This window comes from Microlunatus soli, assembly GCF_900105385.1.
Classification (GTDB): domain Bacteria; phylum Actinomycetota; class Actinomycetes; order Propionibacteriales; family Propionibacteriaceae; genus Microlunatus; species Microlunatus soli.
This window is the reverse complement of sequence record NZ_LT629772.1, coordinates 6,481,604-6,539,274: the sequence shown is the minus strand read 5'-3', so window position 1 is coordinate 6,539,274 and position 57,671 is coordinate 6,481,604. Positions and strand designations below refer to the sequence as shown.

At 68.3% G+C, this 57,671-nt stretch carries 48 protein-coding genes (2 of these 48 running past the window's edge); 35 read left to right on the top strand and 13 right to left on the bottom strand.

The features are described from left to right. The 3 genes in view from carB to pyrF are tightly spaced (at most 8 nt apart) and all read left to right on the top strand, a layout consistent with a single transcriptional unit that may run on beyond the window. On the top strand, positions 1-1,060 hold the final stretch of the coding sequence (carB, locus tag BLU38_RS29875; protein ID WP_091531051.1) for a carbamoyl-phosphate synthase large subunit. The gene continues 2,267 nt to the left of window position 1, outside the view; only the last 1,060 of its 3,327 coding nucleotides appear in the window; its start codon lies beyond the left edge, outside the window; it ends in the stop codon at positions 1,058-1,060. Positions 1,061-1,068: 8 nt separating this feature from the next. Continuing rightward, on the top strand, positions 1,069-2,199 hold the full coding sequence (locus tag BLU38_RS29870; RefSeq protein WP_091531047.1) for a quinone-dependent dihydroorotate dehydrogenase: 1,131 nt from the start codon (positions 1,069-1,071) through the stop codon (positions 2,197-2,199). After that, positions 2,196-3,044: an orotidine-5'-phosphate decarboxylase gene (gene pyrF, locus BLU38_RS29865; RefSeq protein ID WP_091531044.1), complete on the top strand. Its 849-nt coding sequence runs from the start codon at positions 2,196-2,198 to the stop codon at positions 3,042-3,044. Before BLU38_RS29870 ends, pyrF begins: the two co-directional genes overlap by 4 nt. A 189-nt stretch (positions 3,045-3,233) precedes the next feature. Here the strand turns inward: pyrF and BLU38_RS29860 are convergent, their stop codons facing one another. Both BLU38_RS29860 and BLU38_RS29855 read right to left on the bottom strand, forming a co-directional pair. Continuing rightward, entirely contained in the window at positions 3,234-4,268 is a 1,035-nt protein-coding gene (locus tag BLU38_RS29860; RefSeq protein WP_091531041.1) for a cation diffusion facilitator family transporter, read from the bottom strand. Next, positions 4,268-4,633 carry an ArsR/SmtB family transcription factor gene (locus BLU38_RS29855; RefSeq protein WP_091531038.1) on the bottom strand — a complete coding sequence of 122 codons (366 nt, stop codon included), beginning with the start codon at positions 4,631-4,633 and terminating at the stop codon, positions 4,268-4,270. The genes BLU38_RS29860 and BLU38_RS29855 overlap by 1 nt, the downstream gene beginning before the upstream one ends. A gap of 774 nt (positions 4,634-5,407) precedes the next feature. On the opposite strand from BLU38_RS29855, the gene BLU38_RS29850 reads away from it, so the two are divergent. The 7 genes from BLU38_RS29850 to BLU38_RS31955 all read left to right on the top strand — a co-directional run bounded on the left by BLU38_RS29850 (position 5,408) and on the right by BLU38_RS31955 (position 12,361). Continuing rightward, a complete protein-coding gene (locus tag BLU38_RS29850) occupies positions 5,408-6,001 on the top strand; it encodes a maltokinase N-terminal cap-like domain-containing protein (RefSeq protein WP_091531035.1) in 594 nt (197 codons plus the stop codon). A 146-nt stretch (positions 6,002-6,147) separates the two neighbouring features. Beyond that, entirely contained in the window at positions 6,148-6,462 is a 315-nt protein-coding gene (mihF, locus tag BLU38_RS29845) for an integration host factor, actinobacterial type (RefSeq protein ID WP_091531031.1), read from the top strand. A gap of 3 nt (positions 6,463-6,465) precedes the next feature. Continuing rightward, on the top strand, positions 6,466-7,038 hold the full coding sequence (gmk, locus tag BLU38_RS29840; protein ID WP_091531027.1) for a guanylate kinase: 573 nt from the start codon (positions 6,466-6,468) through the stop codon (positions 7,036-7,038). Positions 7,039-7,145: 107 nt separating this feature from the next. Continuing rightward, positions 7,146-7,499 (top strand): DNA-directed RNA polymerase subunit omega, encoded by a 354-nt coding sequence (rpoZ, locus tag BLU38_RS29835; RefSeq protein ID WP_091531024.1) that lies wholly within the window; start codon positions 7,146-7,148, stop codon positions 7,497-7,499. Positions 7,500-7,566: 67 nt separating this feature from the next. After that, on the top strand, positions 7,567-8,835 hold the full coding sequence (gene coaBC, locus BLU38_RS29830; protein WP_091531020.1) for a bifunctional phosphopantothenoylcysteine decarboxylase/phosphopantothenate--cysteine ligase CoaBC: 1,269 nt from the start codon (positions 7,567-7,569) through the stop codon (positions 8,833-8,835). Positions 8,836-8,902: 67 nt separating this feature from the next. After that, a complete protein-coding gene (metK, locus tag BLU38_RS29825; RefSeq protein ID WP_091531017.1) occupies positions 8,903-10,096 on the top strand; it encodes a methionine adenosyltransferase in 1,194 nt (397 codons plus the stop codon). Positions 10,097-10,234: 138 nt separating this feature from the next. After that, positions 10,235-12,361, top strand: coding sequence for a primosomal protein N' (locus BLU38_RS31955; protein ID WP_157683863.1), 2,127 nt, complete (start codon positions 10,235-10,237; stop codon positions 12,359-12,361). Here the strand turns inward: BLU38_RS31955 and BLU38_RS29815 are convergent. Beyond that, on the bottom strand, positions 12,334-13,290 hold the full coding sequence (locus BLU38_RS29815; RefSeq protein WP_091531010.1) for a LysR family transcriptional regulator: 957 nt from the start codon (positions 13,288-13,290) through the stop codon (positions 12,334-12,336). The genes BLU38_RS31955 and BLU38_RS29815 overlap by 28 nt on opposite strands. Before the next feature lie 161 nt (positions 13,291-13,451). Here BLU38_RS29815 and hisD point away from each other — a divergent pair, with 161 nt between their 5' ends. The 7 genes from hisD (at position 13,452) to rpe (ending at position 21,606) form a co-directional block, all read left to right on the top strand. Continuing rightward, on the top strand, positions 13,452-14,768 hold the full coding sequence (gene hisD / locus BLU38_RS29810; protein ID WP_091531007.1) for a histidinol dehydrogenase: 1,317 nt from the start codon (positions 13,452-13,454) through the stop codon (positions 14,766-14,768). A 36-nt stretch (positions 14,769-14,804) separates the two neighbouring features. Further along, positions 14,805-16,166 carry an MFS transporter gene (locus BLU38_RS29805; RefSeq protein WP_157683862.1) on the top strand — a complete coding sequence of 454 codons (1,362 nt, stop codon included), beginning with the start codon at positions 14,805-14,807 and terminating at the stop codon, positions 16,164-16,166. Next, positions 16,163-17,572 carry an amidase gene (locus BLU38_RS29800; RefSeq protein WP_091531000.1) on the top strand — a complete coding sequence of 470 codons (1,410 nt, stop codon included), beginning with the start codon at positions 16,163-16,165 and terminating at the stop codon, positions 17,570-17,572. Before BLU38_RS29805 ends, BLU38_RS29800 begins: the two co-directional genes overlap by 4 nt. A gap of 61 nt (positions 17,573-17,633) precedes the next feature. Continuing rightward, positions 17,634-18,551 (top strand): aminoglycoside phosphotransferase family protein, encoded by a 918-nt coding sequence (locus tag BLU38_RS29795; protein WP_231920097.1) that lies wholly within the window; start codon positions 17,634-17,636, stop codon positions 18,549-18,551. Positions 18,552-18,588: 37 nt separating this feature from the next. Then, positions 18,589-19,515, top strand: coding sequence for a methionyl-tRNA formyltransferase (gene fmt / locus BLU38_RS29790; protein WP_091530999.1), 927 nt, complete (start codon positions 18,589-18,591; stop codon positions 19,513-19,515). After that, on the top strand, positions 19,512-20,918 hold the full coding sequence (locus BLU38_RS29785) for an RsmB/NOP family class I SAM-dependent RNA methyltransferase (protein WP_091530995.1): 1,407 nt from the start codon (positions 19,512-19,514) through the stop codon (positions 20,916-20,918). Before fmt ends, BLU38_RS29785 begins: the two co-directional genes overlap by 4 nt. A gap of 40 nt (positions 20,919-20,958) precedes the next feature. Then, a complete protein-coding gene (gene rpe / locus BLU38_RS29780) occupies positions 20,959-21,606 on the top strand; it encodes a ribulose-phosphate 3-epimerase (RefSeq protein ID WP_091533403.1) in 648 nt (215 codons plus the stop codon). A 21-nt stretch (positions 21,607-21,627) separates the two neighbouring features. On the opposite strand, the gene BLU38_RS29775 is transcribed toward rpe, so the two are convergent. Continuing rightward, positions 21,628-22,479 (bottom strand): oxidoreductase, encoded by an 852-nt coding sequence (locus BLU38_RS29775; protein ID WP_091530992.1) that lies wholly within the window; start codon positions 22,477-22,479, stop codon positions 21,628-21,630. A 123-nt stretch (positions 22,480-22,602) separates the two neighbouring features. Then, complete coding sequence (locus BLU38_RS29770) at positions 22,603-23,493, bottom strand: helix-turn-helix transcriptional regulator (RefSeq protein WP_091530989.1); 891 nt, start codon at positions 23,491-23,493, stop codon at positions 22,603-22,605. 153 nt (positions 23,494-23,646) lie between these two features. Between BLU38_RS29770 and BLU38_RS29765 the strand changes: the two genes are divergently transcribed. The 3 genes from BLU38_RS29765 to BLU38_RS29755 all read left to right on the top strand — a co-directional run bounded on the left by BLU38_RS29765 (position 23,647) and on the right by BLU38_RS29755 (position 27,466). After that, a complete protein-coding gene (locus BLU38_RS29765) occupies positions 23,647-24,219 on the top strand; it encodes a PadR family transcriptional regulator (RefSeq protein WP_091530986.1) in 573 nt (190 codons plus the stop codon). A 78-nt stretch (positions 24,220-24,297) separates the two neighbouring features. Beyond that, positions 24,298-26,082, top strand: a complete 1,785-nt coding sequence (locus BLU38_RS29760) for a sulfatase (protein ID WP_091530981.1) — start codon at positions 24,298-24,300, stop codon at positions 26,080-26,082. Between the two features lie 22 nt (positions 26,083-26,104). Next, positions 26,105-27,466: an MFS transporter gene (locus BLU38_RS29755; RefSeq protein WP_091530976.1), complete on the top strand. Its 1,362-nt coding sequence runs from the start codon at positions 26,105-26,107 to the stop codon at positions 27,464-27,466. On the opposite strand, the gene BLU38_RS29750 is transcribed toward BLU38_RS29755, so the two are convergent. The 4 genes from BLU38_RS29750 to BLU38_RS29735 all read right to left on the bottom strand — a co-directional run bounded on the left by BLU38_RS29750 (position 27,453) and on the right by BLU38_RS29735 (position 33,208). Then, positions 27,453-30,308: an FAD-binding and (Fe-S)-binding domain-containing protein gene (locus BLU38_RS29750; RefSeq protein WP_197680307.1), complete on the bottom strand. Its 2,856-nt coding sequence runs from the start codon at positions 30,306-30,308 to the stop codon at positions 27,453-27,455. The genes BLU38_RS29755 and BLU38_RS29750 overlap by 14 nt on opposite strands. After that, positions 30,305-31,900 carry a GMC family oxidoreductase gene (locus tag BLU38_RS29745; protein WP_091533401.1) on the bottom strand — a complete coding sequence of 532 codons (1,596 nt, stop codon included), beginning with the start codon at positions 31,898-31,900 and terminating at the stop codon, positions 30,305-30,307. Before BLU38_RS29745 ends, BLU38_RS29750 begins: the two co-directional genes overlap by 4 nt. 2 nt (positions 31,901-31,902) lie before the next feature. Continuing rightward, on the bottom strand, positions 31,903-32,349 hold the full coding sequence (locus BLU38_RS29740; RefSeq protein WP_091530969.1) for a hypothetical protein: 447 nt from the start codon (positions 32,347-32,349) through the stop codon (positions 31,903-31,905). A gap of 109 nt (positions 32,350-32,458) precedes the next feature. Then, positions 32,459-33,208: an IclR family transcriptional regulator gene (locus BLU38_RS29735; protein ID WP_091530965.1), complete on the bottom strand. Its 750-nt coding sequence runs from the start codon at positions 33,206-33,208 to the stop codon at positions 32,459-32,461. A 144-nt stretch (positions 33,209-33,352) separates the two neighbouring features. On the opposite strand from BLU38_RS29735, the gene BLU38_RS29730 reads away from it, so the two are divergent. From BLU38_RS29730 to BLU38_RS29720, 3 genes are all read left to right on the top strand, one after another. Next, positions 33,353-33,673 carry a putative quinol monooxygenase gene (locus tag BLU38_RS29730; RefSeq protein WP_091530961.1) on the top strand — a complete coding sequence of 107 codons (321 nt, stop codon included), beginning with the start codon at positions 33,353-33,355 and terminating at the stop codon, positions 33,671-33,673. 450 nt (positions 33,674-34,123) lie between these two features. After that, positions 34,124-35,533, top strand: coding sequence for an MFS transporter (locus tag BLU38_RS29725; protein ID WP_197679924.1), 1,410 nt, complete (start codon positions 34,124-34,126; stop codon positions 35,531-35,533). A gap of 7 nt (positions 35,534-35,540) precedes the next feature. Then, positions 35,541-36,779, top strand: coding sequence for a metal-dependent hydrolase family protein (locus tag BLU38_RS29720; protein WP_091530959.1), 1,239 nt, complete (start codon positions 35,541-35,543; stop codon positions 36,777-36,779). Between the two features lie 26 nt (positions 36,780-36,805). On the opposite strand, the gene BLU38_RS29715 is transcribed toward BLU38_RS29720, so the two are convergent. Next, the gene (locus BLU38_RS29715; protein ID WP_091530955.1) at positions 36,806-37,654 is read right to left on the bottom strand and encodes a PAC2 family protein; all 849 of its coding nucleotides are present in this window, start codon (positions 37,652-37,654) and stop codon (positions 36,806-36,808) included. A gap of 76 nt (positions 37,655-37,730) precedes the next feature. On the opposite strand from BLU38_RS29715, the gene BLU38_RS29710 reads away from it, so the two are divergent. Then, positions 37,731-38,711 carry an NAD(P)-dependent oxidoreductase gene (locus BLU38_RS29710; protein WP_197679923.1) on the top strand — a complete coding sequence of 327 codons (981 nt, stop codon included), beginning with the start codon at positions 37,731-37,733 and terminating at the stop codon, positions 38,709-38,711. Between the two features lie 9 nt (positions 38,712-38,720). On the opposite strand, the gene BLU38_RS29705 is transcribed toward BLU38_RS29710, so the two are convergent. Both BLU38_RS29705 and metH read right to left on the bottom strand, forming a co-directional pair. Then, entirely contained in the window at positions 38,721-40,091 is a 1,371-nt protein-coding gene (locus BLU38_RS29705; protein WP_091530952.1) for an MFS transporter, read from the bottom strand. Between the two features lie 317 nt (positions 40,092-40,408). Beyond that, positions 40,409-44,194 (bottom strand): methionine synthase, encoded by a 3,786-nt coding sequence (gene metH, locus BLU38_RS29700; RefSeq protein ID WP_091530948.1) that lies wholly within the window; start codon positions 44,192-44,194, stop codon positions 40,409-40,411. A gap of 158 nt (positions 44,195-44,352) precedes the next feature. Between metH and BLU38_RS29695 the strand changes: the two genes are divergently transcribed. The 4 genes from BLU38_RS29695 (at position 44,353) to arc (ending at position 49,569) form a co-directional block, all read left to right on the top strand. After that, the gene (locus BLU38_RS29695) at positions 44,353-45,123 is read left to right on the top strand and encodes an HAD family hydrolase (RefSeq protein ID WP_091530945.1); all 771 of its coding nucleotides are present in this window, start codon (positions 44,353-44,355) and stop codon (positions 45,121-45,123) included. A 72-nt stretch (positions 45,124-45,195) separates the two neighbouring features. After that, entirely contained in the window at positions 45,196-46,707 is a 1,512-nt protein-coding gene (locus BLU38_RS29690; protein WP_091530941.1) for an ABC transporter substrate-binding protein, read from the top strand. After that, on the top strand, positions 46,704-47,690 hold the full coding sequence (locus BLU38_RS29685; RefSeq protein WP_091530938.1) for a tRNA (adenine-N1)-methyltransferase: 987 nt from the start codon (positions 46,704-46,706) through the stop codon (positions 47,688-47,690). The genes BLU38_RS29690 and BLU38_RS29685 overlap by 4 nt, the downstream gene beginning before the upstream one ends. Positions 47,691-47,772: 82 nt before the next feature. Next, positions 47,773-49,569 (top strand): proteasome ATPase, encoded by a 1,797-nt coding sequence (gene arc, locus BLU38_RS29680; RefSeq protein ID WP_091530935.1) that lies wholly within the window; start codon positions 47,773-47,775, stop codon positions 49,567-49,569. A 42-nt stretch (positions 49,570-49,611) separates the two neighbouring features. Here the strand turns inward: arc and BLU38_RS29675 are convergent, their stop codons facing one another. Further along, entirely contained in the window at positions 49,612-50,349 is a 738-nt protein-coding gene (locus BLU38_RS29675) for a Stf0 family sulfotransferase (RefSeq protein ID WP_157683861.1), read from the bottom strand. A gap of 100 nt (positions 50,350-50,449) precedes the next feature. Here BLU38_RS29675 and argG point away from each other — a divergent pair, with 100 nt between their 5' ends. From argG to secD, 7 genes are all read left to right on the top strand, one after another. After that, positions 50,450-51,874 (top strand): argininosuccinate synthase, encoded by a 1,425-nt coding sequence (argG, locus tag BLU38_RS29670; RefSeq protein WP_091533398.1) that lies wholly within the window; start codon positions 50,450-50,452, stop codon positions 51,872-51,874. A gap of 192 nt (positions 51,875-52,066) precedes the next feature. Then, positions 52,067-52,417 (top strand): hypothetical protein, encoded by a 351-nt coding sequence (locus BLU38_RS29665; RefSeq protein ID WP_091530928.1) that lies wholly within the window; start codon positions 52,067-52,069, stop codon positions 52,415-52,417. Positions 52,418-52,603: 186 nt separating this feature from the next. Further along, positions 52,604-53,191 (top strand): crossover junction endodeoxyribonuclease RuvC, encoded by a 588-nt coding sequence (gene ruvC, locus BLU38_RS29660; RefSeq protein WP_091530924.1) that lies wholly within the window; start codon positions 52,604-52,606, stop codon positions 53,189-53,191. Next, a complete protein-coding gene (gene ruvA / locus BLU38_RS29655) occupies positions 53,188-53,805 on the top strand; it encodes a Holliday junction branch migration protein RuvA (protein ID WP_091530920.1) in 618 nt (205 codons plus the stop codon). Before ruvC ends, ruvA begins: the two co-directional genes overlap by 4 nt. A gap of 96 nt (positions 53,806-53,901) precedes the next feature. After that, positions 53,902-54,972: a Holliday junction branch migration DNA helicase RuvB gene (ruvB, locus tag BLU38_RS29650; protein ID WP_091533396.1), complete on the top strand. Its 1,071-nt coding sequence runs from the start codon at positions 53,902-53,904 to the stop codon at positions 54,970-54,972. A gap of 342 nt (positions 54,973-55,314) precedes the next feature. Further along, complete coding sequence (yajC, locus tag BLU38_RS32165; protein WP_091530917.1) at positions 55,315-56,049, top strand: preprotein translocase subunit YajC; 735 nt, start codon at positions 55,315-55,317, stop codon at positions 56,047-56,049. Between the two features lie 24 nt (positions 56,050-56,073). Beyond that, on the top strand, positions 56,074-57,671 hold the 5' portion of the coding sequence (secD, locus tag BLU38_RS29640) for a protein translocase subunit SecD (RefSeq protein WP_091530913.1). It continues 136 nt past the right edge of the window; the window shows 1,598 of its 1,734 coding nt (coding positions 1-1,598); it begins with the start codon at positions 56,074-56,076; the stop codon falls past the right edge of the window.

Below are 57,671 nucleotides of genomic sequence, written 5' to 3'. Positions count from 1 at the left end.
GCTGGTCGACCGGTTCCTGGACGACGCGGTCGAGATCGACGTCGATGCCCTCTTCGACGGCACCGATCTCTACCTCGGCGGCGTGATGGAACACATCGAGGAGGCCGGGGTGCATTCCGGCGACTCGGCCTGTGCACTGCCGCCGATCACTCTGGGTGCCGAGGTGATCGACCGGATCAGGGTGTCCACCGAGGCGATCGCCGCCGGTGTCGGTGTCCGCGGTCTGCTGAACATCCAGTACGCCCTGGCCGGCGACGTGCTCTACGTGCTGGAAGCCAACCCACGGGCGTCGCGGACCGTGCCGTTCGTGTCCAAGGCGACCTGGACCCCGCTGGCCAAGGCGGCCGCCCGGATCATGCTCGGCGACACCATCGCCGACCTTCGTTCGGAGGGTCTGCTGAAGACCGAGGGCGACGGGGCCGACGAACCGCTCGGCACCCCGGTCGCGGTCAAGGAGGCGGTGATGCCGTTCAACCGGTTCCGCACCCTGGACGGATCCAGTGTGGACACCATCCTCGGCCCGGAGATGAAGTCCACCGGTGAGGTGATGGGCCTCGACCTGTCCTTCGGGACCGCCTTCGCCAAGAGCCAGGAGGGCGCGTCCGGGCCGTTGCCGGCCGAGGGCCGGATCTTCGTCTCGGCGGCCAACCGGGACAAGCGGCACGTGATCCTGCCGATCAAGCTGCTCAGCGAACTGGGCTTCGAGATCCTGGCCACCGCCGGCACCGCCTCGGTGCTGGAACGCAACGGCATCCCGGTCACCCGGACCCGCAAGCACAGCCAGGGCCCGGGGCCCCATGGGGAGAAGACGATCGTCCAAGCGATCACCGACGGTGAGGTCGATCTGATCTTCAATACCCCGCAGGGACAGAGCACCGACGGCCGGCCTCGTTTCGACGGCTACGAGATCCGGACCGCGGCCGTCGCCCGCAACGTGCCGTGCATGACGACGGTGCAGGGCCTCACCGCGGCAGTGCAGGGGATCGAGGCGATCCGATCGGCGGCGGTCGGCGTGAAATCCTTGCAGGACTGGGAAAAGTCCGTCACCGCGGCGCTGTGAGCCGGGCCATGACCGACGGGCTCGAACGCCGCGCACGCCAGGCCCGTCCGCTGCCGACGGCCACGGTCACCGATCTGGCCTACCAGCGGGTGATCCGCCCGGCGGTGTTCCGGATCGGCGACGGCGACGCCGAGCGGGCACACGAGACGACGCTGCGGATGCTGGCGACGGTGGGCAAGCTGCCACCGGCTCTGGCCGCGATGTCGGCTCTGCTGGCCCGCCACCGCCGACCGCTGACGGTCGCCGGGATCGACTTCGACGGCGTCGTCGGACTGGCCGCCGGAATGGACAAGTTCGGCATCGCTGCCCGCAGTTGGGGACCGTTGGGCTTCGGTTTCGCCGAACTCGGCACCGTCACCGCCCAGGCCCAGCCCGGCAACCCGAAGCCGCGGTTGTTCCGGCTTCCGGCCAGTGCCGCGGTGATCAACCGGATGGGCTTCAACAACGGCGGCGCCGAGGCCCTGGCCGACACCCTGGCCCGGTTCGGTGTCCGCCGCGGCAACCGCGCCGTAGGCATTCCGCTCGGCATCTCGATCGGCAAGACCAAGATCACGCCGCTGCACAAGGCGGTCGCCGACTATCTGACCTCGTTCCGGGTGCTGGCGCCGTACGCCGACTACATCGCGGTCAACGTCTCCAGCCCGAACACGCCCGGGCTGCGGTCGTTGCAGGACCGTGGCGCATTGACCGAACTGCTCAGCACGCTGTCCGACGAAGCCGCGATCGCCGGCCGCCCCGTGCCGATCCTGGTCAAGATCGCCCCGGATCTCACCGAACCGGCCCTGGACGAAGTGCTCGAGGTCGCCGATGACGTGGGTATCCAGGGCCTGATCGCGACCAATACGACGCTGTCCCGCGAGGGACTTGATCATCACGACCTTGATCTTGCTCCCGAGGTCGGCGGGCTGTCCGGCGCGCCATTGGCCCGCCGGGCCCGGCAGGTCGTCGGTTACCTTGCCGAACGGACCGAACTGCCGATCATCGGTGTCGGTGGGATCGACTCCGTCGACGATGCCCAGGCACTGCTCGACGCCGGCGCGCAGCTGCTCCAGATCCTCACCGGTTTCATCTATCGTGGACCCGGGCTCATCGACCGGATCAACCATCAGGTCCGGTTCAACCAGGAGGTCTCCCGATGACCCAGCAGGACAGCGCCGGTTACGGCGAGCGGCTGCGTACCGCGGTCGACAAGTACGGCCAACTCTGTGTCGGGATCGACCCGCACCCCGGAGTGTTGGACACCTGGGACCTGCCGCACGACGCCTCCGGTCTGGAGCGCTGCGCCCGCGGCATGATCGAGGCCGTCGCCGGCCGGGTCGCGATCGTCAAACCGCAGTCGGCCTTCTTCGAAGCCTACGGATCGGCCGGCGTCGCGGTGCTGGAGTTGCTGCTGGCCGATGCCAGGGACGCCGGACTGTTGACCCTGCTGGACATCAAACGCGGCGACATCGGCTCCACCATGGACGCCTATGCCCAGGCCTACCTGGCCGACGGGTCCTCGCTGGCTGCCGATGCCGTCACCCTCAGCCCGTACCTGGGGGCCGGTTCATTGGACGGATCGATCACCCTGGCAGAACAGACCGGCCGCGGGGTCTACATCCTGGCGGCGACCAGCAATCCCGAAGGTGCCTCGGTGCAGCGGGCCCGTACCGCGGACGGCGTGACGATCAGCCAGTCCATGATCGACTTCGCCGGCCGCTGCAATGCCGATGCGGTCGCCGCCGGACAGTGGGGCAACGTCGGTGTCGTGTTCGGCGCGACCGTGCCCGCCGACCACGGACTCGACCTCGACAACCTCGGTGGCAGCATCCTGGCACCCGGCTTCGGCGCCCAGGGCGGCACCTCCGATGGCATTCGCGACGTCTTCGGCTCCGCCTATCCGCACGTCCTGCCGTCCAGCAGTCGCGGCATCCTGGCCGCCGGTCCGGATCCCGACGCCATCCGCGCCGCCGTCGACGCGACCCAGGAATCGCTTCGGGGCTGAGGTCCACCTCGCGTGGTTGCGTTGCCTACGGGATCGGTTCGTCGTTCGCCGTCCGCGGCCGTTCGCAGCCTCGTACTCTTTCGGTGCCCACCGGAAGCAGGAGGATGCGAACCGCGTGAACGCGTCCGTCGGTCGCCCTCTCGCGAGCGTCGGAGCCGGGCGGGGCATCGGACACCGGGCAGGAATCCGCTAGTGGGCTGGCTCCGGTGCGCCGGTGTGACTCGTCGGGGTGAGTCGAACCGTCCCGATGCTGGGGAGAGCTTTGCGAATGGCGTGGTCGGCTTGGTGTTCGAGCACGTGGAACTGATCGATCGACATCTCTGGTTGGGTCGCGACTGTTGCTTCGACAGTCAGTCGGTGGCCGTTCCACCGCATCCGCACGTCGGGGACCGCGATCGCGCCCGGGAGTTGCGCCAGGGTGGTTTCTGCCTTCGTCACCAGGTTCGGATCGACGCCGTCGAGTAGGCGGCGGCCAATATCGCGGGCGGTGCCGATCAACAGCACGAAGATCGCGATGCTGATCAGGAGACCGATGATCGGGTCTGCCAGCGGGAAGCCGAGCCAGACGCCGATGACGCCGAGGACGACTGCCAATGAGGTGAAGCCGTCGGTACGGGCATGGACACCGTCGGCGACGAGGGCGGCGGATCCGATCCGGCGGCCGATGCGGATCCGGTAGACCGCGACGAGCTCGTTGCCGGCGAAGCCGATCAACCCGGCGGCCAGCACCCAGCCCAGGTTCTCCAGGGATTGCGGGTGGGCGATCCGGCGGATCGATTCGTAGCCGGCCAAGATCGCCGACAGGGTGATCATGGCGACGATGAACAGCCCGGCGAGATCTTCGATCCTGCCGTAGCCGTAGGTGTAGCGGCGGGTCGGCTTGCGGCGACCGAACACGAACGCAACCCACAGCGGGACCGCGGTCAGCGCATCGGAGAAGTTGTGGATGGTGTCGGCAAGAAGGGCCACCGACCCACTGATCAGCACGACGACGATCTGCAGGGCGGCGGTGATGCCGAGGCCGACCAGGCTGATCTTCACCGCCCAGACACCGGCCTGGCTGGCCTCCAGGGCGTCGTCAACGGAATCGGCGGCATCGTGGCTGTGCGGCACGAACAGACCGTAGAAGAAGCCCTTGATCCCCGTCGGATGCTCATGCCCGTGGTCGTGGTCATGCCCGTGCTGATCGGCAGGGTCGTGCTGATGGGTGGGTCGGTTGCTCACTACTCGGCCTCGTCTTGGGGGTGATGGTGGCGCGGTGTGCCGCCGAGGGAGTGCTCGGCCTGGAAGATCGCGGCCGTCACGAGCTGGCCGGCGTGCTCATCGGCCAGCTGATAGAACACGCGGGTTCCGTCCTGGCGTGTCGTGACGATCCGTGCCAGCCGGAGCTTGGCCAGATGCTGCGAGACCGCCGGCGGAGCCTTATCCACCAGATCGGCCAGCAGGTTGACCGACAACTCGCCGTGCTCGCGCAGCGCGAGGATGATCCGAACGCGGGTGGCGTCGGCCAGCATGCCGAATACCTCGACCGCCAGCTCGACGTACTGGCTGTCAGGCAGCCGACCACATGCCTCGCTATCTGCATTCATGCGCAGATTATGAGCAGATCACCACTGCCATCGCAAGCCTGGTCGCGATCGCCCGCGAGGTGTCCGGGAAGCGACGTCGGCGACATGGCGGCCCGCCGCTCACTCGACTGCTGGGTGGGCCGGACGAGCCTGCCCGGACAGGCAGCCCGGCCACGGACCGCTTGCCGGCGGCGGGCAACGAACGGCAAGTTGACAGTCGTCCACCAGTGGGCAGCTCAAGGGCGAGAGTTGGGATGGGAGCGGTCCCTCGTCGGTGCGGAGGACCTGTGCCGACCAAGTAGAGCCGGACCGGAGCCGATCGCTCTCGCACTCCAGATCGTCACGGGTTCGCGACGCCGGACCTCTCCCGGGTGCGGGGCCGGCCGTCGACCGTCCCGTGCAAACCGATCTCACCTGACACGCCGACCGACGTCCGAGCGCTCGGCTGTCCGAGGTTCCGCGCTGGCGCGGAGGCTGGGAACTTCGGACACTCGGCCACTTTTCGCGCTGTGTGTGGCCGAGGTGGTGACCTGCTGGACTGGGCCGCTGCCGGCGACCGGGCCCCCGACAATCGACCGGTCCGCGATCCAGCGCCGTTACGACCCAGCGTTGGTGATCTTGGGTGTTGAGGTCGATCCGGGAATCCTCAGATCGTCGGGTCCGCCTCGATGAGGTGAGCGGTTGCGGCAACCGTCCCGAGGTGCCGACTCGGGGAGGCCCCGACCGAGTTCCACGATCGCCGCGGATCACTGAGCGGGGTCGAAGGACGTCGACCGCGCGTCTTAAGCTGCGGTCATGGCGATCATCTACAACGCGACCATCACGCCGTCCAAGCCCGAGGTGGTTGACGCCTGGTTGGATCGTCAGTCCTGGGCTGGTGCCGGGCCGTCGGAGATGCTGGGCAGCTACCGGTTCGACGATCCCGAGGGCGAGGTCGGCGTCGAGGCGATGGTGCTGCGCCGCGGTGATCGGGTCCTGCAGGCGGTGTTGACCTACCGGCCCGGTCCGCTGGACGGCGCCGATGATCAGCTGATCGCGACCGTCGAGCATTCGGTGCTGGGACGACGGTGGGTGTACGACGCCGCCGGCGATCCGGTGGCTGCCGGTTGCTTCAGCCGCGCCCTGGCCGGCGACCAGGAGCAGGCCGTGATGGAGATCTGGGAGGGCGACCGGATCGTCGACCGGCGGGAGCCGACCGTACGGATCAGCCGGGTGACCGGCAATGGGTCCGCAGCCGAGGCCGACCGATCCGACGGGGTTGTCGAGGTCGCCGATCCGGACGGTCGACCGGTGCTGATCGCGCGCGTCGCGTCGGCGCAGATCGGTGGTTCGGAACGACTGATCGCCCGCTGGGCCGACGGTGAAGCCGTCGTCGCGGCCCGACCGTAGGGTCCGCCGCACGGGTGGCCACCGGTCAGGGTAGGTTTTCCAGCACAGCAGTCAGTGACCGGGGACCAGCGTCGGCGCCCGTCGGCTGACGCGTGTCGGGCCGCCGGTGAGCTGAAGGAGACGTAGGCGTTGTCGATGGAGTTGTTGTGCCGATCCCACGGCTGAGCGAAGAGCAGCGGCAGCAGGCCCGCGATGCCGCGACCCAAGCGAGACGGCGCCGCGCGGAGGTGAAGCAGTCGCTGCGGTCCGGCGAACTCTCGATCGCGGCCGTCCTGGAGTTGGCCGATTCCGACGAGATCGTCGCCCACACCAAGGTGATCGACGTGCTGAAGTCCCAGCCCCGGGTCGGCGAGGTCCGGGCGACCAAGGTGATGGAGCGGCTGAAGATCGCCCCGAACCGCCGACTCCGCGGTCTCGGACGGCACCAGGTCGACGGTCTGATCGCCGAGTTCGGCGGCTGAGGCGTGCCAGCCAGCCAGCCGACCGCCCACCGTCGACTGACCGTGCTGAGCGGACCGACCGCGGTCGGCAAGGGGACGGTGGTCAATCGGCTCCGGACCGACCACCCGCAGGTCTGGGTGTCGGTGTCGGCCACCACCCGGGCCCCCAGACCGGGGGAGCAGCATGGCGTGCACTACCTGTTCCTCAGTGACGCCGAATTCGACGAGCTGATCGCCACCGACGCGCTGCTGGAGTGGGCCGTCGTCCACGGCAAGCATCGTTACGGCACCCCGCGGCAACCCGTTCTCGACGCCTTGGCCGCCGATCGGCCGGCGATCCTGGAGATCGAGTTGCAGGGCGCCCGCCAGGTCCGACAGACCTGGCCGGATGCACACTTCGTCTTCCTGGCGCCGCCGACCTGGGAAGAGCTGCTGCGCCGCCAGGCCGTCCGCGGCACCGAGGATCCGGCCGAACGGGAACGCCGATTGCAGACCGCGCGGGACGAAATGGCGGCCCAGGACGAATTCGACGCCACCATCGTCAACCGCGATGTCGAGCAAGCGGTGCAAGACTTGGTAGACTTGCTCGGTCTGTGACCTGTGCCCGCCACGGAACAGCTGAGTTCAGCTCGCCTGAGTCCGGCGCAGCGCACGACGTACGAGCATCGCACCACTACCGCCCACCATCCGTTCGAAGGGGCATCTTGACCGAGAACCAGACCGCTTTCCAGGGCATCAACAATCCGCCGATCGACGAGCTGCTGACCCAGGCCGACTCCAAGTACCGGCTGGTGCTGTTCGCCGCCAAGCGGGCCCGGCAGATCAACGCCTACTACTCCCAGCTCGGCGAAGGCCTGCTGGAGCATGTCGGCCCGCTGGTGGAGACCGGCGTGCAGGAGAAGCCGTTGTCGATCGCGCTGCGTGAGGTCAACGCCGGCGTGCTGCAGTGCGTCGAAGGTGCCGAGGGCGAGAGCACCGGCATCGACGGGCAGCCCGGCATCGCACCGGTGCAGGACGTGCCGACGCCGTCCTTCGACGACACCGAACCGAGCGCCTGAACCCGAACCGAGCGCTGACACCGAACCAGTCCCAGCACTGCCGCCGCGTCGTCGAGGAGAGTCGTCCATGAGTCGCATCCTGCTCGGCGTCGCCGGCGGCATCGCCGCCTACAAGGCGGCCGAACTGCTCCGCCGGCTCAAGGAGCCGCAGGCCGACGCCGACCAGCCGTACGGGGCGGGACACGACCTGACCGTCGTCCCGACCGCGGCCGCACTCGAATTCGTCGGCGCACCCACCTGGGCGGCGCTGTCCGGCCACCCGGTGCAGACCGACGTCTTCACCGACGTGGAGTCGGTGCCGCACGTCGCACTCGGCCGGCAGGCCGACCTGATCGTGGTCGCACCGGCCACTGCCGATCTGTTGTCCCGGGCCGCCACCGGCCGGGCCGACGACCTGCTGACCAGCTGCCTGCTGACCGCCACCTGCCCGGTGATCTTCGCCCCGGCGATGCATACCGAGATGTGGCTGCACCCGGCGACCCAGGCCAACGTCGCCACCCTGCGTGCCCGCGGCGCCGTCGTGATCGACCCCGACTCCGGTCGCCTGACCGGCGCCGACACCGGCCCGGGCCGGCTGCCCGATCCGGCCGAGTTGGCCCGGATCGTGCGGACCGTGCTGCAGCGTCCCGAGCTGGCGGTCGCTGCCGCCGCCCGCGACTTGGCCGGGCTGCAGCTGGTGGTCAGCGCCGGCGGCACCCGGGAACAGATCGATCCGGTCCGCTTCGTCGGTAACGCCTCCTCCGGCCTGATGGGTCAGGCGATCGCCCGGGCAGCCGTGCTGCGCGGAGCCGGCGTCGACCTGATCGCAGCCAACGTCGACCTGCCGTCTCCCGCAGGGGTGCGGACCATCCCGGTCGGCAGCACCCTGGAGCTGCAGGCTGCGGTGACAGCGGCCGGCAAGGCCGCCGACGTCGTCGTGATGGCCGCCGCACCCGCCGACTTCCGGCCCGCACAGGCCCAATCCGGCAAGATCAAGAAGTCCGATCCGAACCAACGGCTCGAACTCAGCCTGGTGCAGAACCCCGACATCCTGGCCGGCCTGGTCGCCGACCGGACCGACCGGTCCCAGGTGCTGGTCGGATTCGCCGCCGAGACCGCCGACACGCCCGAACAGTTGGTCGACCTCGGTCGGGCCAAGCTGGCCCGTAAGGGCTGCGACCTGTTGGTGCTGAACGCTGTCGGTCGGGGCCGAGTCTTCGGTCAGGCCGATTCGGAGATCCGGTTGCTCCGGACACCGTCGGAGGATGCGCCGGCTCCGGACGCCCTCGCCGGTTCCAAGGACACGCTGGCCCACCACATCCTGGATGAGGTACTGCAGATCCGCTCCGGACGGTAAGGTCTGCCCATCCGGCGTTGCGAGACGCCGGCGAAGACGACGCAACAGCACGAGAGGCATATCTGCGATGGCCAAGCGCCTGTTCACCTCGGAGTCGGTCACCGAAGGCCACCCGGACAAGATTTGCGATCAGATCAGTGACTCGATCCTGGACGCGCTGCTGACCGACGATCCGGACAGCCGGGTGGCGGTGGAGACGCTGGTCACCACCGGTCTGGTGGTGGTCGCCGGTGAGGTCACCACCAAGGCGTACGTGGAGATCCCCAAGATCGTCCGCAGCCGGATCCTGAACATCGGCTACGACTCCTCGACCAAGGGCTTCGACGGCGCATCCTGTGGCGTGCAAGTCGCGATCGGCGCCCAGTCGCCGGACATCGCCCAGGGCGTGGACAAGGCGTTCGAGACCCGTTCCGGGGAGTCCAAGGACGAGTTCGACTTCCAGGGCGCGGGCGACCAGGGCCTGATGTTCGGCTACGCCTGCTCGGAGACCCCGTCGCTGATGCCGCTGCCGATCGACCTGGCGCACCGGCTGGCCGAACAGCTCAGCTTCGCCCGCAAGGAGGGCGAGATGGCCTACCTGCGGCCGGACGGCAAGACCCAGGTGACCATCGAGTACGACGGTGACAAGCCGGTCCGGCTGGACACCGTGGTGGTCTCCAGCCAGCACGCCGCCGACGTCGACCTGGACGCGCTGCTCGCACCCGACGTCCGCAAGCACGTGGTCGCCCCGATCGTGGAGAAGTACGACATCGACTCCTCCGACTACCGGCTGCTGGTCAACCCGACCGGCCGCTTCGAGATCGGCGGCCCGATGGGCGACGCCGGCCTGACCGGTCGCAAGATCATCGTCGACACCTACGGCGGCATGGCCCGTCACGGTGGCGGCGCCTTCTCCGGCAAGGATCCGTCGAAGGTCGACCGGTCCGCCGCGTACGCGATGCGTTGGGTCGCCAAGAACGTGGTCAAGGCCGGGCTGGCCGATCGCTGCGAATGCCAGGTCGCCTACGCCATCGGCAAGGCACACCCGGTCGGCTTCTACGTCGACACCTTCGGCACCGAGAAGGTCCCGACCGAGCAGATCCAGAAGGCTGTCCTGGAGGTCTTCGACCTCCGCCCGGGTGCCCTGGTCCAAGACCTCAAGCTGAAGCGGCCGATCTTCGCCACCACGGCGGCGTACGGACACTTCGGCCGTGAGCTGCCCGACCTGAGCTGGGAGACCACCGATCGCGCCGACGCCCTGGCCCAGGCCGTCAAGGGCTGACCTCTCGCACTCGCCGGTCCTGCTGCCGCGCCCTTCGACAAGCCCCTGAGCCTGTCGGAGGGCGCGGTGCATTGCGGGCCGGATCGAACAGCAGGACCGTGCATGATCAGGAACGGTCCGGTATGAGAATGTTTGCTGGTGCCTTCCGAACCCGAACAGCCGGAGCTGCCGGTAGCGCGGGTCGTGGTTGACGTCTCGCTGGCCCATCTTGACCGGCCCTTCGACTACGCGGTGACACCGGCACAGGACGCCGAGGCGGTGCCCGGTGCGCGGGTCCGGGTCCGGTTCGCCGGCAAACTGCGGGACGGGTTCGTCCTCGAACGGGCCGCCGACACCGACCATCCCGGCACGCTGGCGCCGCTGTACAAGGTGGTGTCGGCCGAACCGGTGCTGACCCCCGAAGTCGACCGGCTGGTCCGGCAGGTCGCCGACCACTACGCCGGCAGTTACGCCGACGTGTTGCGGCTGGCGGTCCCGCCCCGGCACGCGGCGACCGAGAAGGCCACCCGGGTCGAACGCAACCCGCCGCCACCGGAGCAGGTCGACGGACCTTTCGCCCGCTATCCCACCGGCAGCGACTTCCTGGCCGCGCTGCGCCGCGGAGACAGCCCGCGTGCCGCCTGGCAGCTGATCCCGTCGGCCGATCCGGCGGGGGACTGGGCCCACGGGATGGCACTCGCTGCTGCAGCAACCGTGTCCGGTGGTCGAGGCAGCCTGCTGATCGTGCCCGACGTCCGCGATCTGCAACTCCTGCGGTCGGCCTGCGAACGGGTGCTGGGTGAGCAGGGTTTCGTCGCCCTGACCGCCGACCTCGGTCCGGCGGCCCGCTATCGCGCCTTCCTGGCCGCGTTGCGCGGCGACGTGTCGGTGGTGATCGGGACCCGGGCAGCGGCGTTCGCACCGGTCCGTGACCTCGGCCTCGTTGCGTTGTACGACGACGGCGACGATCTGCTCGCCGAACAGCGAGCGCCATATCCGCAGGCCCGCGAGGTGCTCGCGATCAGGGCCGCCGACGCCGGCTGCGCGGTCCTGTTCGCCGCCTACAGCCGCAGCTGCGAGGTGCAGCGGATGATCGACCGCGGCTGGCTGAAGACGTTGTCTGCCGAACGGGTCGCCGTGCGCCGGACCGCGCCGCGGATCAGGATCGCCGCCGACACCGACCGGGCCCTGGACCGCGACCCGGCCGCCTTCGCCGCTCGGCTGCCGCACGATGTGTTCGACGTGATCCGGGCCGGTCTCGCCGCCGGCCCGGTGCTGGTCCAGGTGCCGCGGTCCGGCTATCTGGTCAGCCTGACCTGCCAGGAATGTCGCGAACCCGTCCGCTGCACACACTGCCACGGACCGACCCGGGCCACCCGACGCTCGGAGCGAGGCCGGCGACCCGCCCCGGAGTCGCGCTCGACCGATGCCGCGGAACAAGATCAACTCCAGCTGCCGACCATGATCACCGATGTACCCGACGACGATGATCAACTGGCCGGCCTCGGTGATCATCGGGATCTTCCGGACATCCTGCTGTCCTGCCGATGGTGCGGCAGGTTCCTGCCCGACTGGGCATGCCCGAACTGCGGCTCACGCCGGTGGCGATCACCGGTGGTCGGTGCCGGCAGGACCGCCGAGGAGCTCGGGCGGGCATTCCCGTCGACGACCGTCCGGCAGTCGATGGGCGGACGGGTGCTGGACCAGGTCCCGGAGACGCCGGCGTTGGTGGTCGCGACCCCCGGCGCCGAGCCGGCCGCCGACCACGGGTACGCCGCCGCCGTCCTGCTGGATGCGCAACTTCCGTTGCTGCGTGCGGATCTGCGAGCCGGTGAGGAGGCTCTCCGGCGTTGGTTGAACGCCGTCGCGCTGGTTCGGCCGGGCGAGCAGGGTGGCTCGGTGATCGCGGTCGGGGACAGTGGTGGACACACGCTGCAGGCGCTGGTGCGGCTGGACCCGGCCGGCTACGCGTCCCGCGAGCTGGCCGATCGTGCCGAGGCCCATTTTCCTCCCGCCGTGAAGTTGATCACCGTGGACGGCCGGTCCGCGGCGCTCACCGAATTCGGCCAACTGCTGAAGGCGCCCGACCCGACCGAGATCCTCGGACCGGTCGAACTCGGCCCCAGTGCGGCCGGTGACGTGATCGTCAGCCGGCTCACGCTCCGGGCGCCGCTGGCGATCGGCAACGACCTGGTCGCCGCCGTCAAGGCGGTCACGGCGACCCGGTCGGCCAAGAAGGCTGAGGGGGCGTTGCGCGTTCAGGTCGATCCGGTGTCGATCGGCTGATCCCCGAGTCGTTCCTCGGGAGTACTCCTGTTCGCGACCTGCTGCAGCAGCGTCTGTTCGGCGAGCTCGGCGAATCGGCGGGTGGCGGGGGACAGTTGCACCGACTTGCGCTGGACCAGGGCGATGGTGTCGTAGAAGGGTTCGGCGAAAGAGACCGTACGGATGCCGGACGGGAAGTTCGGTCCCTCGGCGATCGTCCGACTGACCATCGTGTCCGCGGCGCCGGCGGCGACCAGGTTCAATGCGGTCTCGACGTGTTCGACCTCGATCACCGGATCGATCGCCAATCCCTTGACCCGGGAGCGTTCCAGGAGCTGGCGCCGGGTCGGGTCCTTCCAGCCGGCGTAGGCGTCGTAGAGCGTGATCCGGTTGTCCGCCATCTCCTCCAGCGTGATCGGCCCGGCTGCCGGATCGCGGACCGCGGAGGCGTAGAGCACCTCGTCCCGGAACAGCGGCTTGACCAGCAGCTGCACCTCGGGCACCGGCAGCACGATCAGCCCGGCCTCGATCTCACCGGCTGCAATGGATTCGGCGACCAGTGCGGAGTTGAGACCGACCAATCGGATCTTCACCTTCGGATGCTGTTGGTGGAACTGCTGCGCCAGGTCGGACAGGTCGTAGTAGGCGGCATTGCGCAGCACGCCGAAGGTGCAGACACCTCCCTGCAGCGCCGACATCGCGTGCAGCGATTCGATCCCGGACTCGATCGCCGACACCGAGGCCTGGGCATGTCCGCGCAGCTCGTCTGCCGCGGCGGTCGGCATCAGCCGGCGACCGCCCCGGACGAACAGTCTCATGCCGATCTCGCGTTCGAGCCGGGCGATCAGCTCCGAGATCGCGGTCTGCGTCGTCTCCAGGCGGCGGGCAGCGGCCGTGAAGGAGCCCAGCTCGTAGGCGGCCAGGAATGCCCGCAGCTGGGCCAGGGTCATCGCTGTTCCTTTCGACGTCAGGCATCGCAGACATCGTATGACACGATGCTTCGCTCAGGTTTGTGACGGCTTGTGCGATTGATTCGATCCCTCTAGCGTTCCGTGGGTCACCCAGGGTGCCGCCGGACAGTGCCCGGCACCGGTCAAGAAGAAGGATCGTCATGCGTTTCACGCCCGCCGTTCTGGAGTCGCTCGCCGGCTCGTTCCACCACCTCAAGCCGGGCTCCAGCACGCCCGCGGCGCAACGCGACCCCCGGGTGATCGAGACAGTGAGCAGGATGCTCGGCGATATCCAGTCCCGCGGCCGCGCCGCCGTGCTGGACTACGCCAAGGATCTCGACGGCTGGACCGGCGACGACGTCGAACTGTCGGCGCAACAGGTCGCCGACAGCGGCTCCCAGCTCTCCGCCGACCTTCGGCAGGCCATCGAGCTCGGCGCCGAACGCACCCAGGCGTTCGCCACCCAGACCCGGTCCCGGTTGTCCGACTTCGAGGTCGAGCTCGAACCCGGCCTGGTCACCGGTGTCCGCTACGTGCCGGTCGGCGGAGTGGGCGCCTATCTGCCGGCCGGCCGGTTCCCACTGACCGCCAGCGCGTTCATGACGGTCGGCGTTGCCAAGGTGGCCGGTGTGCCGAACGTGATCTGCTGTACGCCGCCGCAGCCGGACGGCAAGGCCAACCCGGCCGTCGTCTACGCCGCTCACGTCTCCGGGGCCGATCGGGTCTTCGTGCTCGGCGGGGTTCAGGCGCTGGCGGCGATGGCGTTCGGCCTGATCGATGCGCGACCGGTCGACATGCTGGTCGGCGCCGGCAACGCCTACGTCGCCGAGGCCAAACGCCAGCTGTTCGGCACCGCGGCGATCGACCTGTTGGCCGGCCCGTCGGAGGTCGCGATCATCGCCGACGACTCCGCCGACCCGGAGATCGTCGCCGCGGACCTGCTCGGGCAGGCCGAGCACGGCGTCAACTCGCCGGCCGCTCTGGTCACCACCTCGGAGACGCTGGGCAAGGCGGTCCTGGAGGCGATCGATGAGCAACGCAAGATCCTGTCCACCGCCGACATCTGCGGACCGGCCTGGGACGACTTCGGTAGCGTCACGGTCGCCGACGACAACGAGACCGCGGTCGCGCTGATGGATGATCTTGCGCCGGAACATCTGGAGCTGATGACCCGGGACGACGACTACTTCCATGATCATCTGACGAACTACGGGTCGCTGTTCATCGGACCGTGGAGCACCGTCGCCTACTCCGACAAGGGGATGGCCGGCACCAACCACGTGCTGCCGACGGCGGGTGGCGCCAAGCACAGTGCCGGACTGTCGGTCGGTCGTTTTCTCAAACCGCTGACCTGGCAGCGGATCGCCCGCGACACCACACCGCAGCTGGCTCGGGCGGTGCAGGTGATCTCCGATTCCGAAGCGATGGCCGCGCACAGTGCGACCGCGACCAGACGCCTCGCGCTCTACCAGCATTGATGCGTCCGTCCGTCGACCTCACGGGAGTTATTGATCTTGTCAGCAGCAACCATCGGACGTCCGCAGCGTCGAGCGTTGGCCGCCGGAGCCGTCGGGAATTTCGTCGAGTGGTTCGACTACGGGGTGTACGGCTTCCTGGCCGTGGTGATCTCCGAAGTGCTGTTCGACGACGCGGACCCGACGGCGGCCCTGTTGGCGACGTTCGGAGTGTTCGCGTTGCCGGTGATCACCCGACCGATCGGCGGCGTCGTGTTCGCCCGGTTCGGCGATCGGATCGGACGCAAGCGGGTGCTGGCCGTCGTGCTGCTGCTGATGTCGGTGTCGACGGGCTGCATCGGGCTGATCCCCAGCTACGCCACGATCGGGGTCCTCGCGCCGCTGCTGTTGATCATCGCCCGAATCGTCCAGGGCTTCTCGGCCGGAGGTGAGTACGCCGGCGGCGCCGCGCTGATCGCGGAGTCCGCGCCGGCGCGTCGACGCGGCTTCCTGGTCAGCTTCATGCCGGCCAGCACCGGCCTGGGCCTGTTGGCCGGTTCGCTGCTGGCATTCCTGCTGACCTCGATCCTGACCGACGCCCAGCTGCACTCCTGGGGATGGCGGGTGGCCTTCCTGCTGGCGTTCCCGCTCGGTGTGATCGGGCTCTACATCAGACTCCGGCTGGAGGAGACCGTCGCCTTTCAGAGCATTGTTGCCAACGACGACGTCTCCCGATCGCCGTTGCGCGAGACGGTGTCCAGCTACGGCGGCCGGGTGCTGAAGGTCGCGGGGATCGCCCTCGGTCAGACCGTCTGCTATTACGTCGTTCTGGTCTACACGCCGACCTTCCTGCGCACCGAACTCGATGTGCCGTCCGATCATGCGTTGCTGGCCAACTGTCTGGCGATCGCCGCCTACTGCGTGACCATCCTGATCGCCGGCCAGCTGTCCGACCGAGTGGGGCGCAAGCCGCTGCTGATCGGCGGGGCCGTCGCCATGCTGGTGTCGATCTTCCCCGCCTATCTGATCATCCCGAACAGCGGGGTCGTGCTGACCGCCTTCCTGCAGGTGCTGGTCGGCGGGATCGCGCTCGGCTGCTACACCGGACCGCTGGTCTGCTGCTGGGCCGAGCTGTTCCCGACCCGGGTCCGCTACTCGGGAGTTGCCGCGGGCTTCGGTCTCGCCGTGATCGTGTCGGTGTCGTCGCCGTTCATCCTCACCTGGTTGATCAACAGCGTCGGCAGTGACCTGATGCCGGCGTGGTACGTCGGTATCTGCGTCGCCATCTCCCTGCTGACCTTGATCGGCGTGCCCGAAACAGCGCCGACACGGGCATCGGGAGAGCAGCTCATCGAGGCACCCGATCAGGCCGCCGGCGACCCGGTCCTGGACCTGGGGTCGGGTTATCGGGAGGGCCGATGACGATCATCGCCGGCCGGTCGGACGGTAGCGACGACGCCGCCGACGAGCTCTGCTGGCTGTCGGTGCGCGAGCTCCGCGACGGCTATGCCACCCGACGGCTGTCGCCGGTGGAGGTGACCGAAGCCCTGCTGCAACGCATCGAGCGGTTGGACGGCGACATCAACGCCTTCGTCACGGTGACGGCCGACCGGGCCCGGGCGGACGCGAAGACCGCCGAGCAACAATGGGCTCGCAATCCCGACGATGCGCCGCCGATGCTCGGCATCCCGTTCGCGATCAAGGACCTGGTCCCGACCGCCGGGATCCGGACCACCAAGGGATCCCGGCTGACGCGGGATTGGATCCCGGAACAGAACTCGCCGCTGGCCGATCGACTGCTCGGATCCGGCGGCGTGATGATGGGCAAGACGACCACCTCCGAGGTCGGCTGGAAGGCCGCTGCGGGCAATCGTGTCAACGGCCCGGCGCACAACCCGCACAACCTGGCCCGCACAGCCGGCGGGTCGAGCGGTGGCGCAGCGGCGGCCGTCGCGGCTGGCTTCGCGCCGGTCGCGCAGGGCGGCGACGGCGCGGGCTCGGTCAGGATTCCAGCGGCCTTCTGCGGTGTCGTCGGGATCAAACCCGGCCCGGGCCTGATCCCGTACTACCCTCCGACGCCACTGAGCAGCATCGTCGCCAACGGCACCCTGGCCCGCAGCGTCGACGACGCCGCCGCGCTGCTGGATCTGATCTCCACCGCCGACCCGCGAGATCCCACGTCGATGCTGCGCGACCACAGACCTGTCGCACCGCGTCGGGACGAGCGAGCGAGCAGCCCGCTGCGGATCGCCTACTGCCCGACCTGGGGTGGCCGGCCGGCCGAGCCGGAGATCACCGCCGCACTCGATCTGACCGCCGAACGTCTCGGCGCCGCCGGCCATCGGGTCGAGCTCTGCGACGACACGCCGCGGGATCGGTTCGACCTGCTGCATGTCATCTGGACAACCGGATTCGCCGCCATCCTGTCCGGGGCCGACCAGAGCGAGCTGGATCCGGGGTTGGCCGCGGTGATCGAGGCGGCCGGCGCGTTCAGCGGTGCCGATCTGGCGGCAGCGCATCTGGAGCGTCAGGAGTACAAGGCGGAGGTCAGCAGCTTCCTCGCACCGTACGACCTGATCCTGACCCCGAGCTGCGCGGTGACGGCGTTCCCCGTCGGCCAGGACGGCCCGGACAGTGTCAACGAGGAGCCGGCCGACTATCTGGACTGGGCCTGGTTCAGCTACGCCTTCAATCTCAGCGAACATCCCGCGATCTCGATACCGGTGCACGGTCCGAGCCTTCCGATCGGGGCCCAGCTCGTCGCAGCGCACGGGGCAGAGGCCCGACTGATCCGGGCCGCCCGGACGATCGAGGACGACCTGTCCTGACATTCCCGGGACGGGAGAATCCTGGTTGCAGGCCGCAACGAGGGATGGTTGTGTCTGCGGTGTGCCGAATCCCGAGCCCGGCCGGCCGTCCACGCTGATCACGGTGCCGGAGTCGTTCCGGGAGATGCCTCGCTGGTGGCACGATGTGGCCGGGCGGGACTGGCTGGACGCACTGCCGGACCTGGTGTCGGCGCAATGCCGACGGTGGGATCTTGATCGTGACGGGCCGGTGATGCACGGCTCCAACGCCCTGGCGGTACCGGTCCGCCGACATGATCAACGGCTGGTGCTTCGGTTGGCGCCGCCGGGCGACGACGTCGCCGGCGAGGCGGCAGCGCTGCGGATCTGGGACGGCCGCGGCACGGTACGGCTGTTCGACGTCGACCACGCCGACCGAGCCATGCTGTTGGAGCGACTGGACGGCACCCGGACGCTGCGGTCGGAGCCGCTCGGGGTGGCGATCCCGATCATTGCCGGCCTGGTCGGTGAGCTCGCGGTACCGGTGCCGGACGAGGTGCGATCGACGGCCTCGATCGCCCGAGCGCACACCGAGAAGTTCGAACGCGACTGGTCGGCACTGGACGGTCCGACGCCGCGCACTCAACTGGACCGTGCTCTGGAATTGGCGGCCGAACGGGCGACCGAGACGGTGCTCGGGCGTGCGGTGGACGGCGACCTGCACTCTGATCAGGTCCTGGCCGCCGAACGGGCACCCTGGTTGGTTGTCGACCCGGTGCTGCTGCGCGGCGACCCGGAGTACGACTTCGCCCGGGTGCTGTGGGACCGATTGGACGAACTGCCGGACCGGACCGATGTGCTCGGGGCGTTCGAGACCTTCGTCGCCGCTGCCGGGCTGCCCGACGATCGGGCCCGTTCCTGGATCGTGCTGCGCGCGATGTCGTATCTGCTGTGGGGGATCCCGCGTGGGCTGACCTGGGATCCGCCGAAGTGCCGTCGGCTACTGGATCTGTTCTGCTGAATCGGCCGCCGGCCGCTCGGCTCGTACAATCCACCGCGTGAGAATCGTCTTCGCCGGCACGCCCGAGGCAGCGGTCCCGTCCCTGGACGCGCTGCTCGCATCCGATCACGAGGTGCTGGCAGTGCTGACCCGGCCGGACGCGCCGAGCGGCCGCGGACGCAAGCTGCAGCCCAGTCCGGTCGCCGCCCGGGCCGCCGAGGCCGGCCTGGAGATCCTTCGCCCGGACCGGCCGCGCGATCCCGATTTCATCGCCCGCCTCACCGACCTCGCACCGGACTGCTGCCCGGTGGTCGCCTACGGTGCGCTGATCCCGCAGCGGGTGATCAACATCCCTCGGCACGGCTGGGTCAATCTGCACTTCTCGCTGCTGCCCGCCTGGCGGGGAGCTGCGCCGGTGCAGCACGCGATCATCAACGGGGACGCGACGACCGGCGCCGCCACCTTCTCCCTGGTCAAGGAGCTGGATGCCGGACCGGTGTATGCCACCATCGAGGACGCGATCGGCCCGCAGGACACTTCCGGCGATCTGCTGCAGCGGCTCGCCGTGTCCGGTGCGGACCTGCTGGTCAGGACGTTGAACGGCATCGAGGACGGTTCGCTGCAGCCGCAGCCGCAGCCGACCGATGGCATTTCCTTGGCGCCCAAGATCACCGTCGAGGACGCCCGGATCGATTGGCAGCTGGCGGCCGTCGCGATCGATCGGATGGTCCGCGGCTGCTCCCCGGCACCCGGCGCGTGGAGCACCTTCCGCGGCGCTCACTTCAAGATCAACTCCGGGACACCGGACGAGCGGAATGATCTTGCACCAGGCACCCTCGAGGTCACCAAGAAGAGCGTCCGGGTCGGCACCGGTGACGGCAGCCTGCTGCTCGGCGACGTCCAGGCCCAGGGTAAGAAGCCGATGCGCGCCGCGGACTGGGCCCGCGGCGTGCAGTTCGCGACCGACGAACGACTCGGGGCATGACTCCACCAGGGCCCGGCCCGGCGGCGGGGCGGGCCGGGCGACGTCGGCCTCGCCATCCCGACGCCGCCCGGCTGCTCGCCTTCGAAGCGCTGCGACAGGTGCACGCCGACGACGGCTACGCCAACCTGGTGCTAGGTTCGTTGCTGCGCGAGCGTGAGCTGTCCACCCGCGACGCCGCCTTCGCCACCGAACTGTTCTCCGGCACCTGCCGGATGCAGGGCAGCTACGACGTGATCATCGAGCACGCATCCGGACGGTCGACCAAGACCCTGCAACCGGCTGTCCTCGACCTGCTGCGGCTCGGCAGCCATCAGCTGCTGTCGATGCGGGTCGCCGATCACGCCGCGGTCGGCGCGACGGTCGACCTGGCCGCAGCGACCGTCGGGCGTCGGGTCACCGGTCTGGTCAACGCCGTGCTGCGCAAGATCGGAGCGCGCGACTATGCCGCCTGGGTGTCCAAGATCAGTTCCGACAGCCCCGACATCGCCGACAGCTGGGATGAGCTGGCACTGCGTACCGCGCATCCACGGTGGATCGTCGATGCTTATGCCGAGTTGCTTCCGGTCGACCAGGTCGAACCCGCGCTCGTCGCCAACAACCTGCAGGCCGGGACGAGTCTTGTGGTCCGGCCGGGGCTGGCCGAGGTGGCCGAACTGATCAGCGCCGGTGCCGAACCGGGGCGGTTTTCGCCCTACGCAGCAACGATCTCCGGCGATCCGGCTCGACTGGCCGCCGTCGCCGAGGGCCGCGCCGGTGTCCAGGACGAGGGATCGCAGCTGGTCGCGCTCGCCCTGGCCCGCGCCGAGGCACCCGATGGTCCCTGGCTGGATCTGTGCGCTGGGCCGGGCGGCAAGTCGGCCCTGCTGGCCGGACTGGCTCGCCAGCAGGATGCGCCGTTCGTCGCCAGCGAGGTCGCGCCGCACCGCGCCCGGTTGGTCCGCACTGCGTTGCGTGGCTATCCCGCGACCGACCCGCGAGAAGTGATCGTCGCCGACGGGACCCGTCCGAGCTGGCACGCCGGCCGGTTCGCCCGGGTGATCGCCGACGTTCCCTGCACCGGGCTCGGCGCACTCCGGCGTCGGCCCGAATCGCGTTGGCGACGGACGGCCGACTCGGTCGAGCAACTGCACCCCCTGCAGACCGCACTGCTCGGCTCCGCCTTGCGAGCCACTCGACCCGGCGGGGTCGTCGCCTACGTCACCTGTTCGCCGCACCGACGGGAGACCGTCGACGTGATCGACGAGGTGGTCGGCGACCGCCCCGATCTGGAATTGCTCGATGTTCCCGCGTTGCTGCCCGAGGTCGACGACGCTGCTCTCGGTTCCTTCCTGCAGCTGTGGCCGCATCGGCATGGCACCGACGCGATGTTCGCCTGTCTGATCCGGGTCCGGACGACGTCGTAGACTCGCCGCCGTGGCCACGACGAACACTTCGCCCAAGATCATGCCGAGCCTGCTGTCGGCGGACTTCGCCAACCTGCAGCAGTCGATCGAGCAGGTGCCGGATGCCGACGCGCTGCACGTCGACGTGATGGACAACCACTTCGTGCCCAACCTCACCCTCGGACTACCTGTGGTGGAAGCGATCCGCAACGTCACCGACAAGTTCCTCGACATCCACCTGATGATCGAGGACCCCGACGTCTGGGCACCCGGCTACGCCGAGGCCGGGGCGGAGTCTGTGACCTTTCATCTGGAGGCAGCCAGGGCGCCGGTCCGGCTCGCCCGGGAGATCAGGGCCAAGGGAGCCCGGGTCGGGCTGGCACTCAAACCGGCCACCCCGATCGAGCCCTACGCCGAGCTGCTCGGTGAGATCGACATGCTGTTGATCATGACCGTCGAGCCCGGCTTCGGCGGGCAGAAGTTCCTGGACCTGACGCTGCCCAAGATCACCCGGAGCCGGGAGCTGATCAGCAAGGCCGGTCTGGACATCTGGCTGCAGGTCGACGGCGGAGTCTCGGCCGAGACCATTGAACGCAGTGCCGAGGCTGGCGCCGACGCGTTCGTCGCCGGGTCCGCGGTGTTCGGGGCGGACGACCCGAACGCGACGGTCAGTTCGCTGCGCACGGCCGCGGCCGACGCCGCGCGCTGATCGTCCGCCCGTAGCCGGCTGTCAGGCGACCGTCACGCCGCCGTCGGTGGAGTCGGTGGAGAGGCTGAGTTCCCGCCAGGCGTCGAAGTCGTCCTGGACCCGTCGGCGTCCGGCGGCGACCAGCCGGACAGCGTCGGAGCCGAGCAGCAGATGGACCGGCGGATTCTCCACCTCCAGCAGACTGAGGACGGCATCGCCGGCGCGATCGGGGTCACCGATGCCCTGTCCGGCGAGGGACTGGCGGCGGGTCCGGATCGGATCGAACAGGGCGTCGTAGTCGGGGATACTGCGTGGTGAGCGGACTAATGATCGGCCTGCCCAGTCGGTCCTGAATGCGCCCGGGGCAACGGCAGTGACGCGGACCCCGAACTGGTTGACCTCCTGGGCGAGGGTGTCGGTGATCCCTTCCAGCGCATGCTTGCTGCCTTCGTAGAACGCCAGCCCGGGGAAGGTGGTGTGCCCACCCATCGAGGTGATCACGAAGATCTGGCCGTCGCGCCGTTCCCGCATGGCCGGCAGCACCGCCTTCACCGTCGCCACCGTGCCGAAGACGTTCACCTCGAACTGGTGGCGCAGCTCGGCCATCGAGGACTCCTCGAAGGTGCCTTCGAGGCCGTAGCCGGCGTTGGCCACCAGGACGTCGATCGGTCCCAGCTCCGCCTCGGCGGCACGGACCGCCGGCTCGATCCGATCCGTGTCGGCCAGGTCGAGGATGAAGGCCCGGGCGCGGTCCGGATCCAACGCCTGGAACGCGGCCGCATGCCGTTCGGTCCGGACGGTGCCGGCGACGCGATGGCCGGCCGCCAGGGCTCGCCGGGCGATGGCCAGGCCGAGGCCGGTGCTGACGCCGGTGATCAGGAAGGTCTTGCTCATGGTTGGGGTCCTTTCGAGGATGGGACTGGCTGCCGGGCGTGCCTGGGCACGTCGACATCGACCCCTGGCTGTCGGGGTCGGGTGGGAATGGATCGGTGCGTGGTGCCCGAGGACGGGCGATGATCAGGACTCGGTGACGGTGTCCTGAGTGACGGTGTGCTGGGTCCGCTCGGTGGCGGGTTCGGTGCCCCAGCTGGCCAGTAGCCGGAGCCGTTCCTGTGACGGTGAGCCGGCCGGCGCAGAATAGACGACGAGAGATTGGCCTGGGTCGGCGACGGAGGTGAAGATCTCGTACTGCAGCTCGAGGTCACCGACGACGGGGTGATGTAGCCGCTTGAGGCCGGTGCTGCGTTCCTGCACGCGGTGCTCGGACCACCAGGCCGGGAACTCGGCCGAGCGCATCATCAGCTCGCCGATCAGGGCGGCGATGCGTTGGTTGCGGGGCTGCGCGGCGGCAGCCAGTCGCAACCCGTGGACGTAGTCGCGGGCGACCCGTTCCCAGTCGTTCCAGACCAGCCGTGCCCGCGGATCCAGCAGTGTCCAGCGCGCCATGCTGCGTTCCCGGCGGGGTAGCTCGGCCACCTCGGGAAACAGCAACCGCCACAGCGTGTTGCCGCCGACGACGGTCAGGTCCCGGTCGCTGACGAAGGCGGGAGCCAGCTCCATCGAGTCCAGCACCTGACGGAGTGCCGGCCGGAGCCGTGACACAGACCCGGTCCGGTCGGCGTGCCCGGCGGTCGTTCCGGCGAGGGCGAACAGGTGGCGGCGCTCGATGTCGTCGAACTGCAATGCCTCGGCGAGGGCCTGCAACACCTGTTCGGACGGCTGCCGGGCACGGCCCTGTTCGAGTCGGGTGTAGTACTCGGTGCTCACCCCGGCCAGCTGCGCGACCTCACTACGGCGCAGACCGGTGACCCGGCGACCGGTGCCGAGGTCGATCGGCAGTCCGACCGCATCCGGGGTGAGTCCGGCCCGTCGAGCCCGCAGGAATTCGCCCAAGTCGTTCGTGCCCATGGCCCCAACTCTGCTGGTCGTCGGGCGGATCGCCAAGGCCGTAGCTTTCCCTGCGAGTACCACCCTCGGCGGCCGGGTCTTGACGCGATCAGTCGCGATCACATATAACACTTCTCATCTATATGAGTTTTCACCTATGGGCGAGGAGGCCGGGTGAAGTTCGAGCACGTGATCCTCGGGCTGCTGTCCTGGCGACCCTTCAGCGGATACGAGCTGGCCAAGCATCTGGAGGTCGAGGGCCGGTTCCTGAAGAACAAGGTGCACCTCAGCCAGATCTATCGACTGCTGTCGCGGATGGTCGACTCCGGGTGGGTGAGTTACCAGGTCTCGGTCAACGACGGCCGGCCGGACTCCAAGATCTACCGGCTGACAGCGTCGGGGGAGCAGGTGCTGCGGGATTGGGTGACCGGCCCGTACGAGCCGTCGACCCGCTTCCAGGATCCCGAGTTCATGGTCCGGTTCACCTTCGGTGGCCCGCTGGACCACGACGCGCTGCTGCGGCTGATCCGGACCGAGTTGGAATGCCGGCGGGCACAGGTCGCCCGATTCCGGACCCGCGACCGGACGATCACCGATCTGGACCCGATCGAGGGAGTCGACACGGCGATGGTCGACCGGGTGCGGGAGCTGAGTCATCTGCACGGAGCCGCCTCGATCGATGCCTGGATCGACTGGCTGCAGCGGATGCTGACCGAATTGGGCGGGACCGTCCCTTCGACAGGCTGAGGGACCACTGCGACAGGCTCAGGGACCTCCATCCCTTCGATGAACTCCGAACCGACCGACGAGAGGAATGACTGAGGCATGAAGGCGATCATGGTCATGTTCGACACCCTGAACAAGCGGTTCCTGCCGCCGTACGGAAACGACTGGGTGCACGCGCCGAACTTTCGTCGGCTCGCCGAACGGACCGCGACCTTCGACACCTGCTATGCCGGCAGCATGCCGTGCATGCCGGCCCGTCGGGAGATCCACACCGGCCGGCACAACTTCCTGCACCGCGGCTGGGGCCCGCTCGAACCCTTCGACGACTCGATGCCGGAGTTGCTGCAGGACAACGGCATCTACACCCACCTGGTCACCGATCATCAGCACTACTGGGAGGACGGCGGCGCTACCTACCACAACCGCTACTGCAGCTACGAGTTCTTCCGCGGACAGGAGGGCGACGCCTGGAAGGGCCACGTCGCCGACCCGGAGGACGCGCCCAACCTGAAGGCGATGCGGAGCCCGATGTATCGGCAGGACGTGATCAACCGGCAGTATCTGAGCGAGGTCGATGATCACCCGCAGACCAAGACCTTCGACGCCGGCCTGCACTTCCTGCGCACCAACCATGATCAGGACAACTGGTTCGTCCAGATCGAGACCTTCGACCCGCACGAGCCGTTCTACAGCTACGAACAACACAAGAAGCACTATCCGCACGACTACGACGGCCCGGACTTCGACTGGCCGGACTACAAGCAGGTGCTGGAATCCGACGGTGAAGTCGAGCACCTGCGCTATGAGTATGCGTCCCTGCTGTCGATGTGTGACGAGTCGCTGGGCCGAGTGCTGGACACGATGGACGATCTTGATCTCTGGGACGACACGATGCTGATCGTCTGCACCGATCACGGCTTCCTGCTCGGCGAGCACGGGTGGTGGGGCAAGAACGTCCAACCGTGGTACGACGAGACCATCCACACCCCGTTGTTCATCTGGGATCCACGCAGCCGGGTACAGGGTGAGCGGCGTGGCTCGTTGGTGCAGACCATCGACTTCGCTCCGACCCTGCTGGACTACTTCGGTCTCGAGCCGACACCGGACATGCTCGGCCGATCACTGCGGCAGACGATCGCGGACGACGAGCCGGTGCGCGAGGCCGGACTGTTCGGCGCCTTCGGCGGTCACGTCAGCGTGACCGACGGCCGGTACGTCTACATGCGGGCACCGCACACCCCGGAGAACCGACCGCTGGCCGAGCACACCCTGATGCCGACCCACATGCGTGGTCGGTTCACCCCCGCCGAGCTGCGCGGAGCAGAACTCGCCGGACCGTTCGGCTTCACCAAGGGTGTCCCGGTGTTGAAGGTGGACGGTCAGGCGATGACCAGCCCGTACGCCTTCGGCACCCTGCTCTTCGATCTGCAGACCGACCCCGAACAGCAACATCCGATGATCGATGATCAACTCGAGCTGCGGATGATCGAGGCGATGCTGGATCTCTTCCGCGTCAACGAGGCGCCGCCCGAACAGTACGAGCGGCTCGGCCTGCCGCAGAGCGGGCCGGCGACCCGAGATCACCTTCAGATCCGCGTCCAGTGGCCGCAGGTCGAGAGCTCCCGTCAGGGACCGCCGAAACGGTCCGACTATCCGCAGGGGCGGCTCAGCGTGCACACACCCTTGAAGGACCTACGCGCTGATCCCCAGGCGAAGATCATCATCGACCGGCACCTGCCGCAGACCGACGGGGTGCTGTCCCAGGTCGCCGCCGACCTGTCGATGATCGAGATCGCAGCCTTCGCCGTCGGCCTGCTGCCGCTGGCCACACTGCGCACCATCTCCGACGAGCTCAGCGTGCTCGCGGGCTCGTCCACCGAGTAACCACCACAGGAGCACACCGCACGTGACTGCCGACGACGTCAGGACGCCAGCACTTCGCCCGACCGATGATCAGGAGATCCGCACCCCGCACCGCTGGCGCAATCTGAGTCTGATGATCGGCTCGTCGATCGTCGACAACGGTGACACCCAGGTGCTGACGACGCTCTTCCCGACCCTGCAGAAGGCGATGGGTCTGCAGACCTCGGCGCTGGGCAACATCTCCGCCCTGGGGCGGATCGCCGGCGTGATCGGCGGTCCACTCTTCGTCTACCTGGCCCGCAAGACCAACCGGAAGGCCGTCCTGGCGGTCACCTCGGGACTGTGGGGCGTCTGGGTGATCGCCGCCGCGTTCAGCCAGAACTACCTGCAGTTGTTGATCTTGATGACCGTGGTCGCCGTCGGCCAGGCCGGTGCCGGCCCGATCGTCAACGAACTCTTCTCCGACATGTTCGGCGATCGCAAACGCGGCCGCGCGGCGGGCTACTTCTACGGCATCGGCAGCCTCGCCGGCTCCGCACTCGGTGCCCTGGTCGGTCAGCTGTCCCGGGTCGAGGACGGCTGGCGCTACGGGATGGCCGGGATCGGGATCATCACCTTCTGTTTCGGGATCTTCATCCTGCTGTTCTTCCGCGATCCCGGGGTCGGGGCGACCGAGACCCAGTTGGCCCATCTGACCGACGAGCAGCGCAAGCAACAGAGCCGGGTCACCCTCGCTCAGGTCGCGAGCCTGGCGCGGATCCCGAGTTTTGTGATCATGATGGGCCAGCGGCTGCTCTCCGGACACCTGTTGATCGGCACCTTCGGCGTGACCTTCCTGGTGCAGGTCCGCGGCTTCGACAATGCGGTGGCTGCGGTGGTCACCCTGCCGTTCGGTGTCGGCTACGCGCTGTCCGCGGTCTTCGGCGGGCTACTCACCGACCACATCCATCGCCGGTTCCCGACCATCGGCCGGGTCGCCTCGCTGCAGTTGGCGCAGCTCGGCTTCGCCGTGGTCGCGTTCTTCGGCACCCAGGTCGACTGGGGACCGATCTGGGCCTACCTGATCTTCTGGATCCTGATGGGGGCACTGCAGGGCATCAACCCCGGCATCAATCGGCCGATCGTGATGTCGGTGACACCGCCGGAACTACGCGGCGCCGCGTTCGCCATCATGCTGGCGATCTTCGAGACGATCGGCTGGGCCGGCTTCACCTTCCTGGGCGGACACCTCGCCGACGCGGTCGGCCTGCAGCAGACCTTCCTGATCATGCTGGTCGGGCTGATGGTGATCAACGCGGCCTTCTGCTCGTTGCTGTACCGGACCTACGCCGCCGACTGCCGCGAGGTCACGACGGAGCTGGAACGGCGAGCACGAACTGCCGACCGGTCGGTCAGACCCGAGTGAGCCGTTCGACGATCTCCAGTACATGCTGGTACTGCTGCCCGGTGGCGCGGGTCAGCCCGATCTCGCAGGTCCGATTGCTGCTGACATAGGCCGACGCCGGCGGCAGGGCGGCGACCTCGGCGGCCTCCGGAGCGGTCGCGGCGGCGGTCAGCTCGGGCTGCAGCAGACCGCGGTCGCCGGCGAAACCGCAACATCCCCAGGAGGTGGGGACGATCACCTCCTCGGCGACGGCTTCGGCCAGCCGGACCAGCGAATCGGTGCTACCCAGCGCCGTCGTCGCACACGTCGGATGGACGACGATCCGATCCAGCCGACCGGTGACGCGCAGCCGCGGCAGCACCTGCTGGGCAACGAAATCCAGCGCATCGATGACCCGGAAGCCGGCATCCTCGACCGACACCTGCAGCCCCTCCGCACAGGAACTGGCCTCGACGATCACCGGCAGCCGGCCGCCGTCGGTCGCGCTGTCCAGTGCGGCCCGGACCCGGCGTCGCATCCGATCCTGGCCGTCGTGCAATCCCTTGGACTTCCACGGCAGGCCGCAGCACAGTCCGTCCAGATCGTCGGGGGTTCGCAGTTCGACGCCGGCGCGTCGACACAGCTGTCCGAACGCCTCGGCAGCCGCACTGCCGAACATGCTGCCCAGGCAGGAGGCGAACCAGACGGCGGCAGGCCCTTCGACAGGTTCAGGGATCTTTGGTGCGGTGGGCCCTTCGACCAGCTCAGGGTCCCCTTGTGGCGCGGTGATCTTGGTCCGGGGACGGCCGCCGCGGGGGAGGCCGGCGTCGTACTCGGGGAGCAGTTCATGATCGACGACGCGGCGACCGACACGGCTCGCGGCTGCCGCGATGCCGGGGACATGCGAGGCTGCGGTGAGACCGGTCGAGGCGAGCCGGGTGACCGGCGACCAATGATCGGCGGCGACCGCCCAGGCGCGTTGCACGGCCCGGGGCGTCTCCTCGGCACGCAGCCGGGACACCAGTGATCCGGTGTTGATCAACACCGGACAGGCAGTGGCGCACAACCCGTCCACCGCACAGGTGTCCAGCACCTCGTAGTCGTGGTCGGCACGCAGCCCGTCGGCATGATCGACATCGCCGCGCTGTTCGGCCGCGGCGATCTCGCGCCGAGCCACGATCCGCTGCCGCGGCGTCAGCGTCAGCGAGCGGGACGGGCAGACCGGCTCGCAGAACCCGCACTCCACGCAGCGATCCACCTCGGCTTCCACCGGCTCGGCTGTCTTCAGATTCTGCAGCCAGCCATCGGGCTCGGTGCTGATCAAGGTCCCGGGATTGAGGATGCCTGCCGGGTCGATCAGGGTCTTGAGCTCGTGCATCACCCGGGTCAGGCCGGCGCCGTACTGACGCTCCAGGAACGGCGCCATGATCCGCCCGGTGCCGTGTTCGGCCTTCAGCGTGCCGTCCAGCCCGAGGACCAGATCGACCATGTCCTCGGTGAAGTTCTGGTAGCGCCGGAGCCGCTGCCGGTCGCCGAAGTGTTCGTTCAGCAGGAAGTGCAGATTGCCGTCCCGGGCATGGCCGAAGATCACCGGCGCCTCGTAGTCGTGCCGGTCGAAGAGGTCGACCAGTCCGGTGCTCAGCTCCCCGAGCCGGTCGACCGGTACGGCAACGTCCTCGAGCAGTGCATTGGTACCGCTCGGACGGGCGCCGGCCACCGCACTGAACAGTCCCTTGCGGATCCGCCAGAGCGCTGCCCGGTCACCGGCATCGCGGGTGAGTGCCGCAGGATTTTCCAACGGTAGTTGGCCGAACACGGCATCGGCCGCTGCGATGTCGGCGTCCAGTTCCTGATCGGTGTCACCCTGCAGTTCGACCAGCAGCGCCGCCTTGGTGCCGACATCGAGCCGCCGGATCGTGTCCGGACAGGACGGGTCGGTGGCGGCCACCCGCAAGGAGACCGCATCCAGCAACTCGGCGGTCGCCACCCCGGTGGCCAGCACCTGCGGCACCAACGCCGAGGCGATCTCCAGATCGGGCAGCACCAACAGCCCGGTGGCCGCCTTGGGCTGCACCGGGACCGTCCGCAACACCGCCGAGGCGACGAAGCCGAGCGTTCCCTCGCTGCCGATCATCAGCTTCACCAGGATGTCGACCGGATCGTCGACGTCCAGGAAGGCGTTCAGGCCGTACCCCATGGTGTTCTTGATCGAAAACAGCCGCTGCAGGGTGGCGGCCGCTTCGACATCGGCACGGATCGCATCGCGGATCCGCAACAGTCCGGCATGCAGGGCAGGCTCGAGCGCCGCCAGCCGGCGATCGGCGTCCGGGGCGGCGGAGTCGACGACGGTGCCGGAGGGCAGCACCAGGACCATCGACTCGACCGTGGCGTAGCTGTTCTGCTCGGTGCCGCACTGCATCCCCGAGGAGTTGTTGGCCAGCACGCCGCCGAGCGTGCAAGCGACCTCGCTGGCCGGGTCCGGGCCGAGCCGTCGCCGGTACGACGCCAACCGTGCGTTGACGGCGCGTACGGTGACGCCGGGCTGGACCCGGACCCGGTTACCGTCGTCGAGGATCTCGACGGCGCCGAAACCGGTCCGGGTGTCGACCAGGACGCTATCGCTGAGCGCCTGACCGGACAGCGACGTGCCGCCGCTGCGGAAGGTCAGCGGCAGCCCGAGCCGGTGACAGGCCGCCATCACGGTGGCGACCTGATCGGCATCGTCCGGGATCGCCACCGCCCGCGGATGCAACAGGTAGTGCGAGGCGTCGTGGGCCCGGACCGCAAGATCGAGTGGCCGCTCGGTGACCCGGATCGCCGGATCACCGAGCGCCTCGATCAGTCCGGTCGATGTGGCGTCCGCGGACGGCGTCGTGATGCTCAGAGGTCACCCTTTCCGAGTCGGTCGGCGATGTGCTCGGCCTGCCGGATCGCCAGCGCGACGATGGTCAACGTCGGGTTGGCCGCTGCGCCGGTCGTCATCACCGACCCGTCGCTGACGAACAGACCGGGCACGTCATGGGCCTCACCATAGGCGCCGACCACACCGTCCTCGGCTCGTTCACTCATCCGGCAGGTGCCTAGATTATGGGTCGACGGGTACGGCGGTGTGTGGTGGGTGCCGGTCGCACCGACGGCCTCGTACAACAGGTCGGCCCGTTGGTAGCCGTGTTCGCGCATCGCCACGTCATTGGGATGATCATCGAAATGCACGTCGGCGGCCGGCAGCCCCCATTGGTCCTTGACCGCGGTGTTCAGGGTGACCCGGTTGGTCTCCTGCGGCATGTCCTCGCCGACGATCCACAGCCCGGCCGTGTTCGCGTAGGCGTCCATGATCTCGGTGAAGCCGCGACCCCAGCTGCCCGGGTCGACGAAGGCGGCCAGGAAGGCGGGGCCGAGAGCGAGGGTCTCCAGGTAGTAGCCGCCGGCGAACCCGCGGGAGGTGTCCAGTCTCGCTTCGTCGGCGATGATGCCGGCCATCGTCTCCCCGCGGTACATCCGGACCGGTTGATCGAAGCGGGCGTACACCGATCCGGTCATGTGCCGCATGTAGTTGCGGCCGACCTGACCGGAGGAATTGGCCAGCCCGTCGGGGTGGCTGGCACTGGAACTCATCAGCAACAGCCGCGGCGACTCGATCGAGTTGCCGGCCAGACAGACCACCGTGGCGGCCTGCCGGTGCAGATTGCCGTCGGCGTCCAGGTAGAGCACCGCGTCGGCCCGGCCGGAGGAGTCGTGGGTGATCTGCACGGCGTGGCTGCTGGCCCGTAGATCGCACTTCCCGGTGTCCAGGGCGCGCGGGATCTCCCGGACGGCGGTGCTCCACTTGGAGGCGTTCTTGTCACCCTGGAAGTTGAAGCCGTCCTGGATGCTGGCCGGCCGGCCGTCGTAGGGCTCGGCGTTGGTGCCGTACGGGCCGGTTGCGTAGAACTTGTAGCCGACCCGTTCGGCGCCGTTGGCGAATACCTTGTAGTTGTTGTTGGCCGGCAGCGGCGGACGGCCGTGCCGATGGGTCGACCCGATCGCGATCTCGGCCCGGTCGTAGTACGGCTCCAACTCGGCCAGGGTGATCGGCCAGTCCAGCAGGTTGGCGCCGTCGACGTCGCCGTAGTAGGTGCGGGTCCGGAACTCGTGTTCGTGGAAGCGTGGCGTGGCGCCGCTCCAGTGGGTTGTCGAGCCGCCGACGGCCTTGACGATCCAGGCCGGCAGGGTGGGGAAGTCCCGGCTGACCCGCCAGCTGCCGGAGGTCGTCCGGCTGTCCAACCAGGCCATCTGACCGAAGGCGGCCCACTCGTCGTTCTCGTAGTCATCGGGTTTGAGGAACGGGCCCGCTTCCAAGACCACACAGGGAATTCCGCGTTGCGTGAGCTCGTAGGCGACCGTACCGCCACCGGCCCCGGAGCCGATGATCACGACCGCCTCGGTGTCATGATCGATCGGGTTGCCGAACCGGTTCTGCGTCGTCTGCTCGGTCATGATCATTTCCCTCCGACCGGTCGGTCCTGCTCGGCGACTTCGATGAACGGCTCCGGTCCGTCGTACTCCTCGATCCGCGGTTCGGGCAGCCAGTCCAGGTCGTCGAAGCCGCGATGCAGGTAGCCACCCTGGTCGAAGGACGCACCCTCATAGCCCAGCAGTTTCCAGACCTCGTGATCGTCGTAGAGGGTGGTGATCGCCAGGCCGCGGACGAAGCCGAAGAACTCGGCGTCTGCCATCTCCCGTAGCGACTGCTCGGTGAGGTCCTCGGGCAGGGTGGTGAGGCCGTGCGCCAATGTCACCCGGACCCAGACATCGGATTCGGTGGCGGCGAGGATGGTGTCGGCGGTGCGTTCGTACGGCCCGTCGGGGAAGTCCGGGTGCGGGTAGGCGGCACGCAAGAGGCGTACCAGCGGTGGTTTGAGATCCGACTGTTCTGCGTCAGACATGATCAAGCCTCCTGCGGTCGACGACGATGTCATGGCCCGCAGGCTAGGCCGCCGCTGTCGCGGCAGCCCAGGGATGTTATCGGCCGGTGAGAAGCCGGCAGCCGCTGCGTCAGCCGTGCAGCCGGTAGTGCTGGCTGACCCGAGAAGCGGTCGCCCGCAGGGCCTGCTCGATCTCCGGCCGGCCGTGCGCAAACCGGGCATCCGGTGCCGACACCGCGACCGAACCGACCAGCGCGCCGGTCCGTCCACGGACCGCGGCGGCCGCACAGGTTGCGCCGGGGGAGAATTCCCCGAACTCCCAGGCGATACCGCGGCCGGCGACCTGCTCGAGCTGGGCGAACAGCTCCTGGTGGCCGGTGATCGTTCCCGGACCGAACCGTGGCATCGGTTCAGGGTCCAGGTGCAGCAGCCGTTCCTCGCGCTCCATGTTGGCCAGCAGGATCTTGCCCAGCGCCGTGGCGTGCGCGGCCTCGTGATACCCGAACTCCAACGGTGGCAGTCGCGGACAGTCCGGCGCGTCGGCGGTGAACACCACGACGATCTGCGAGCCGCGATGGACCGCGAGATAGGCGGCGACGCCGAGTTGCTGCTGCAACGCGGTGATCTCCGTCCTGACCGACCGAGACACCCCGACCTGCTCGTGCAGCGAGACGCCCAAGGCATGCAGCTTGTAGCCGAGTTCGAAGCGCTGGCTGTCGCGGATGTGCACCAGGTACTCGCCGTCCAGCAACTCCCGGACCAGCCGGTAGACCGTCGGCAGCGGCAGCCCGGTCGCCTCCGAGATCTCCTTCGCCGTCGCGCCACCGCGCCCGGCCACCACCTCGAGAATGTCCAGAGTCCTCGCCACTGAGCCTGACATGAGCCCACACCCTACGACCTGGCGCCGCCGTTGTTATCAGCCGGTGAGAGCAGCACTGGCCGTCGCGGTGCGGAACTGGAAGAGTCGGGCTGAGAAGTCCTGCCGTGGCAGGGGAAAGACCGAGCACAACCGAGGAGTGCGACCGTGATCTTGATCATCGTGAAGTGGAAGGTGAAGCCGGAGTACGCCGATCGGTGGCCGGAGCTGACCCGGTCGTTCACCGAGGCGACCCGGGCCGAGCCGGGCAACAAGTTCTTCGAGTGGTCCCGGTCGGTGGAGGATCCCAACCAGTACGTCCTGCTCGAGGCGTTCGACGACGACGCCGCCGGCCCGCACGTCAACTCTGCCCACTTCAAGCAGGCCCAGGCCGATCTGCCGCAGTATGTCCAGGAGACACCCTCGATCCGCAACTTGCAGGGGCAGCCTGAGGACTGGGACCTGCTCGGGGAGTTCCAGATCTCCTGAAGCCGGTACTTCTCGTACCGGTCGCGTCAGGGTGGGTACCGGTGGGGTTGGGTGCCCACCTCCAGGGCCGGGCGGGCGCCCAGTCGGGGCCTACCGTTCGGTGCCCAGGTTGCGGCCTAGCGTTCCGTGCCCTTGTCTCCACCCTCGGTGCCCAGGTCCTGCTCGGTCGGCGCTCCTCGTGGTCCTGGGCTCGTCGAGCGACTTGTTCCGAGATCATGGGCCTGTCAACGGGCCTGCACTCTCGCGCGGCCTGACCCTCGACCGTCGTCTCCCTGTCCATTCCGCCTGGTCCAGTCCGCCTGCCTGTCGGCTTGGCGTGGCGTTAAGAATGCGTCACATCGCTGTGGGGTGTGGCGGTGAGGCGTGGTCGGCGGCTAGCGTGCTGTGTGACATTTCACTGGGTGCCGGGTCGGGACGGTCGCCTGACTTCATGCGGGAGAAAGGGCAGCCGTGGCAGACCTGTTGGACAGACTGGAACGGATCCCGTACGGCCGGCCGCACCGCAAGCTGCAACTGCAGGGCGGGCTGGGCTACGTCTTCGACACGATGGATGCCGGCGTCGTCTCGTTCATCCTGCCGGTCGTGGCGGGGATCTGGGCGCTCTCCACCCAGCAGGTCGGGTTGCTCGGTTCGTCGACCTACTTCGGCTACTTCTTCGGGGCGCTGGTCGCCGGGCAGATCGGTGACCGCTACGGCCGCAAGGTCGTGATGCTGGGCGCGCTCGGCTTCTACGCCGTGTTCACCCTGATCGCCGCCACCTCGGTGCACTGGCTGGAGTTGTTCTTCCTGCGTGCGTTGGCGGGGTTCGGCACCGGCGCCGAGTCGGCGATCATCGCGCCGTTCCTGGCCGAGTTCGTGCCGTCGAAGTATCGCGGTCGCTATGTCGGGGTGATCTCCGGTTTCTTCAGCTTCGGCTTCGTGGTGGCAGCACTGCTCGGCAAATTCGTGGTGCCGCTGCCCGACGGCTGGCGATGGGTGCAGGTGATCACCGCACTGCCGATCGTGATGATCTTGATCTGGCGCCGGAGCATCCCGGAATCGCCGCGGTATCTGATCCGGATGGGTCGGATGGACGAGGCCCGTGCGGTGATCGAGCGGCTGGAAGGTCAGTCCGGTCGCGGACCGGTGCCGGCTTCGCAGGCCGCGCCGACGCCGGACGACTCGGTGATCGTCGAGCGGCGGTTGAGTCCGCTGGCCAGCATCGCCGAACTCTTCCGCGCCGGCCGTGCCCGGCGGACCGCTGTCGCCTGGATCGTCTGGCTGGTCCAGACCTTCGCCTACTACGGCTTCATCACCTGGATCCCGTCGCTACTGGTCGCCCGCGGTCTGGACATCTCCAAGAGTTTCACCTTCTCGTTGTTGATCTACGTGATGATGGTGCCCGGCTACTTCACCGCGGCGTACTTGAATGATCTGCTGGATCGCAAGATCGTGATCGCCGGCTATTCGATCGGCGCCGGGATCGCCGCCCTCGGGATGGCGCTGGCGCAGTCCAACACCCAGGTGCTGATCGCCGGGATGGCCCTGTCGCTGTTCCTGAACGGGGTGTACTCCGGTCTCTACAGCTACACGCCGGAGATCTTCCCGACCCGGGTGCGGGCGACCGGGATGGCCACCACCAGCGCGATCGCCCGGCTGGGCGCCATCGCGGCGCCGATCATCATCGGCGCCGCCTACAGCTCACTCGGGTTCGGCGGCGTGTTCACCATGATGGTGATCGTGCTGGCGATCGGGATCGCCGCCATCCTGATCTTCGGGGTGTCCACGGCCGGACGATCACTGGAGGAGCTCAACGAGGGGACGGGGCAGTCGTCGACCGTCCGCACCGATCGCGCCACACCGGCGCCGAAGGAGGAATGATCCGTTCATGATCACCAGGATCGTCAACGCCACCGTGCTCGACCTGGCTGCTGACCAGACGACGCTCGAACCCGACCGCCAGGTGGTGATCGAGGACGAAGCGATCGTCGCCGTCGAGCGCAGTGGCACCGCACCCTCTGCTGAAGAACGAGTGTTCGACGCCGGCGGCAGGGTGCTGATGCCGGGACTGATCGACGGCCACGTGCACGTCACCGCCTGGAATGCCGATCTGCTGGCCGGGGCCGAGGTCGCGCCGAGCTATGCGGCGATCAGGTCGGCCGGGCTGATGCGGGCCATGCTGGACCGCGGCTTCACCACGGTCCGCGACACCGGCGGTGCGGATTTCGGTCTGGCGAGGGCGATCGACGAACACCGGATCCCTGGCCCGCGGTTGATCTTCGGTGGCAAGGCCCTGTCCCAGACCGGTGGCCACGGCGACGCCCGATCAGCCGGCCGACAGGCGGCGCTGGACGACTGTTGCAATGCCCTCGGTCAGGTCGCCGACGGCGTCGACGAGGTGTATCGGACCGCGCGCAACGAGATCCGTCGCGGTGCCCAGCACATCAAGATCATGTTGGGTGGCGGCGTGGCGTCGCCGACCGACAAGGTCTCCGATCTGCAGTATTCACCGGAGGAGATCTCCGCCGCGGTCCGAGTGGCCAGCAATGCCGGCAAATACGTCGCCGGCCACGCCTACACCACCGAGGCCGTACGCCTGGGCCTGGAACTCGGCGTGCGGTCGATCGAGCACGGCAACCTGATGGATCCGTCGGTGTTCGAGCTGTTCGAGCAGCACGACGCCTACTACGTCCCGACGTTGTCGGCCTACGACGCGATGGCCGCGGCCGGGGCCGAGGTCGGCCTGTCCGCGGAGAACCTGGAGAAGAACCAGATCGTGGTCGAGGCAGGGCTGAGGACCCTGGAGGCCGCCGACCGGGCCGGTCTCAAGATCGTTCTCGGCACCGATCTGCTGGGCAGCCTGCAGGTCCACCAGAGCAAGGAATTCCTGCTCCGCCGCGAGGTGCAGTCGGCCGAGGCCATCCTGCGGTCGGCGACCACGGTGGCGGCGGAGTTGATCGGGCAGCAGGGCAACCTCGGGGTGATCGCGCCCGGTGCGAGCGCCGACCTGCTGGTGGTCGACGGCAACCCGCTGGAAGACATCGGACTGCTCGCCGACCCCACCCGCAGTATCGCCCTGCTGATCAGCCGCGGCCGAGTCCACACCGACCACCTCACCAGCGCGTAAAGCCGCGTCTGGTGGGTGGCGGATTGCTACTTGTCGCGGCGGCGCAGGTAGCGTTCGAACTCGGCAGCGATGGCGTCACCACTGGCCTCGGGGAGGTCGCTCTCGTCGCGCTGCTGCTCCAACGAGGACACGTAGTCGGCGACCTCGGAATCATCGGCGGCCAACTCGTCGACGCCGCGTTCCCAGGCCCGGGCCAGGTCCGGCAGGTCGCCGAGATCCAGCGACACGTCAAGCAGGTCCTCCAGCCGATTGAGCAGCGCCAGTGTGCCCTTCGGTGACGGCGGACTGGAGACGTAGTGCGGGATCGCCGCCCACAGACTGACGGTGTCGATCTCGGCCTTGGCCAGATCCTCGCCGAGGATGCCGAGGATGCCGGTCGGCCCCTCGTAGGTCGACGGCCCCAGGCCGAGCTCCTCGGCGGTGTCCGGGTCGGAACTGGTCGCCGAGACCGGGATCGGTCGGGTGTGCGGATGGTCGGCCAGCAGGGCGCCGAGCAGGTAGACCCGGCGGACTCCGGCCGAACGCAGGGACGAGGTCAGCAGTTGGCAGAACTGCCGCCAGCGGAAATTCGGTTCCAGCCCTTGGACGATCACCAGATCGCGGCCGTCGGGGAGCGTACCGGTCCTGATCTCGGTGGTCGGCCAGGCGATCCGGCGCTCGTCACCGATGCCGCGGACCTCCGGCCGGTTCACCTGATAGTCGTAGAAGTCGTCGGGGTCCAGCGAGAACGCCTGCCGGGTCTGACACACCTCGGCCAGGTGCTCGGCGGCATGCGAGGCGGCACTACCGGCGTCGTTCCAGCCGCCGAACGCGACCAGCGCGACGGCGTCCTTGAGGTCCCGCAGGGACCCGGTCTGCCCGGTTTCGTCAGCCATGCGGTCCAATCTAATCGCTTCGGCACCGGTCGTCCGTCCGCCCCGCGGCCCGGCGGTGCGCCACTAGGATGCGGCGATGGACTCCCTGATCGTGGTGATCACCGACGGAAACCTGCTGCCGCTCGCCGACATCCTGCAGCAACGGCTCGGTGACAGCGCCGAATTGCGGTGGCCCACCGATCGTGCCGAGACGCTGGCGGCGATCGCCGACGCCGACGCCATCGTCGGCGGCGCCTTCGACACCGAGCTGGCCGCGGCCGCACCTCGGCTGCGGCTGGTCCAGGTCTCCGGTGCCGGGACCAACGGGGTGGACCGGGCGGCTCTGCGCCCGGGGATCGCGCTGGCCAACACCTACCATCACCAGGACGCGATGGCCGAGTACGCGGTCTGGGCCGCGATCGACCTGCGTCGCGGCCTCAGTGGGGCCGATCGGCAGCTGCGAGCCGGCCGCTGGGCCTCACCTGCGCAGGATCCTGCGTTGCCGCTGCCGGTCGGGCTGGCCGGCGCTCGGATCGGACTGTACGGCTTCGGCCATGTCGGTGAACGGGCCTGGCGTGCCTTCGCCTCGTTCGGATCGACCGGTGCCGCGGTGACCGGCCGCGGCGCCGTCCGGGCCGCGGAGCACGGCTTGGAATGGGCCGGCGGCGTCGATCAACTCGGTCGACTCTGCGAGGAGTCCGACATCCTGCTGGTGTCGGCTCCGTTGACCGCCGAGACGACCGGCGCGATCGGGCCGGCCGAGCTGGCAGCACTCGGCCCCGACGGCATCATGATCAACGTCGCCCGCGGGCCGGTGGTGCAGGAGACCGCGCTGTACGAAGCACTGCGGGACGGCCGGCTGGGCGCGGCCGCGATCGACGTCTGGTATCACTATCCGCCGACGGTCGGCGCCACGACAATGCCGGCAGATGCGCCGTTCAACGAGTTGCACAATGTGCTGCTCACTCCGCACATCTCCGGTGTCGTGCGGGCCACGTTCGAGGCCAGGATCGGTGACATCGCGACCAACCTGCTGGCCTTGCGGGACGGTGCGCCGTTGATCAACCTGACCGAGTGATCAACAGGATCAGTGGCTGGTCGGTGCCGGATCGCCGTGCCGGGCGTCGTGCTCGCTGAGCAGGTCGCGGCCGCGGGTTTCCGGAGCGTAGATCGCGGTGACCAGCCCGATCCCGATCAGCACCATCAGATAGATCACCACCGGGACGAAGCTGCCGGTCGCGGCCAGCAGCCCCTGGGCGATGAACGGGCCGAAGCCGCCGACCGCCGCCGAGGTCTCGCGGCCGAGTGCGACACCGGCGTAGCGATACCGGGAGCCGAAGAGTTCGGGCAGGAAGGCCGACTGCACCCCGACAGTTCCCTCGACGGCGAAGATGAAGCCGAGCACGACGACGATCCCGATGATGATCACGTTCTGGGTGTGCAGCAGCAGGAACGCCGGGTACGGCATCAGCATCAGCACCGCACAGATCACGATGTAGATCGGTCTGCGTCCGAAACGATCACTCAGGACGCCGGCGCTGACCGCCGCACCCATCGCGAACACACCACCGATCAGCAGCATCGGCGGCACGACGTCGCCGGGCATGTTGAGGTCGTTCTTGATGTAGTTGGCGACGAACACCTGGTAGAAGTACGAATGCGCGATGGCGCCGATGTTCAGCAGGAACACCCGGCCGATGCCGCGCCAGCCGAACCGGAACGCCACACCGATCGGAGTCTTCTGCCGCTCGACGATCTTGCCGCGGGACTTGGCCTCCTCGAACACCGGCGATTCGCGCAGCCGGCGACGAAAGATATAGGCCGCGATCGTCACCAGGACCGAGGACAGGAAGACCAGCCGCCAGCCGATCGACTGCACCCGGTCGTCCGGCATCAGCTGCACCAGGACCCACACCAGGGCCCCGAGCACGGAGCCGAGAGCGGCGCCGACATAGACCAGCGATGCATACCGGCCGCGTTTGTTCTGTGGAGCGGATTCGGTCAGCAACACGATGCCGCCCGCCTGTTCGGCGCCGGCGCCGAATCCCTGCAGCAGCCGGCACAGGGTGAGCAGCACCGGTGCCAGCACGCCGACGCTGCCGTAGGTCGGCAGCAGGCCGATCACGAAGGTCGCGGTGCCCATCAGGAACAGCGTGGCGACCAGTACCCATTTGCGCCCGATCCGGTCGCCGAAATGGGAGAAGAACAAGCCGCCGAGCGGACGCGCGACGAAGCCGACCCCGTAGGTGGCGAACGAGGCCAGCACGCCGATCGCCGGGTTCAAGTTGGGGAAGAACAACTCGTTGAACACCAGTGCCGCGGCGGTGCCGTAGATGACGAAGTCGTAGTTCTCCAGCGTCGTGCCGACCATCCCCGCGATCGAGGCCCGGCGCAGGGTTGATCGGTCGACGGTCAGCGATTCGCTGATTGCATCCTTCGGGTTCGGTTCGGCAGACATCGTCGTCCCCTAGGTCGAGGACGGACGGGAGAGCCCTCCGTGTCCGCCCGGTTGCAGGTGCCGAATCACCATAGGGCGGTGATGCAACGGGTCCGGGTAGCAACTCCGCCGATTCGGGATATCAAAAGGCAACCGAAGGTGGACCCAAGCGTGGGTAGAGGCCGAGGTCACGCATGAGATCGCGATTCGACGTCGATTTGACGGGATCACCTGGCGTGCCGAACGTCGCCTCGGGCGGGACTCGGTATCACGACCTCCCGGCTCCCCGTCGGAAGGTCGTGACAATCCGCAGCACCCAACCTGGCCCTAAGACAAGATCAGGCTTCGGGGGCGTAGCCGAGGTTGGGCGACAGCCAGCGTTCGGCCTCCTTGAGGGTCCAGCCCTTGCGTTCGGCGTAGTCGGCGACCTGGTCCTTGCCGATCTTGCCGATCACGAAGTACTGCGACTGCGGGTGGCTGAAGTAGTGCCCGCTGACCGAGGCGCCGGGCCACATGGCCATGCTGTCGGTGAGTTCGATGCCGGTGTTGGCCTCGACGTCGAGCAGGTCCCAGATGGTCTGCTTCTCGGTGTGTTCGGGGCAGGCGGGGTAGCCGGGCGCGGGCCGGATGCCGTCGTACTGCTCCTTGATCAACTCGGTGTTCGTCAGTGACTCGTCTGGAGCGTAGCCCCAGAACTCGGTCCGGACCCGTTCGTGCAGACGCTCGGCGAAGGCCTCGGCCAGCCGGTCGGCCAGCGACTCCAACAGGATGGCGCTGTAGTCGTCCAACGCGGCCTTGAACTCGGCGATCTTGGCACCCGATCCCAACCCGGCGGTGACGGCGAACGCGCCGACGTAGTCCCGCAGTCCGGTCTCGACCGGAGCGACGAAGTCCGCCAGCGACCGATGCGGTACGCCTTCGCGGTGCTCGGTCTGCTGCCGGACCTGATGCAGGGTGGTCCGGACGGTGTCGCGATGCTCGTCGGTGTAGACGATGATGTCGTCGCCACTGGCCGCTGCCGGGAAGAGCCCGATCACACCGGAGGCGGTCAGCCACTTCTCGTCGATGATCTTGGTCAGCATGGCTTGCGCATCATCGAACAGCTTGCGGGCGGTCTCCGCGGTGGACGGGTTGTTCAGGATGTCGGGGAACTTGCCCTTCATCTCCCAGGCGTTGAAGAACGGCTGCCAGTCGATGTAGTCGACCAGTTCGGACAGCGGATAGTCCGTCAGGGTCTTGACATACTGCAACGGCTGGTCGGACTCGTGATAGTCGTCGGTGTGGGTGTCCCGGGCCTGCTGCAGCAGCATCCGTGGCCGCGGCGGGTGATAGTCGGTCCAGTCGATCGGCGTCCGATTCTCACGGGCGTCGTCGATCGGCAGGATCACCTTGTCGTTGTTCTTGTTGGCGTGCCGCTCCCGCAGCGCGTCGTAGTCGGTCTTGATCTCGGCCAGCAGCGCCGGACGGCGTTCGTTGGAGATCAGCGAGGCGACCACGGGGACCGAACGGGATGCATCCTTCACCCACACCACGGGGCCGTGGTACTGCGGGTCGACCTTCACCGCCGTGTGCGCTCGCGAGGTCGTCGCACCGCCGATCAACAACGGGATCTCCAGCCCCTGACGCTCCATCTCGGTGGCGAAGTTGACCATCTCGTCCAACGACGGCGTGATCAGACCGGACAGTCCGACCAGGTCTGCGCCGTGTTCCTTGACCGCGTCCAAGATCTTCTGCGCCGGCACCATCACGCCGAGATCGATGACGTTGTAGTTGTTGCACTGCAGCACCACGCCGACGATGTTCTTGCCGATGTCGTGCACGTCGCCCTTCACCGTGGCCATCACCACGGTGCCGTTGGTCGATTCGTCGTCGTCGGTCTTCTCGGCCTCGATGTACGGGATCAGATAGGCCACCGCCTTCTTCATCACCCGGGCCGACTTCACCACCTGGGGCAGGAACATCTTGCCGGCGCCGAACAGATCACCGACCACGCCCATGCCGTCCATCAACGGGCCCTCGATCACCTCCAGCGGTCGGCCGCCGCGCGCGGCAATCTCCTGCCGGAGTTCCTCGGTGTCGGATTCGGCATACTCGTCCAGCCCCTTGACCAGGGCGTGGGTGATGCGTTCGGCGACCGGCAGCGAACGCCACTGCTCGTCGACGACCTCGCGCTGCTGGCCGCTGCCGGCATAGTCGCCGGCGATCTCCAACAGCCGCTCGGTGGCGTCCGGCCGCCGGTTCAGGATCACATCCTCGATCCGGTCGCGCAGCTTGGGATCGACCTCGTCGTAGACCACCAGCGCACCGGCGTTCACGATGCCCATCGTCAGCCCGGCCTTGACCGCGTGGTAGAGGAAGACGGCGTGGATCGCCTCCCGGACCGGGTTGTTGCCGCGGAACGAGAAGGACACGTTGGAGATGCCGCCGCTGATCCGCACCGACGGCAGGTTGTCCTTGATCCAGCGGACACCTTCGATGAAATCGGTGCCGTAGGTGGCGTGCTCCTCGATGCCGGTGGCGACGGCGAACACGTTCGGGTCGAAGATGATGTCCTCGGGCGGGAAGCCGACCTGGTCGGTGAGGATGTCGTAGGCCCGCTGGCAGATCTGTTTGCGGCGTTCGAGGTTGTCGGCCTGGCCGTCCTCGTCGAAGGCCATCACGACCACCGCGGCACCGTACCGGCGGCACAGCCGGGCGTGCTCGATGAACGCCTCCTCGCCCTCCTTCATCGAGATCGAATTGACGATCGACTTGCCCTGGATGTTCTTCAGGCCCTCCTCGATCACCTCCCATTTGGAGGAGTCGATCATGACCGGAACCCGGCAGATGTCGGGCTCGCTGCTGATCAACCGGATGAACCGACGCATCGCGGCGACGCCGTCGATCATGCCCTCGTCCATGTTGACGTCGATCACCTGCGCACCGTTCTCGACCTGTTGCCGGGCGACGGTCAGCGCGGTGTTGTAGTCCTCGTTCTTGATCAACTTCCGGAATCGGGCCGAACCGGTGATGTTGGTCCGCTCGCCGATGTTGACGAACAACGACTCGTCGTCGATGGTCACCGGCTCCAGGCCCGACAGCCGCAGCGCCGGCTCGATCTCCGGACGGATGCGTGGCTGGGCATCGGTCACCGAGGCGGCGATCGCTGCGATGTGTTCGGGCGTCGTACCGCAGCAGCCGCCGACCATGTTGACCAGGCCGGAGGCTGCATAGTCGCCGACCGGGCCGGCGGTGTCGTCGGGCGTCTCGTCGTATTCGCCGAAGGCGTTCGGCAGGCCGGCGTTGGGGTAGGCGTGCACGAAGCAGTCGGCGACCCGGGACAGTTCGGCGACGTACGGCCGCATCTCCCGGCCACCGAGCGAACAGTTCAGTCCGACGATCAGCGGGGCGGCATGCCGGACCGAGTTCCAGAATGCCTCGGTCACCTGCCCGGTCAGCGTCCGGCCGGAGGCATCGGTGATGGTGCCGGAGATGATCACCGGCCAGCGTCGGCCGTGTTCGGCGAACAGCGACTCGACGGCGAAGATCGCCGCCTTGCAGTTCAGGGTGTCGAAGATCGTCTCGATCTGCAGGATGTCGGCACCGCCGTCGACCAGACCGCGGGCCTGCTCCAGATAGGCCGCGACCATGGTGTCGAAGTCGATGTTGCGGGCGCCCGGGTCGTTGACGTCGGGGGAGATCGAACCGGTCCGGTTCAGCGGGCCGATCGCGCCGGCCACGTAGCGCGGCCGGTCCGGGGTCTGTTCGGTCATCGCATCGCAGGCCTCGCGGGCCAGACGCGCGGCCGCGACGTTCAGTTCGTAGGCCAGTTCCTGCATGCCGTAGTCGGTCAGCGAGATCTGCTGGGCGTTGAAGGTGTCGGTCTCGACGATGTCGGCACCGGCCTGGAGGAACGCGTCGTGGATGTCGCGGATGATCTGCGGCTGGGTCAGCACCAGGACGTCGTTGTTGCCCTTGATGTCGCTCGGCCAGTCGGCGAACCGCTCGCCCCGGTAGTGCTCCTCCTCGAGCTTGTGGCGCTGCACCATCGTGCCCATCGCACCGTCGATGACCAGGATCCGCTGCTCCAGCGCAGCAGTCAGTTCGGCGGTTGCATCAGGACGGAGATTGGGCGCGACGGACACGGGGAGCCTCGTTCGGGTTGCGGACACAGCTGATCATCCAGCATAGGACGTCCGGACCCGGCGGTCACCGAGGTCTCGGCGCCGGAGTTTCGCCGCGGAGTCGACGGTCACCGGCCGAGTCGCGACCGGGGGCTGAGCTCTGCGAGAATGGCCGCGACATGAGCGAACGCACCAGCCCCACCGCAGGTCAGAACTCGCACCCCGCAGGTCAGGGCCTCCCGACGTCCGGACAACCCGATGCCGATCGCCGACTCGCCGCGGCGCTGTGGGACTTCGACGGCACCCTCGCCGACACCGAGCCGATCTGGATCGCGGCGGAATTCGAGCTGATCCCGCGACTGGGCGGGGAGTGGAGCGAGGAGCACGCCCACCAGCTGGTCGGCGGCTCGCTGCCGGAGTCGGGTGCCTACATCGCCAAGGTGATCGGCCGGGACGACCTGCATCCGGACTGGATCGTCGACCAGCTGCTCGGTGTGGTCGTCGACCACTGCCGGACCAAGCCGATCCCGTGGCGACCTGGGGCTCTGGAACTGCTGGAGTCGTTGCGGGTGGCCGGGGTCCCGTGCGCCCTGGTGTCGGCGTCCTATCGCGAGCTGTTGGACGTCATCATCGACCGGGTGCCGGCCGGGTCGTTCCAGGCCTCGGTCGCAGGCGACGAGGTGCAGCACGGCAAGCCGGACCCGGAGCCGTACCTGACGGCCTGCCGCAAACTCGGTGTCGACCCGCAGGACTGTGTCGTCTTCGAGGACAGTCCGCCCGGTGCCGCGTCCGGTGGTGCGTCCGGTGCGACCGTCGTGGTGATCGAGAACGTGGTCCCGGTCCCACCGGCCGCCAACCAGGTACGTGTCCGGTCGCTGGCCGAACTCGACGCGAACTCGGTCGCGGAGATGGTCGCGACAAGGCAGTCCGGGGCGCCCGATGTGCCGTGAGCCGATCGTCGCAACCGGCCTTCGGGACCGCCGCGCCGTACCGGATTCCCGCGGCGCTGAGGCTGAGGGTCGATGATCACCGGGGCCCGGCGCACGGCACTGCTGCCGAGCGTTGCGGTGATGATCATGATGCTGATCATCACCGGCTGCAGTGGCGGTGGAGATCCGCGGCCGACACCGTCGGGGTCGCCGTCGCCGGAGCGGAAGTTCACGATCATGACGACCGATTCGATCAAGACCACCGATCCCGCTGCCGTCGCCGACACCGGTTCCACGATGCTGACCCAGAACGTGTTCCAGCGTCTGATGACCGCCGACCCGACGGCGGGGGCCTTGAAACCCGACGCCGCCCGAGATTGCATCTTCGAGTCCAAGACCACCTATGAGTGCACGCTCCGGCCGGACCTCAAGTTCAGCAACGGGGACAAGCTGACCTCCGCCGACGTGAAGTTCAGCATCCAACGGGCGACCCGGCTCGACGTTCCGGGATCCTCGGCGTCGCTGCTCGGCTCGTTGCGCCGGATCGAGACCCCGGACGACACGACCGTTCGATTCATCCTCAGCCGCTACGACACCCAGTTCCCCTGGGCACTGGCGGCACCGGGGGCATCGATCGTCGACAGGACGGTCTACAACAGTGACGAGGTCGCCGCGATCGACGACCCGATCGTCGGGTCCGGCCCGTTCACGGTGGACAAGATCAGCAAGGACCAGGTCGAACTGGCCAAGTTCCTGGACTACACCGGGTATGCGCCCGCACAGGTGGGCAACGCGGTGATCCGGACGATGCCGGACTCGGCGAGCATCGAGGAGGCGATGGCCAAGCACCAGACCGACGTCGTCTGGCGTGGACTCAGCACCGCCGCCCAACAACGGCTACAGGCCCAGATCAACGCATCGAAGAACAATCGCAGCAAGGCAGGCTTCAGCCAGACCGCGCTCCCCGGAGCCCGGGTCCAGCAGCTGATCTGGAATCCGGACTCCAAGCATCGCGAGTCCTACGCCCTGCGGTCGGCGATCGCCGGAGCGCTGCAGGAGGACCGGACCCTGGACTCGGTCGTCCCCAACAACATCCCCGGACACAAGGCGTCCTTCCCCTTGGGCGGCCGCGCGAAGATCAACGTCACCTGGAACAACAGGATCCAATTGACCCTCGGTTACGACCCGAGCGCACCGAACAGCCTCGATCTGGCCAACCAGATCCGGACCCGGTTGGAGGACACCGGCGGACTCAGCGTGCTGCTGCGGCCGTCCGACGACACCGCCGATCTCCAACTGACCGATCGCAAGGCGTGGACCTCGACCGGTCTGGCCTGGCTGCAACCGGTGCTGGAGGATCCGATCAAGGAAGAGGCATCGTCGATCGCCAAGGCCGACGCCCGCGCGCGACAGGCCGGCGATGGAACCGCACAGCTCAACGCGGCGCTGGCCGAGTTGCAATCCATCGCCGCCTCGGAGAAGGTCGTGCTGCCGATCTCGCAGACCAGCGAGTACGTCTACGCCGCCGACAACACCACCGTGACGGCCAACGCATTCGGCCCGGGCTGGCAGCTCGGGCTGTGGGGGATGAAAGTCGAACGATGACAGATCAGCAAGCAACCGCGGACCCGACCGTGTCGGATCCGGCGGCCTACTCCGGTGTGCGTACCGGGCCGTTGCAGCCCGGCGAGCGGGTCACGATCACCGACCCCAAGGGCCGGCGGCATTCGTTGCTGCTGTCGCCCGGGCAACGGTTCCACACCGCCAAGGGCGCCATCGAGCACGACGACCTGATCGGCGGCCCGGAGGGCGTCGTGGTCACCTCGGTCGGCGGCGTTCAGTATCTGGCGCTGCGGCCGTTGCTGGGGGAGTTCACTGTCGGGATGCCGCGCGGAGCGCAGGTCGTCTACCCCAAGGACGCGGCCCAGATCGTCGTCGGCGCCGACATCTTCCCCGGGGCACGCGTGCTCGAAGCCGGCGCCGGGTCGGGCGCGCTCAGTCTGGCGTTGCTGCGGGCGATCGGCCCGACCGGCAGGCTGACCTCCTACGAGCGGCGCGAGGATTTCGCCAGGATCGCAGCCAAGAACGTCCGCAATTTCCTCGGCACCGAGCACCCGGCCTGGGACCTGCGGCTGGGCGACCTGGCGACCGCGCTGGGTGACGGCGAGGGGGCCGATCCCGGTGCGCCGACCGAGATCGACCGGGTGGTGCTGGACATGCTGGCGCCCTGGGAATGCGTCGACGTGATCGCCGACCGGCTGGTGCCGGGCGGAGTGATCTGCTGCTACGTGGCGACCACCACCCAGCTCGGACGGATCACCGAGACGCTGCGGGTGCACGGCGGCTTCACCGAGCCGCAGGCCGAGGAGTCGATGATCCGCGGCTGGCATGTCGAGGGGCTGTCGATCCGGCCGTCGCACCAGATGGTCGGACACACCGGGTTCCTGCTGACCTCGCGCCGGCTGGCGCCGGGGGTCACCGCACCGGCTCGCAAGCGCCGGCCGGCACCGGGAGCGTACGGCGAGGACTACACCGGGCCGCGCCCGACCACCGCGCCGACCGGTGACGGTGCAGGAACCCAACCGTAACCGAAGCGCATTCCCGGCACGCGGGAAACCAGCCCTTTTCTGGCTGGGCCGGCGGGTACTGTTTCGGCATGGAGGTGTCCACATGACTGAAACACCGGATCGCCACAACCCGTCTGAGTTCGAGGGGGCTGCGGAAGGGTTCAGCGGGCACGAGTCCGAGCACGACAGAGAGGCCCTGCTCACCAGGATCGGTCTGCTGAACGACGAGCTGTCCCGGCTACGGGAGCGCGTCTCCGGCCACCCGCATGACCTGGCGATGCTGGAGCGTCGCCTGGCCGATGCCCGCGCCGACGTCCGCGCCACCGCCGCCAACAACGAACGGCTGGCCACCACGCTGCGTGAGGCGCGCGAGCAGATCATCTCGTTGAAGGCTGAGGTCGACCGGCTGGCCCAGCCACCGGCCAGTTTCGGGGTCTTCTTGCGGCCGGTCGAGGAAGGTTTCGCCGACGTCTGGACCGCCGGCCGCAAGATGCGGGTCAGCGTCAGCCCGGAGATCGAGGCCGACCAACTCGAACCCGGTCGCGAGGTGATCCTGAACGAGGCGCTGAATGTGGTCGGCGTGCTCAAGTTCGACGAGGTCGGCGAGGTGGTCAGCCTCAAGGAAGTGATGGCCGACGGCGAACGCGCGCTGATCGTCGGGCACGGCGACGAGGAGAGCGTGGTCCGGCTGGCCGACCGGCTGCTGTCGGAGAAGCTGCGGTCCGGCGACTCGCTGCTGGTCGACCGACGGGTGCACTTCGCCTACGAACGCGTCCCGAAGATGGATGTCGAGGAGCTCGTCCTGGAGGACGTGCCGGACATCGGTTACGAGGAGATCGGCGGTCTGGGCAACCAGATCGAGGCGATCCGTGATGCCGTCGAGCTGCCGTTCCTGCACAAGGAACTGTTCGCCGAGCACGAGTTGAAGGCGCCGAAGGGAATACTGCTCTACGGCCCGCCCGGCTGCGGCAAGACCATGATCGCCAAGGCGGTGGCCAACTCGTTGGCCAAGAAGGTCACCGAGCGCACCGGCCGCGAAGGACGCAGCTTCTTCCTCAACATCAAGGGCCCGGAGCTGCTGAACAAGTACGTCGGCGAGACCGAGCGGCACATCCGGCTGGTCTTCCAGCGGGCCCGGGAGAAGGCGACCGACGGGATGCCGGTGATCGTTTTCTTCGACGAGATGGACTCGCTGTTCCGGACCCGGGGTACCGGCGTGTCCTCCGATGTGGAGAACACCATCGTGCCGCAGCTGCTGAGCGAGATCGACGGCGTCGAGGGCTTGGAGAACGTGATCATCATCGGTGCCTCCAACCGGGAGGACATGATCGATCCGGCGATCCTGCGACCCGGCCGGCTGGACGTCAAGATCAAGATCGAACGCCCGGATGTCGAGTCCGCCCGGGACATCTTCACCAAGTACCTGACCTCCTCACTTCCGTTGCACGACGAGGATCTGAAGGAGTTCGGCGGCGATCGGGCACGCACCATCGATGCGATGATCGAGCGCACCGTGACCCGGATGTACGAGGACTCCGAGGAGAATCAGTTCCTCGAGGTCACCTACGCCGGTGGCGACAAGGAGATCCTGTACTTCAAGGACTTCAACTCCGGCGCGATGATCCAGAACATCGTCGATCGGGCCAAGAAGATGGCGATCAAGGACGTCCTGGACACCGGGGTCCGGGGCTTGCGGATCGGGCACCTGATGCAGGCGATCATCGACGAGTTCGCCGAGAACGAGGATCTGCCGAACACCACCAACCCCGACGACTGGGCCAAGATCAGCGGCAAGAAGGGCGAACGGATCGTCTTCATCCGGACGTTGATCTCGTCCAACAAGGGCACCCAGCCCGGTCGCTCGATCGACACCGTCAGCAACACCGGACAGTACCTGTAACGCCGACGCCGAGCCTGGTCCGATGGTGGTCCGGGCTCGGCCTCAGGCCCGGTGGCTACCGAAGCGTTCGACCCAGTCGCTGTTGACGCGATCGGCCTGTTTGCGGTGCCCGACGACGAGCTCCCGGCCGGCCGGAAGCTGCAGGCCGAGATGATCGAGGACGCCGTGCGCGGTGTCGACCGGATCGGCCGACAACTCCTCGTAGGTCACCCGGTGGGGGACCACGCCCTGGGCGGTGAACCAGTCGGCCCAGGCCTCCTCGAACTGCTCGATCGCGGTGACCAGCCGACCGATCAGCTGCTCGTCGTAGTGCGGTGCGACACCGCCGGGCCGGACAGCCTCGTGCGGATGCCAGAAGTGGGTCTGCAGCGCCTTCGCCCAGGACACCGCCTGGGCCACCACGTCGCCTCGCCGGAGGTGGACGAACCGCAGTCGGCCGAACCGGCTGCTCAACAGCTCCAGCTCCGAGTCGGCCGGCGGCGAGTCGGCGGCCAGGTCGCTGATCAGTTCCGGCAGCGACTCGGCCATGATCCGGGCGGCGAAGACGCCGTTCGGCGTCGTACCGGCGGCCGTCGCGGCACGCAGGTAGGTCCGATCGATCCGTCCGTCCCGCGGTCGGTCGATCTGCCAGGTCTCGGCGTAGTCGTGCAGACCGCGGCGGTTGAAGTACGAGGCGGGATGCCCGGCGACCCCGGACGAGGTCAGCAGGCCGCAGAGCAGAGTGCTGCCGGTCCGCGGCGTCGCGCAGATCAGGTAGCCGTCGGTGCCGGGTCGGGTCACGATCGGCGACGCTAACCAAGTCCGGCCGCTCGGCCCAAGCGAATTACCGCCCGCTACCGCCGATGTGCATAATCATTCGCGATGCTGCATAATGATGCGCATGTCCAAGGTGCTGAACTCTATCCCGGTCAACGAGCGCGTAGGTATCGCCTTCTCCGGCGGCCTCGACACGTCTGTGGCGGTCGCGTGGATGCGCGACAAGGGCGCGATTCCGTGCACCTACACCGCCGATCTGGGGCAGTACGACGAACCCGACATCGCGTCCGTACCCGGCCGGGCCGGACAGTACGGCGCCGAGCTCTCCCGGCTGGTGGACTGCAAGAAGCCGCTGGTGGAGGAGGGACTGGCCGCGATCGCCTGCGGCGCCTTCCACATCCGCAGCGGCGCCCGCGTCTACTTCAACACCACCCCGCTCGGTCGCGCCGTGACCGGGACGCTGCTGGTCCGGGCGATGCAGGCCGACCAGGTCTCGATCTGGGGTGACGGTTCGACCTTCAAGGGCAACGACATCGAACGGTTCTACCGCTACGGGCTGCTGGCCAACCCGGGCTTAAGGATCTACAAGCCGTGGCTGGACGCCGAGTTCGTCTCCGAGCTCGGCGGCCGCAAGGAGATGTCGGAGTGGCTGGTCGCTCACGATCTGCCGTACCGGGACAGCACCGAGAAGGCCTATTCCACCGATGCCAACATCCTCGGTGCCACCCACGAGGCCAAGACGCTGGAGCACCTCGACACCTCGATGGAGATCGTGGAGCCGATCATGGGTGTGGCGTACTGGGACGAAGCGGTGCAGATCCCGACCGAGGACGTGGAGATCACCTTCGAGGCCGGCCGGCCGGTGGCGATCAACGGCAAGACCTACGCCGACGTCGTCGATCTGTTCGACGAGGCCAACGCGATCGGTGGCCGGCACGGATTGGGAATGTCGGACCAGATCGAGAACCGGATCATCGAGGCCAAGTCCCGCGGCATCTACGAGGCACCGGGGATGGGGCTGCTGCACATCGCCTACGAGCGGCTGCTGAATGCGATCCACAACGAGGACACCGTTGCCGCTTACCACAATGACGGCCGCAAGCTCGGCCGGCTGCTCTACGAGGGCCGCTGGTTCGATCCGCAGTCGCTGATGATCCGGGAAGGGCTGCTGCGCTGGGTCGCCTCGGCGGTCACCGGCTCGGTGGTGCTGCGGCTGCGGCGCGGTGAGGACTACACGATCGTCGACACCCGGGAGTCCTCCACCGGCAGTCGCTTCTCCTACCATCCGGACAAGCTGTCGATGGAACGTACCGAGGACGCCGCCTTCGGCCCGGTCGACCGGATCGGTCAGCTGACGATGCGCAATCTGGACATCGCCGATACCAGGACCAAGCTCGAACTGTACGCCGGGCTCGGCGCGCTGCCGCAGCGCGAGTCCGAGCTGGTCGGTGCCCTCGAACCGGGTGGTGCCGACAGGATCACCGCCAACCCGGCCGCCGGCGAGGAAGACGCCCTGGACCGCGCCGCGATCGACTCCGGCGTCGACTGATCACTCAGGCGACTGGGCCTCGCACTGGTTCCGCATGGCGGTAGGTCTGGGCAGCCGGGGCCGCCGTGCGCTGCTCGGCAGGGAACAAACTGCCCGATAGCCGTCCTCGATCGCTGATCATGCGCATTCGGCCCGCCGGCACCCGGCCAGGGCTACCGTCGGATCAGTATTCGTATTGGATCGGGGGAAACTATGCGATTCACATTCAGGACCGGCGTCGCCACCGCGTTCGCAACGGCGGCACTCCTCGGCGGAGGGATCAGCACCGCCTACGGAGGCGAGATCAACGGCAACGGCCAGCCGCCGGGCGGTGAGGGTCTGGGAGCTGCCCACGCCCATTCGATCTGTGCCTACTCCGGGCTGGAGGACGGTGAAGGTGCGGGCTTCCCCGGTCCCGGCAATGCACCGCCGCAGAACTGGGGACACAGCAAGGGAGCGTTCGGCGCCACGCCCGCCGAGCGCAAGGCCTCCGGCTTCCAGCCCGGTGATTCCTGCAACGGGCACACCGGATTCCTGGTCAACCCGCCACCGGGCGAGCCGTAAAGCCGACTCGATGAGGGCCCCGCTCGGCAGCACGTCGAGTGGGGCCCTCAGTCGTGCGCACAGGATCCGGATACCCGGCGCCGGCTGCGTCGTCGGCGACACGCCCGCTGCCCAGCGCGGCGCGGATGCGTACCTGAGATAGGGTCCGAACGTCTGTTCGGATCGTCTGTTCCAGGGAGGTGTGCCGTGCGGGTGCTCGGGATCGATCCCGGCCTGACCCGATGCGGGTTCGGCGTCGTCGACGGCACGCTCGGTCGCAATCCGGAGCTGGTCGCGGTGGACGTCGTCCGCACCGACACCGGGACCGACACCGCCTATCGGCTGCTGCGGCTGGAGCGGGCGTTCGACGAGTGGATCACCCAACATCAGCCCGATGTCGTCGCCGTTGAGCGGGTGTTCGCCCAGCACAACGTGCAGACCGTGATGGGCACCGCGCAGGCCGCGGGAGTGGCGATGCTGGTCGCGGCCCGGCACGGGCTTCCGGTCGCGTTGCATACACCGAGTGAGGTGAAGGCGGCGATCACCGGCTCCGGTCGGGCCGACAAGGCCCAGGTCGGTGCGATGGTGACCCGGGTGCTGCGTTTGGCGGCGACGCCGAAGCCGGCCGACGCCGCGGATGCGCTGGCGCTGGCGATCTGTCACGTCTGGCGCGGCGCGGCCAGTGATCGTCTGGTGCGCGCCGAACAGGCCGCCACCGAACAAGCAGCACGCCAACGCCGTGCGTACGCGTTGGCCCGCCGACGAACTCCTTCCGTACCAGGACATGAGGCATGATCGCTCAACTCTCCGGCACCGTCATCCAGCTCGCCGCCACCTCGGCGGTGATCGATGTGAACGGAGTCGGCATCAAGACGCTGTGCGGCCCGAACACCACCGCCGACCTGCGGGCCGGGCAGCCCGCGACCCTGGCCACCTCGCTGGTGGTCCGGGAGGACTCGCTGACCCTGTACGGCTTCGGCACCGGTGAGGAGCGCGACTTCTTCGAGTTGCTGATGAGCGCCTCCGGCGTCGGGCCGAAGCTGGCCCAGGCAGCGCTGGCCGTGCTGGCCCCGGACGAGCTGCGGAAGGCGATCGCCACCGAGGACCTGGTCGCGCTGACCAGGGTCCCCGGCGTCGGCCGGAAGGGTGCCCAACGGATCGTGATCGAGTTGAAGGACAAGGTGAACGCGATCGTCGCCGATCACCCGACCGATGCCGCCGCAGGACCGGAACCGGGCAACGACGAGGAGTGGCGGGATCAGGTCAGCCAGGGTCTGCAGGGCCTCGGCTGGTCGGCCAAGGACGCCGACGCCGCGTGTACGCGGGTCGAACACCTCGCCGCCGACGACCCGACGATCAGCATCGCCGAACTGATGCGGGCCGCGCTCCGGACCCTGGCCAAGGCCTGATCGATCGCTGCAGGTCGATCTTCGGCCCGACCGATGGTGGTCGCGCGGTGGGGGTCAGGCGGATGGTCGGCGGGATCGGGAATGATGGGGGACACCATGGCTGAACGCGACGAGTGGCCCGACGACGGCGGCACCGACCTGGTCGATCCGCATCCCGACCCGGACGAGTCGGCCGCGGAATCGGCGCTGCGACCGACCACGCTGGCCGAGTTCGACGGCCAACCCCGGGTCAGTGACCAACTCGGCCTGGTGCTGGAGGCGGCCCGGGCCCGCAATGCGGTGCCCGACCACGTACTGCTGTCCGGCCCGCCCGGGCTCGGCAAGACGACCTTGGCCGGCATCATCGCCGCCGAGATGGGTGCACCGTTGCGGATCTCCAGCGGCCCGGCGATCCAGCACGCCGGAGATCTGGCTGCGATCCTGTCCGGCCTGACCGAGGGCGAGGTGTTCTTCCTCGACGAGATCCATCGGATGTCCCGGCCCGCCGAGGAGATGCTCTATCTGGCAATGGAGGACTTCCGGGTCGACGTCGTCGTGGGCAAGGGACCGGGCGCGACGGCGATCCCACTGGACATCCCGCAGTTCACGCTGGTCGGGGCGACCACTCGGGCCGGGATGCTGCCCGGGCCGCTCCGGGACCGGTTCGGCTTCAACGCCCAGCTCGACTTCTACGACGCCGAAGCGCTGGAACGGATCGTGGCCCGGTCCGGCACGTTGATCGGCGCCGACCTGGACCCGTCCGGCGCCGTCGAGATCGCCAGCCGATCCCGGGGCACGCCGCGGATCGCCAACCGGCTGCTGCGCCGGGTTCGGGACTACGCGCTGGTCCGGGCCGACGGCCGGATCACCGAGGCGGTCGCCCGCGCCGCGCTCGATCTGTACGAGGTGGACACGCTCGGGCTGGACCGGCTGGACCGCGGCGTGTTGGACGCGATCTGCCGCAAATTCGGCGGCGGTCCGGTCGGACTGAGCACGCTGGCGATCGCGGTCGGTGAGGAGACCGAGACCGTCGAGGAGGTCGCCGAGCCGTTCCTGGTCCGGCTCGGTTTCCTGATGCGTACCCCGCGCGGACGGGTGGCGACCGCGGCCGGCTGGCGGCATCTCGGGCTCACCCCGCCGCGGCAGCAGACCACCACCACCGCCGAGGAACCAGACCTGTTCAGCTGAGCAGCGTTGCCGGTGCCGGTCGGATGGTGTCCCGTGCTGGGAAATCGTCCCTTGGGGATCTGCGCGGCCGGGGTCATATGGTGCCTGGTGTTGCCATATCGCCCCGGGAGGGTGCGCGGCGAGGGTCATATGGCGACTTGTGTTGCGATATCGCCCCTGGCGAATCGGTCCTCGGGCGGCGTCGGTGCGGCGCTGTCGGGGTTTGTCGTGGACACTGGGTAGAGTACGGCGGTCGGAGCAGTCGGGCCGGGCCGCGTAGTCGACCCGCCCACACGACTGAAACGACCGCCCGACGGCAACCTCAGCGGCGTCCCGACGCCGACGATTGGACGTGAATCCGAAGTGCAGAGTTACACATCGATCATCTTGATCGTCGTGATGATCATTGCGTTCTATTTCCTGATCATCCGGCCGCAGCGGAAGCGGACGCAGCAGCAGCAGGAGATGGTGCGCAAGCTGGAGCCGGGTGCTCGAGTGGTCACCACGACCGGGATCTACGCCACGATCGTGGCGATGGGCGACAAGCAGGTCGTACTGGAGACCTCGCCGGGCGCGCGGATCACGATGCTGAAGCAGGCCGTCGGTCGGGTCGTCGGCGATGAGGAAGAGGACGCCGAGCTGAGCTCCTACCGTGCCTCCGACGGCCCTGGTGCAGGATCGCAGTTGGGCGCTGCCGCAGCCGGCGGCGCGGCCGGGACCGGTGCTGCCGCGGGAACCGGCGAGCAGGACGGTTCGGGCGATCAGGCAGGGTCGGCCAGTGGCCTGGCCGGCGGCGCGCCGATCCACGAGTACGCCCCGGGGGACCAGGGATATTCCGCAGCGGATCAGCAGGGGGCTGGTCCCGATTTCAGTTCACCGACCGAGGAACCGACCCAGCACCAGACGGCGCCGTGGCCCCCGCAGGGCAGCAGCGAACCGTCCGGGTCCTATTCTTCGGGATCGTCGTTGGGTGAGTCTTCGCTGAACGCCTACGACGACCAGGTCCGGTCTCGGGAGGACGCCGAAAACGGCGGCCAGCCGGATACGCCAGCAGGCGAGTCGGAGACGCCGAACGGCGACGACCAGAAGCAAGCCTGAGGACCGACACCCCGAGGACCGATTGTGGCATCAAAGGTCGGCCATCCACTGCGTACGCTGGTGGCCTTCTTCATCGTGATCGCAGCCCTGTACGGGTTGATGGCGGTCACCAAGAACTGGACCCCGAGACTCGGGCTTGACCTGAGCGGGGGCACGACGATCACCCTGACCGCCCGGAACACCACCGGGAAGGGGTCGGTGTCGGCCACCAGCCTGGAACAGGCCCGGACGATCATCGAGCAGCGGGTGAACGGCCTGGGCGTCGGCGAGAGTGAGGTCACCACCGCCGGCGGCAACCAGATCATCGTCAGCGCCCCGAACGTGCAGCGCGACGAGCTGATCCAACAGGTCGGCCAGACCGCTGAGCTGAGGTTCCGCTCGGTCTACGACGAGCAGCAGACCACGCCGCAGCCGAAGGCGTCGGACTCGCCGTCGGCCGGCGACCCGTCCAGCTCTCCGTCGGCCAAGGCCTCGGCCGGATCGTCGGCCGACGCCGGATCGAGCGCGTCCAGCAAGCCGAGTGCGTCCGCCACGGCCAAGCCGAAGGGCAACGGACGCCCGGCACCGGCGCTGCCGACCGAGCCGCCGGTGCCGCCGAAGCCGCGGCCGTCGGCCGAGGGCAAGGGCACCGCTCCGGACAAGGCGATCGACTGGCAGCCGTCGCAGAAGGACAAGACCGACTTCGCCGCGTTCACCTGCCCGCGGGACGACAAGTACTATCCCGACGTCTCCGACCAGCCGCTGTTCGCCTGTAACGACGCCGGCACCGTGAAATACCTGCTCGGCCCGATGCTGATCGCCGGCACCGACGTGACCGATGCCAGCGCGACCACCGGTGGCCAGGGCACGGCCGGCGGCTGGCAGGTCAACCTGAGCTTCAACTCCAAGGGCAGCAAGCAGTTCGAGGCCGCCACCCGCGAGCTGGCCAAGCGCAGCCAACCGGAGAACGCCTTCGCCGTCGTCCTGGACGGCGACGTGGTGTCCTCGGCGTCGGTCTCCTACGCCATCGCCGGTGGCAGCGCGATGATCAGCGGTCAGGGCATCAATCAGGACAGCGCGCGCCAGTTGGCCAACGTGCTGCAGTACGGTTCGCTGCCGCTGGCCTTCGAGATCTCCAGCGTCGACACGGTGTCACCGACCCTGGGCGGTGAGCAGTTGCAGGCCGGGCTGATCGCCGGTGCGGTCGGCATGGCCCTGGTGATCTTGTTCTGTCTGCTCTACTACCGCGGTTTGGCGGTCGTCGTGGTCGCCTCGTTGGCGGTGGCGTTCGCCAGCACGTACGCGGCGATGGTGCTGTTGGGCGCATCGGTCGGGTTCGCGCTCAGTCTGGCCGGTATCGCCGGCGCGATCGTGGCGATCGGTATCACCGCGGACAGCTTCATCATCTACTTCGCGCGAATACGCGACGAGGTCGGTGAGGGGCGGACCATCCGGGCCGCCGTCGAGACCGGCTGGCGTCGGGCTCGGCAGACGGTGCTGGTCGCCGACGGGGTGTCGCTGTTGTCGGCGCTGATCCTGTTCATGCTGGCGATCGGTTCGGTGCGTGGCTTCGCGTTCACGCTCGGCCTGACCACGCTGATCGACGTGATGGTGATGTTCTTCTTCACCAAGCCGCTGGTGAC

Excerpts from the sequence above, each read along its gene's own strand:
- BLU38_RS29770 (WP_091530989.1), bottom strand. The coding sequence starts at position 23,493 with ATGGGCACGAACGACTTGGGCGAATTCCTGCGGGCTCGACGGGCCGGA.
- BLU38_RS29785 (WP_091530995.1), top strand. The coding sequence starts at position 19,512 with ATGACTCCACCAGGGCCCGGCCCGGCGGCGGGGCGGGCCGGGCGACGT.
- BLU38_RS29775 (WP_091530992.1), bottom strand. The coding sequence starts at position 22,479 with ATGAGCAAGACCTTCCTGATCACCGGCGTCAGCACCGGCCTCGGCCTG.
- BLU38_RS29690 (WP_091530941.1), top strand. The coding sequence starts at position 45,196 with ATGATCACCGGGGCCCGGCGCACGGCACTGCTGCCGAGCGTTGCGGTG.
- rpe (WP_091533403.1), top strand. The coding sequence starts at position 20,959 with ATGCCGAGCCTGCTGTCGGCGGACTTCGCCAACCTGCAGCAGTCGATC.
- argG (WP_091533398.1), top strand. The coding sequence starts at position 50,450 with ATGTCCAAGGTGCTGAACTCTATCCCGGTCAACGAGCGCGTAGGTATC.
- coaBC (WP_091531020.1), top strand. The coding sequence starts at position 7,567 with ATGAGTCGCATCCTGCTCGGCGTCGCCGGCGGCATCGCCGCCTACAAG.
- BLU38_RS29815 (WP_091531010.1), bottom strand. The coding sequence starts at position 13,290 with ATGACCCTGGCCCAGCTGCGGGCATTCCTGGCCGCCTACGAGCTGGGC.
- ruvB (WP_091533396.1), top strand. The coding sequence starts at position 53,902 with ATGGCTGAACGCGACGAGTGGCCCGACGACGGCGGCACCGACCTGGTC.
- BLU38_RS29850 (WP_091531035.1), top strand. The coding sequence starts at position 5,408 with ATGGCGATCATCTACAACGCGACCATCACGCCGTCCAAGCCCGAGGTG.
- hisD (WP_091531007.1), top strand. The coding sequence starts at position 13,452 with ATGCGTTTCACGCCCGCCGTTCTGGAGTCGCTCGCCGGCTCGTTCCAC.
- BLU38_RS29760 (WP_091530981.1), top strand. The coding sequence starts at position 24,298 with ATGAAGGCGATCATGGTCATGTTCGACACCCTGAACAAGCGGTTCCTG.
- BLU38_RS29735 (WP_091530965.1), bottom strand. The coding sequence starts at position 33,208 with ATGTCAGGCTCAGTGGCGAGGACTCTGGACATTCTCGAGGTGGTGGCC.
- ruvA (WP_091530920.1), top strand. The coding sequence starts at position 53,188 with ATGATCGCTCAACTCTCCGGCACCGTCATCCAGCTCGCCGCCACCTCG.
- BLU38_RS29720 (WP_091530959.1), top strand. The coding sequence starts at position 35,541 with ATGATCACCAGGATCGTCAACGCCACCGTGCTCGACCTGGCTGCTGAC.
- BLU38_RS29870 (WP_091531047.1), top strand. The coding sequence starts at position 1,069 with ATGACCGACGGGCTCGAACGCCGCGCACGCCAGGCCCGTCCGCTGCCG.
- BLU38_RS29740 (WP_091530969.1), bottom strand. The coding sequence starts at position 32,349 with ATGTCTGACGCAGAACAGTCGGATCTCAAACCACCGCTGGTACGCCTC.
- BLU38_RS29665 (WP_091530928.1), top strand. The coding sequence starts at position 52,067 with ATGCGATTCACATTCAGGACCGGCGTCGCCACCGCGTTCGCAACGGCG.
- BLU38_RS29705 (WP_091530952.1), bottom strand. The coding sequence starts at position 40,091 with ATGTCTGCCGAACCGAACCCGAAGGATGCAATCAGCGAATCGCTGACC.
- BLU38_RS29685 (WP_091530938.1), top strand. The coding sequence starts at position 46,704 with ATGACAGATCAGCAAGCAACCGCGGACCCGACCGTGTCGGATCCGGCG.
- BLU38_RS29745 (WP_091533401.1), bottom strand. The coding sequence starts at position 31,900 with ATGACCGAGCAGACGACGCAGAACCGGTTCGGCAACCCGATCGATCAT.
- BLU38_RS29695 (WP_091530945.1), top strand. The coding sequence starts at position 44,353 with ATGAGCGAACGCACCAGCCCCACCGCAGGTCAGAACTCGCACCCCGCA.
- metK (WP_091531017.1), top strand. The coding sequence starts at position 8,903 with ATGGCCAAGCGCCTGTTCACCTCGGAGTCGGTCACCGAAGGCCACCCG.
- BLU38_RS29855 (WP_091531038.1), bottom strand. The coding sequence starts at position 4,633 with ATGAATGCAGATAGCGAGGCATGTGGTCGGCTGCCTGACAGCCAGTAC.
- pyrF (WP_091531044.1), top strand. The coding sequence starts at position 2,196 with ATGACCCAGCAGGACAGCGCCGGTTACGGCGAGCGGCTGCGTACCGCG.
- arc (WP_091530935.1), top strand. The coding sequence starts at position 47,773 with ATGACTGAAACACCGGATCGCCACAACCCGTCTGAGTTCGAGGGGGCT.
- BLU38_RS29715 (WP_091530955.1), bottom strand. The coding sequence starts at position 37,654 with ATGGCTGACGAAACCGGGCAGACCGGGTCCCTGCGGGACCTCAAGGAC.
- BLU38_RS29710 (WP_197679923.1), top strand. The coding sequence starts at position 37,731 with ATGGACTCCCTGATCGTGGTGATCACCGACGGAAACCTGCTGCCGCTC.
- BLU38_RS29800 (WP_091531000.1), top strand. The coding sequence starts at position 16,163 with ATGACGATCATCGCCGGCCGGTCGGACGGTAGCGACGACGCCGCCGAC.